Below are 46,899 nucleotides of genomic sequence, written 5' to 3'. Positions count from 1 at the left end.
CTACAATCTGGTTCGAATCCCCAAGCTCACGGCCGCCTGACCCGGCTCCCACGGATCGACAGATCACCTGACGCCGCCAGACTTTCCAGTGATCGGGCCCCGCCAAGGCCAAAAACTCCGCAGTGAGGAGTTCTTCAGCAGTCTGCTAGCGCGGCGCGCGCGCCGTTTCGGTCTGGCCCTGCGGCGCGAAAGCGGCGCCGATCAGCACCACCAGCCGTTCGACCCAAGCCCCGCAACGAACCGGTGACGCCCAGGGCTCCGCCGACTAGGCTTGCCCCATGCACCCCACCGTTCTCGACCGGCCGATCACCGGCTGCCAGGCCTGGACCCGCGCCGACGTCCGCGAGCACGACTACCGCGTGGTGCTGTCCGAGGCCGCACGCCGCGAGCTCATCGACGCCGCGGCGACCCTGCGCCGCCAGCCGGTGCCGCTGCTGGCCCTGCGGGCCGACAGCCTCGACCTGCCGGCCTGCCGCGCCGCCATGGCAGAGGTGCGGTCGATCCTGACCGACGGCCGGCGCTTTGCCCTGCTCGACCGGCTGCCGATCGAGCAGCTCACCCTCGACGAGGCCAAGGCGCTGTACTGGATCCTGTCGTCGATGCTGGCGCGGCCGGTGGCGCAGAAGCTCGACGGCACCATCGTCTACGACGTCCACGACACCGGCAGGCAGGCGCTGCCCGGCAGCGGCGTGCGGCCGGACAAGACCAACATCGACCTGCAGTTCCACAACGACAACTCCTACAACTTCATGATGCCGGAGTTCGTCGGCCTGTTGTGCGTGCGGCCGGCCAAGGACGGCGGCATGAGCCGGGTGATGAGCTTCGCCACCGTCCACAACGCCCTGCGCGAGCGCCATCGCGAGGTGCTGCCCAGGCTCTACGAGCCGTTCTGGTTCGACCGCCAGCGCGAGTACCATCCCGGCGAGCCCGAGACCTTCTCCGCGCCGCTGTTCATCCGCGACGGCGACCGCATGAAGGCGCGGATGTCGCTGCACCAGATCCGCGGCGGCTACGCGCTCAAGGGCGGCGGCATGGACAACGAGACCACCGCGGCCGTCGAGGCGATCAGGGAGGTGTTCGCCGACACGTCGTTGCAGTTCCAGTTCCGCCTGCAGGCCGGCGAGATCCAGTACGTCGTCAACCGCGAGATCGGCCACAGCCGCACCGAGTTCCACGACTTCGAGGAGGACGAGCGGCGCCGCCTGCTGATCCGCCTGTGGCTGCGCAACGAAGGGGCGCAGGGCTATATCGGTTGACCTAATCGTTCGCCGGGTCGGGCAGCATCCGCTCGATGCGCCGCTGCAGCTCGATGAACGAATAGGGCTTGGCGATGAAGGGGGGCGGGCCGGGCTGGTCGACGCCGGACGCGACCAGGACGCCGACCTCGGGATAGCGCTCGCCGATCCAGGCCGCGAGCCCGTTGCCGTCCATCGTGCCCGGCATCATGACGTCGGTGAACACGAGCTGGATCGCCCGGTTGGCGCTCACCAGCTCGACCGCCTCGTCGGCGCTCACCGCCTCGATCACGAGAAAACCGGCATCGCGCAGATGTGCGCTTACGGCCATTCGCAGGACGACCTCGTCCTCAACCACAAGCACGGCCCGGAATCCAGCTGCGCTTCTCGCCGGCATAGAGCGCGCCGGGATTGCCGCGCACCGTGGTGCGCCACATCATGCGCTGCTCCTTCTCGGCATCGTACCAGGTCGCGGCGTGCACCAGGCACCGATTGTCCCACACCAGCACGTCGCCCTGCGTCCACTCGTGGGCGTAGATGAACTCTGGCTTCGTGTAATGGGTCATCAGCGCGTCGAGCAGCTTCGCGCCCTCGCCGTACGGTCCGGGCTCCAGGCCGACAAACGGGCCGTCGAACCAGTCCATCTGGCCGGACTCGCAGAGATAGAGCGCCTTCCTGCCGGTCACCGGATGCGTGCGCGCCACCGGCTGCTTCTGCGAGCGCTGGTGCGGCAGTATCGGCGGCGGAGTCTTGCCGGCTTCGGCGTCGCCGCGGCTGCGGCCGCTGCCCGGCTGCGCATGCAGGCCCTCGAGCGTCTCGACCCTGGCCTTGAGATCGGCCGGCAGCGCGTCGTAGGCGAGATGGCCGGACGCGAAGATCGTCTGGCCGCTGCCCTTGGCGACCGGCGTGGCGGCATAGAACAGCGAGATGTCCGGCGGCGGCCGGCGATAGCTCTGGTCGGTGTGCCAGCCCGAGCGATGCGGGTACTGCACCGGCAGCTCGCCGTCGGCGGTCAGCGGCGGATTGGGCCGCCTGGGCGGCGGCCGCGCCCCCGGCACCATGTTGGTGACCATGAAGATCTCCGGCACCGTCTCGTGTGCCATGGTCACCCGCGTGAGCAAGGTGCGGTAATCCTCGACCTCCGGCCCGAACAGGTAGGAGAGCGTCACCAGCAGCTTGGGATCCTGCGAGATCTCGCCCAGGCCCGGGATCAGCAGCAGGCCGCCGGCATCGGCCAGCGCCTGCGGCAGGTCCTGCGGCATCTCCTGGTGCAACGGTTTGGCCAGCCGCACGGTCGCGCCGAAGGCGGCACCGGGCAACCCGGTCACATTGAATGATGCAGTCATCGCTTCCTCTCCCCGGCATGGTAATTCAAAATCGGTGCCGATTGCGACCCTGTGGAGTAAGCCCATGTTGCGTCTGGCGATCGCGTCCCTCCTGCTCCCGGCGCTCAGCCTCCCCGCTTCCGCCAACTGGACGCGGGCGCAGCGCGAGCAGTTCCTCGGCCAGTGCGTCGAAAGCTGCCAGTCCACGCTGAAGCTGCCCGATTCGAAGCGGCGCGTGTGTGACGCCACCTGCGGCTGCGTCGCCGACCAGGCCGAGACCCAGGTCACGCCGGCCGACATGTACGCCCTCGACGAGGCGGCCGCCGCCGGCCGCACCACCGAGACCATGCAGAAGATCCGCGGCTTCTTCCCGGCTTGTGCCAAGAGGGCAGCGAGGATGCCGTGAGCCGCCGGCTGGCCGCGACCGCGCTCCTGCTGGCGATCGCCTCGCCCGCGTCGGCCGAGTGGACCAAGGATCAGCGCAGCCGCTTCATCGCCTCCTGTGTCGAGGGTTGCCAGTCGACACCCGACCTGTCGGAGGCGGGGCGCGCTGCCTGCCCGGGGGCCTGCAGCTGCCTCGCCGACCAGGGCGAGAAGATGATGACGCCGGCCGACTACGACGAAGCCGACAGGGCTGCCGAGCAGGACAAGATGACCCCGAAGATGGAAGCGCTGGCCAAGCACTTCCCGGCCTGCGCGCGGCAGGCCTCCGGCCGCTAACTCATAAGGACCTCAGCGGCAGGTTTTGCAGGACAGGCGTGATGCCGTCCGGCGGCCGTCCTTGCGCGGGCGGCTCGTCGCATGGCCGCAGGCCTTGCAGCCGTCGATCTCGAAATCGATCCAGTGGGTGGGCTCGCCACAGCCTTCGCACGGCAGGCCGCGACGCGCGCCAATCGGGCCGAAGCCCGGCGCCTGGCACTTGGGGCAGAGCCGCTGCAAGCGCTTGGCGAGCTGGAAGCCCACCGCGCGCAGCACCATCATGCGCATCGGGTTCATGTGCGCGCGCATGTCGGAGTAGAGCACCGCCAGCCCGTCCTCCGAGCGCTCGGCCTCGCGGTCCATGGCGTCGATCACCGCGTCGACGGTGGCGAGGTTCTTGATCGGCTTGGTCATGTCGCTGCTGCAGACCACGAACACGCCGAACCGCGGGAAGCCCATGCCCTTCAGCGCCAGCAGCCGGTCGGGATCGCCTTTGGCGAAGCGCTGCAGCCGCCAGGTCGTGCGGTGCGTCGGCATGGTCTCGACGTGGCGAATGCCGCGCTTGCGATCGACGAAGGCCAGCAGCTCAACGCCGCTCGGCACCAAGGGCAGGCGCTCGATCGGGCCGTAGCTGCCTTCGCTCGCGACGGCGCAATCGACGTCGGGCATGGCCTCGAACACCATCTCGGCCTTGAGCAGCGCGGTCTCGACCAGCGCGTCGGGCCGTGGCACCTCGCCCGAGAAGGTGCCGAGCGTGTCGGTGTCGATCGGCGGGACCACGATCTCGGCCCCCAGCACGCGACGGAAGGCGGGCGCCAGCGCCCGCTCCTTCGCGTGCATGGTGGCGAGGCCGATCCTCTGGTTGGCGTAGGGATGCACGGCCGAAGACGGATGAGAAGTGTCGCCTACTCCGCCGCTTGCGGCATCGCGTGCCGCCCGAGCTGCTGCTCGACCAGGGTCGCCCAGTAGGAGGCGCCGATCGGCAGGATGTCGTCGTTGAAGTCGTAGCCCGGATTATGGACCATGCACGAGCCTTCGCTGTCGCCGTTGCCGATCCAGATGTAGCAGCCCGGCCGCTTGAGCAGCATCCAGGCGAAGTCCTCGCTGCCCATGGCCGGCGTCGGGTTGCGGTTGACGTTCTCCAGCCCGACCAGCGCGGAGGCGGCGTGGGCCGCGAACTCGGTCTCCTTGGGCGAGTTGACGGTCGCCGGATACCGCCGCTCGTAGCGCCACTTGGTGACCTCGGCGCCGAAGCCAGCGGCGACGTTGCGCGCGATCTTCTCGATCCTGGCCTCGATCATGTCCTGCACCGGCTTCTTGAAGGTGCGCACGGTGCCGCGCAGAACGCATTCCTGCGGGATCACGTTCCAGGTGTCGCCGGAGTGGATCTGGGTGGTCGAGACGACAGCGGTGTCCATCGGATCGATGTTGCGCGCCACGATCGACTGCAGCGCAGTGACGATGTGTGCGCCGACCACCACCGGGTCGATGCCGTGATGCGGCATCGCACCGTGCGCGCCGACGCCCTTCACCACCACCTCGAAGATGTCGTAGGCCGCCATCATCGGGCCGGGACGGACGGCGAAGCGGCCGACCGGGATGCCCGGGATGTTGTGCATGCCGTAGACGCCCTCGACCGGAAACTTGTCGAACAGCCCTTCCTCGACCATGACGCGGCCGCCGCCCTCGTTCTCCTCGGCCGGCTGGAAGATGAAGTAGACGGTGCCGTCGAAGTTCTTGGTCTCGGCGAGGTACTTGGCGGCGCCCAGCAGCATCACGGTATGGCCGTCATGACCGCAGGCATGCATCTTGCCGGGGATCGTTGACTTGTGCGCGAACTGGTTGGTCTCGTTCACGTCGAGCGCGTCCATGTCGGCGCGCAGGCCGATCGCCCGCTTGGAATTGCCCGAGCGCAGCACGCCGACCACGCCGGTCTTGGCCATGCCGCGATGCACCTCGAGGCCGAATGATTTCAGCTTGTCCGCAACAACGTCGGCCGTCCGCACTTCCTCGAAAGCCGTCTCCGGGTGGCTGTGGATGTCGTGGCGCCACGCGGTCATGTCCTTGTGGAACGAGGCAATGCGGTTGATCACCGGCATACGGACTCTCCAAATAAATGAATCGAAAAGGTAGCGGATCGTACGGGAGCAGCGCGACGGGTCAAGCAAAGACGGCGGCGTCATCATCGGACCGCGGACCTCCAGGTCCGCTCATGAGTCTTGAACGGACCTGGAGGCCCGCGGTCCTATGAGGCCTTCGTGTAGCTCCGCTCGTCGATCGGGATGCGGCCTTCCTCGATGCCGTGGCACGCGACCTCGCCGCCTTCGATCGGCAGCGATTTCGGCCGCTCGACCTTGCAGCGTTCGTCGGCGAACGGACAGCGCGGATGGAAGGTGCAGCCGGTCGGCGGATTGATCGGGCTCGGCACCTCGCCGCCGACCGGCGCGCGCTGGCGGCCGGTCATCTCGAGGTCGGGGATCGTGTCGAGCAGCATCCGCGTGTAGGGGTGCTTGGGCCGCTGGAACAGCGTCTCGGTCGGCGCGACCTCGACCAGCCGGCCGAGGTACATCACGCCGACGCGGGTCGAGATGTGATAGACGACCGCGAGGTTGTGGCTGATGAACAGGTAGGTGAGCTGCAACCGCTTCTGCAGGTCCATCATCAGGTTCAGGATCTGCGCCTGCACCGAGACGTCGAGCGCCGAGGTCGGCTCGTCGCACACCAGGAACTCCGGCCGGCTCGCGAGCGCGCGCGCGATCGAGATGCGCTGGCGCTGACCGCCCGAGAACTCGTGCGGGAACTTGGCGCCGTCGGCCGGGGTCAGCCGCACCTGGCGCAGCAGGTCCTCGACCTGCTGGCGCAGGTCGGCCTTGTCCTTGGCGAGGCCGAAGGCGCGGATCGGCTCGGCGATGATGTCGAACACCCGCCAGCGCGGATTGAGGCTGGCATAGGGGTCCTGGAAGATCATCTGCAGCCGCCGGCGCAGGGTCGAGGTCTCGGACCCGCTGCGGCGCTGCGACATGTCGTGGCCGTCGAACTCGATCTTGCCGGCAGTCGGCGGATAGAGGCCGACGACCAGGCGCGCGACGGTGGACTTGCCGCAGCCCGATTCGCCCACCAGCGAGAAGGTCTCGCCCTTGGCGATGGTGATGTCGATGCCGTCGACCGCCTGCACGATCTGGCGCGGCCGCTTCTCGATCTGGCGGACCAGCCAGGGCGCGGAGACGTCGAAGTAGCGCTTCAGCCCGTCGATCTGGACGAACTCAGACATTGGCCAGCTCCTTGGCCCCATCCTTCGACAGGGGCGCACCGACGCCCTTGGCATCGTGCAGCCAGCAGGCGGCGCGGCTCGCGCCGGCCGCCATCAGCTCGGGCCGCTCGACCAGGCAGCGCGCGCCGCGGAACTCGCAGCGCGGGTTGAAGGCGCAGCCCCTGGGGATCTCGGTCAGCCGCGGCATCGCGCCGTCGATCTGGGTCAGCCGCCCGCCGCGCTCGCCGAGATGCGGGATCGAGCCCATCAGGCCCTTGGTGTAGGGGTGCTGCGCGTGCTTGATGACGTCGCGCACCGGGCCGATCTCGGCGATGCGGCCGGCATACATGACGGCGACGCGATCGGCGGTCTCGGCGATCACGCCCATGTCGTGGGTGACCAGCATCACCGCGGTCCGGTGCTCGCGACAGAGGCGCTTCAAGAGCGCAATGATCTGCGCCTGGATCGAGACGTCGAGCGCGGTGGTCGGCTCGTCGGCCACGATCAGCCGCGGATCGGCGCAGAGCGCGAGTGCGATCACCACGCGCTGGCGCATGCCGCCGGAGAACTGGTGCGGGTAGTGGTCGATGCGGTGCTCGGCGCCGGGGATGCCGACCTCCTTCAAGAGCGCAAGAGCGCGGGCTTGGGCCTGTGCCGCCGACACTTGCTTGTGGGTCTGGATGGTCTCGATCAACTGGCGGCCGACCGAATAGAGCGGGTTCAGGCTGGTCAGCGGATCCTGGAAGATGGCGCCGATGCGGGCGCCGCGCACCTTGCGCATCTCCTCGTAGGGCAGGTTGTCGATGCGCCGGCCCTCGAGGCGGACCTCGCCGCCCGCGATACGGCCCGGCGGCTCGAGCAGGCCGATGATCGAGTTGCCGGTCAGCGACTTGCCGGCGCCCGATTCGCCGACCACGCCCAGGACCTCGCCGGGCGCGATCTCGAACGACACGTCGTCGACGGCAACCAGGGTGCCACGCCGCGTCGGGAACTCGACGCGGAGGTTCTTCACTTCCAGAAGCGGGGGGGCGTTGGTGGCCATCATCGCCCCGCTGTCATTTTGAGCGCAGCGAAGGATCTTGCGCTCGCCCCAGACTCGTTGATCGGTCCACTAGGTCCTTCGCTTCGCTCAGGACGACAGGGGTACTGAATACACATCAGCGCAGCTTCGGGTTCAGCGCGTCGCGCAGCCAGTCGCCCAGCAGGTTCACCGCCAGCACCAGGGCCGCGAGCGTCGCGGCCGGGAAGACGGTGATCCACCATTCGCCGGACTGCAGCAGCTCGTTGCCGAGGCGAATCAGGGTGCCGAGCGAGGGTTGGGTGGAAGGAAGGCCGACGCCGAGGAAAGACAGCGTCGCCTCGGTGATGATGGCGAGGCCGAGATTGATGGTGGCGATCACCAGCACCGGGCCGGTGACGTTGGGCAGCACGTGGCGGAACATGATCAGGATCGGCGACAGGCCGATCACCCGCGCCGCCTGGACGTATTCCTTGTTCTTCTCGACCAGCACCGAGCCGCGCACGGTACGGGCGTACTGGACCCAGAAAGAGAGGCCGATCGCGCCGACGATGACGAACACGGCGATCTCGTCATGGCGCTGGCCGGTCAGGATGCCGCGCGCGATGCCGTCGATCAGCAGCGCCACCAGGATCGCCGGGAAGGTGAGCTGCACGTCGGCGATGCGCATGATCACCGCATCGACCGCGCCGCCGAAATAGCCGCTGAACAGGCCGAGCGTGATGCCGATCACCATCGCCACCACGACCGCGGCGAAGCCGACCCCGAGCGACAGCCGCGTGCCGTACATGATCGAGCTGAGCACGTCCCTGCCCTGGTCGTCGGTGCCGAGCGGGAACGACCAATCGCCGTCGTCGCCGATGAACACCGGCGGCTTGAGGCCGTCGGTCAGGCTGAGCGTCGACGGGTCGAACGGGGTGTGCGGCGCCAGCACCGGCGAGAGGAAGGCGATGAAGATGATCAGGAGGGTGACGATCGCCGCAATGACCGTCGTTGCGGAAGACTTGAAGCTCCACCAGACATCGCTGTCGGCCGCGCGCGCAAGCCATTGGGCCATGGTCAGTGCCCTCCGGCGCGCGCGAGGCCGCCGCCGCGCAGGCGCGGATCGACGGCGAAGTACAGGAGATCGACGGCCAGGTTGATCAGCACGAACAACAGGCCGATCAGCATCAGGTAGGCCGCCATCACCGGGATATCGACGAACTGCACCGACTGGATGAAGAGCTGGCCGACGCCCGGCCAGGCGAACACCGTCTCGGTGACCACTGAGAAGGCGATCAGGCTCCCGAGCTGCAGGCCGGTGACGGTGATCACCGGCACTAATGTGTTCTTGAGCGCATGGCCAAAATTGACGGCGCGGTTGGTGAGGCCGCGGGCGCGCGCGAACTTGATGTAGTCGGTGCGCATCACCTCGAGCATCTCCGACCGCACCAGCCGCATGATCAGGGTGAGCTGGAACAGGCCGAGCGTGATCGACGGCATGATCAGCGCCTCGATGCCCTTCCAGCGCAGGAAGTTGGTGGTCCACCAGCCGAGGTCCACGGTCTCGCCGCGGCCGAACGACGGCAGCCAGTGCAGGATCACGGAAAATACCAGGATCAGCAGGATGCCGATCACGAAGGTCGGCAGCGACACGCCGATCAGCGAGATCGCCTGCAGCGCGCGACTGCTCCAGTGCCGTGGGTAGAGGCCGGTGTAGACGCCCATCGGCACGCCGACCAGCAGCGCGAACAGGGCGGCGCAGAAGCTGAGCTCGAGGGTCGCCGGCAGGCGCTCCAGGATCATGCGGTTGACCGGCTCGGAGGTGCGGTAGCTGAGCCCGAACCAGCCGCGCGCGGCGTTGCCGACGAAGTGCAGGAACTGGATCGGCGCGGGGTCGTTGAGGCCGAGCTTCTGCTTCAGCGCCTCGCGCTCCACGGCCGGGGTGTCCTGGCCGACCATGCCGTTGATGGGATCGCCGACGTACCGGAACAGGAAAAAGGCGACGAGCCCGACGACCAGCAGCACGGCGACCGACTGGACCAGGCGTCTCAGGATGAATGCGAGCATTTCTTGTCAGTTTTTGGTCTGCGGACCCCTAGCAGGATCGGAGCCAAAACGGAACCGGCCCCGGTCGCCAAAGGCGCCGGGGCCGGCCGCTTAAGTGCCGCAGGCTACTTGATGTTGACGAAGCGCAGCGGGAACGAGTTGTCGGCCGGCTGGACCAGGTCGACGTTCTTGCGCATCGCCCACACCAGCGCCTGCTGGTGCAGCGGGATGTAGGCGTAGTCCTCGGTGTAGAGCTTGGTCGCCTCGTGGATCATGGCGTCGCGCTTGGCCTTGTCCGTCTCGACCTCGATCCTGTCGGCCAGCTCGTCGACCTTCTTGTTCGAGTAGCCGCCGGCGTTATAGAGGCCCTTCTTGGTCTTGATGTCCGGCGTCTGGATGAGCTGCTCGAACACGTTGTGCACGTCGTAGGTCGTCGCCGGCGACCAGCCCAACATGTAGAAGCTGGTGTTCGACGGCTTGCCGTCCGCGGTGCTGCGCAGGATCTTGGCGAAGTACAGGCTGCGGGTCTGGGCGCGCAGGTTCACCTTGATGCCGATCTTGGCGAGCATCGACACGACGGCCTGGCAGATCTTCTCGTCGTTGACGTAGCGATCGTTCGGGCAGTCCATGCCGGTCTCGAAGCCGTTCGGGTAGCCGGCGTCGGCCAGCAGCTTCTTGGCCTCGTCCGGCTTCAGCAGCGCCGGGCGCTTGTCGAGGTCCTTGGTGTAGCCGTTGATGCCCGGCGCCACCATCAGCATGGTCGGGAACGACTGGCCGCGCATCACGGTGCGCTTGATCGCGTCGACGTCGATCGAGCGGAACATCGCCTCGCGGACGCGCTTGTCCTTGAACGGGTTCTTGCCCTTGACGTTGGACTCGACCAGCTCGTCGCGCTCGGTGTCGAAGCCGAGATAGACGACGCGGGTCTCGGGGCCTTCCAGCACCTTGATGTTGGCGTCCTTCTTGAGGTTCTCGGTGTCGGCCGGCGGGACCTCGTAGGTCATGTCGATGTCGCCCGACTTCAGCGCGGCGATGCGGGTCGCCGCGTTCGGCACCGGCGTGAAGATCACCTCGGTGAGGTTATGGACCGGCTTGTCCCACCAGGTCGGGTTCGGGACCAGGATGGTCTTCTCGCCCGCCTTGCGCTCCTTCAGCACGAAGGGGCCGGTGCCCATGGCGTTGCGGGTGGCGAAGTTCTCCTCGTTCTTGATCATGTCGGCGGCGTTGACGGCGTTGTTCTTCTCCGCCCACACCTTGGACATGATGCTGATCGACGCCCACTTGTCGGCGAGCAGAGGGTCAGGAACGCGGGTCGTCACCTCGACGCGGTAGTCGTTGACCTTCTTGATCGACTCCATCGACGAGAAGTTGCCGTTGACGTTGGAGCCCGGGCCGTTGGCGCGGTTGATCGAGAACACCACGTCGTCGGCGTTGAACGGCGTGCCGTCCTGGAACTTCACGCCCTGGCGCAGGTCGAAGTACCAGTGCGTCGGGTCGATCTGGCCCCATTTCACGGCGAGCGCCGGCTCGAGCTTGAGGTCCTTGTCGCGCCGCACCAGCGGCTCGTAGATGTTGGCGGTGAAGGTCAGCAGGAAGGTTTCCTGGCGGGCGTAGGGATCCATCGAGCTGACGTCGCCCGAGTTCGCCCACTTGAACGTCTTGGCCTCGGCCCCACCGGCCAGCAGAGCGGCGCAGGCAAGCGCGCTCATCGCCAAGGACTGACGGAAACTCAGCTTCATGCAATAACCCCCTTGCGGCGTCTCAAATATGCGCAGACGCATAACTGGGGGCGCAAATTGCACCTCCACTGACAGGCCGTCAAACACCAAAAATTCTCACAGACCAGCCCTACAGACATCCGTTGGACAGGCTCCGGGCGGGCTCCTATCGTGCGCCCCCTATGCGTTTCCTATAAGGGGTGCGGTCCATGAATGACGTGTCACGCAGCTTCCGCGGCAATTCCAACGCGGCGCGCGATATCGCGCACCACCTGCATCCTTACACCAACTTCAAGAAGCACGAGCAGACCGGTCCGCTGACCATCGTGCGCGGCCGCGGCATCTACGTCATGGATGACGACGGCAAAGAGTACATCGAGGGCATGGCCGGCCTGTGGTCGGCGGCGCTGGGCTTCAGCAACGAGCGGCTGGCGACCGTCGCCTACGAGCAGATGAAGCAGCTGCCTTTCTACCATGCCTTCAACCAGCGCAGCCACGAGCCGGCGATCAACCTCGCCGAGAAGCTGAAGGAGATGGCGCCGTTCGAGGCGTCGAAGGTGTTCTTCGCCAACTCCGGCTCCGAGGCCAACGACACCGTCGTCAAGATGGTGTGGTACATGAACAACGCGCTGGGCCGGCCGCAGAAGAAGAAGATCATCAGCCGCATCAAGGGCTATCACGGCATCACCGTCGCCTCGGGCAGCCTGACCGGCCTGCCGGTCAACCATCGCTCGTTCGACCTGCCGATCGCCAACATCATCCACACCAGCTGCCCGCACTTCTACCGCTTCGGCAAGGACGGCGAGACCGAGGAGCAGTTCGCGACCCGCTGCGCCGAGGAGCTCGAGCAGCTCATCGTCAAGGAAGGCGGCGCCGAGCAGTGCGCGGCCATGATCGCCGAGCCGGTGATGGGCGCGGGCGGCGTCATCGTGCCGCCCAAGGGCTACTACGAGAAGATCCAGGCGGTGCTCGCCAAGTACGACATGCTGTTCATCGCCGACGAGGTGATCTGCGGCTTCGGGCGCACCGGCAACGTCTGGGGCTGCCAGACGCTCAACATCAAGCCGGACATCCTGACCTGCGCCAAGGCGCTGTCGGCGTCGTTCCTGCCGATCTCGGCGGTGATGATCTCCGACAAGGTCTATCAGGCGCTGTCGATCGAGAGCGAGAAGATCGGCACCTGGGGCCATGGCTTCACCTACTCGGGCCATCCGGTCGCCGCCGCGGTCGCGCTCGAGGCGCAGAAGGTCTACGAGGAAATCGACCTGTTCGGCCACGCCAAGCGGCTGAGCCCGATCTTCCAGAAGCATATTAAGTCGTTCGCCGATCATCCGCTGGTCGGCGAGGCGATGGGCATCGGCATGTTCGGCGCGCTCGAGGTGGTGAAGGACAAGAAGACCAAGCAGGCCTTCGACCTCGTCGCCGACGGCGCCGGGCTCAAGGTCTACAACCAGGCGGTCGCGCGCGGCCTCTTCATCCGCAACATGGGCGACCGCATCGCCATCTGCCCGCCGCTGATCATCAACGAGCAGGAGCTCGACGACCTGTTCGGCCGGCTGCGCCAGGCGCTCGACGCGGCGATGGCGGAGCTCACGGCGGAAGGCAAGTTCAAGGGTTGACATGGCGGACGCCCCCTCACCGGCTCGAGGGGGTCGTCCCGGCTGGACTCCGCCGCTCGGCACCAATCAGCGGATCCGCAACCGGGCGATCTGGGCGGTCGCTTTCTTCATGTCGTCCGTCCTCCCGGCGTTCGTCGGCATGGGCATCCCGGACATCCAGGGCGAAGGCGTGACGGTCGCGATGCCGATCGCCTTCGCGCTGTGGTTCTTCGGCGCCCTGTTCGCGTTGGCCGCCGGTCTGACGACCCTGCGCTACTGGGAGGGCCTGCCGGCGCAAACCCGCCTGCTCGGTGCCCTGCCCCTGCTCACGGTCTCCCTCTTCCTCAGCGCGGCGCTGATCGGCGCCCTGGTCGTCTAGACTCGCGTTTCCCAGCGACTTCCCACCGATTTCCCACCATCGCGGGAAGTGTAAAACGGCGTCCTGCTTGCATTTCAGGCGATTCTTCCCACTTCCCGGCGCCCCCTGATATCAACGACATCAGTCACTGGGCCAATAGTTGCGAATGATTCGCAATCCCCAACATGGGATCGTGTCGTCAAGCCGCGACCAAAAAGGTCGAGAACTCCGCGGGCGGGCCGAGTATTTTCGGCGAGGAGAGACGGGTCAGGAATGGATTATCAGGCATTCTTCGCCGGCCATCTGCAGCGCCTGCACGATGAGGGCCGCTACCGCGTGTTCGCGGAGCTGGAGCGCATCGCCGGCGCGTTCCCGCGTGCGCGCTATCACAACCAGGGCACGGTGCGCGACGTCACCGTCTGGTGCAGCAACGACTACCTCGCCATGGGCCAGCATCCGGTGGTGCTCGAGGCCATGCAGGCCGCCGTCGGCGCCCAGGGCTGCGGCGCCGGCGGCACCCGCAACATCTCCGGTACCAACACCCTGCACGTTGCGCTCGAGCGCGAGCTCGCCTCGCTGCATGCCAAGGACGCCGCGCTAATCTTCACCTCGGGATACGTCGCCAACGAGACGACGCTGCAGACCCTGGGCGCCCTGCTGCCGGGCTGCGAGCTCTATTCCGACGCCTTCAATCACGCCTCGATGATCGCCGGCATCCGGCACTCGGGCGCCAAGCGGCACATCTTCCGCCACAACGACCTCGAGCATCTCGAGCATCTGCTCGCCGCTTCCGATCCGGCGACGCCCAAGATCGTGGCGTTCGAATCGGTCTACTCGATGGACGGCGACGTCTCGCCGATCGGCGCGCTGTGCGACTTGGCGCACCGCTACGGCGCCCTCACCTATCTCGACGAGGTCCATGCCGTCGGCATGTACGGCGCGGGCGGCGGCGGCGTGGCCGAGCGCGACGGCGTGCTCGACAGGGTCGACATCGTGCAGGGCACCCTGGCCAAGGCGTTCGGCGTGGTCGGCGGCTACATCGCCTCGACGGCCGCCACGGTGGACTTCGTGCGCTCCTGCGGCTCGGGCTTCATCTTCTCGACCTCGATGCCGCCCGCGATCGCGGCCGGCGCCCTGGCGAGCATCCGCCACGTTCGCAGCCATCCCGAGCTGCGCACCCGCCACCAGGAGCGCGCAGCGACGCTGAAGCGCCGGCTGGCGGCGGCCGGCCTGCCGGTGATGCCCTCGACCACGCACATCGTGCCGGTGTCGGTGGGCGACGCGGCGCTGTGCAAGCAGGCCAGCGACCTGCTGATGGAACGCCATTCGATCTACGTCCAGCCGATCAACTATCCGACCGTGCCGCGCGGCACCGAGCGACTGCGGCTGACCCCGACGCCGCTGCATTCGGACGACGACATGACCCGGCTGGTCGCGGCCCTGCAGGACGTCTGGCAGACGCTCGGCCTCGGCAGCCGCGCCGCCGCGGAATAAATCAGGCCGGTTTCTCGACCGTCCGCATCGTCCAGATGTCGGAGAAGGTCAGCACGAAGCCGATCAGCACCGCCATCGCCAACGCCGGGATCACCAGCGCGAGCTGCAATCCCAGGACGGATGCGAGCGTGCCGGCCAGCAGCGCGCCGATCGGGCCGCCGCCGCCCAGGCCAAGCTGGAACAGCGACATCACCCGGGCGCGATGGGTCGGCGGGGCCACGATCTGCAGGATCGTCCGGCCCTGCGTCATGGTGATGCCGGCGCCCAGCCCCCACACGAAGCAGAGCGCGTTCAGCACCCAGAACGGCGGCTGCAGCGCCATGCAGAACAGGATCGCCGAACCGACCGAGACTGCCGACACCACCAGCCGGCCGCGCTTGGTCAGGTGGCGCGCGAACCCCGCGAAGGCGAAGGCGGCGACGATCGTGCCGGCCCAGAAGGCGAGGTTCACGTAGGCGAGCTCCGCGGCCTTGCCGTGATAGACGTCGCGCACGATCAGCGGCAGCACGGCCATGAATGGGCCGACATAGAAGATGCCGATGCCGAAATTGATCAGCAGCACCGGCCACATCTGCTCCGAGCGCGCCGCCTCGGCGACACCGTCGGCGATGCTGCGCCAGAAGCCCGAGTGCCGGGCCGGCGCATGCACCGGCGGATCGGGCAACATCCAGACCGCGATCGCGCCCAGCGACACCAGCGCGGCGTGGGTGACGAGCAGCGGCGTCGCGCCCAGCCGATCGGCCTGCGAGGCGCAGGCGATGCCGACCAGCTGGCCCAGGAACTGCAGCGCGGTCGCCAGCGCCACCGCACGCGGCAGGTTGCCCTTGGCCACGAACGGCAGCAGCGCGTCGCGGGTCGGCACCGCGAAGGCGCCGATCGAGCCCGCCGCCAGGCCATAGGCGATCAGCAGCGGATAGCTGAGACCGCCCCTCATCAGCACGCCCGCCAGCACCAGCGGCGGCACGGCGTAGAGGAAGTGGTAGAGCAGCAGCAGCCGACGCGCGTTGCCGCGATCGGCGACCAGCCCGCCCAGCGGCAGGAACAGGATGCCCGGCGCCATCATCGCCACCTGGGCGATGCCGACGGCGAAGACATCCATGTGCAGCACGATCGCGGCCAGCCAGGAGAACAGCACCATCTGGATGCCGAGCGGCACGAACCAGCTGCCGAGGCCCGCGAGATAGATGGGGAAAGCCGAACGCATGGGGTTGCTCGCCTGTCGAAAACGCTATATCTTGTGGGAAGTTAAAGCCACTTCCTTATACGTTGGTTCATGTCGACCTTCGACCGCGCCGCCCTCGTCAAAGCCCTCGAAACCCTCGGTAGCGCCGAAGCCCACCAAGCTCTGGCGGCCGCCAAGCTCGCGACCAGCCTGCTGCGTGACGCCGGGCTCGGCTGGAACGACGTCCTGCAGGCCGAGATCCGGCCGCGCATCGCCGGTTCCGGGCCGTTCGGCTATCGCCGCGAGCAGCGCGAACTGTCGCCGCACGAGCAGTTCTTCATGGTGCTGCTCTCCCCGCGCACGCCGATCGAGGTCAAGCGCGCGCTGCGCGGCTGGGAAGCGCGCGTGCTCGACGGCGAGATCACGCCGCAGGAAAGCCAAGAGCTCGGCTCGCTCTATCGCAATTACGTCGCCTAGGCCGCGACCAGGACGTTCTGCTCGCGCTCCAGCACGCGCCGCACTGCCGGCCGCGCCAGCATGCGGTCCTTCCATGCGGTGTAGTGCTCGAGCTCCTCGACCGGCAGGCCGATGCGCTTGCCCCAGCCGTAGAACACCAGCGCATAGCCGTCGACCACGCTGAACTCGTCGCCGAGGATCCACGGCTTGTCGCCGATGATGCCGTCGATCTCCTTGAGCGCGGTGTGGAAGTTGTTGCGCCCGGTCGCCTTGAGATGGTCGAACACCGCTGAATCGGTGGCGAAGCGCTCGGGCCGGCTGATGTGGGTGAAGGACGGGTGCACGTTGTTGGAGAACCAGGCCATCAGCGAGATCGCCCGCGCCCGCTGCACCGGGTCTGACGGCATCAGGCGCGGCGCATACTTAGCTGCGACGAAGTCGAGGATCGCGGTGTTCTCGACGATCGTACCCTCGTCGATCACCAGCGCCGGCACGCGGCCGCGTGGGTTGATCTTGAGGTATTCCGGCGTCTTCTGCTCGTTCCTGGCGAAGGCCAGGGCCTGGCTTTCGTAGTCGGCGCCGCTTTCCTCGAGGCCGATATGCGACGCGGTCGAGCACGCGCCGGGCGCGTAGTAGAGCTTCAGCATGACGGTCTCCTCTTAGAGAGGCGCCGCGGCGCCGTTCGGACGGCTGCGGTGCAGGAACTCGCGGCCGACCTTGACTCGCTTCACGCCCTCGTATTCGACGATGTCGGCGGTGGCGTAGGTCTCGGTCCAGTTCGACGGCAGGAACGAGCCCGTACCGACGACGTCGATCGGTGCCTTGGCCTCGGCCATGACGCGGCACTTGGCCGGACCGAAGCCCGACGAGGCGACGATCTTGGTCTTGTCGAAGCCGGCGCGGTCGAGCTCATGGCGCAGATGGAAGATCGCCGCTGCCGACACGCCCGTGCCGACGAGATAGCGCAGCTCCTCCTCGCTGCGATAGCCGCGGATCGATTCGGGCGAATAGCGCTCCAGCACCGCATAGGACGTCGCGGGGTCGAGCCCCTCGACATAGCGGCCGCCCGTGGTGTCGAGGCGGAAGGACAGCATGCCCTTTGCCGCGAGATCGGGAAACCGCCGGCAGACCTCGAGCGAATCGGAAACTTCCTTGGCGAAGTAGTCGACCAGCACGGTCATCGGATCGCCGGGGAAGGTGTCGTAGAACATCTCGGCGGCGCGCACCGTCGAGCCGGCATAGCCGATCAGGGCGTGCGGCATCGTGCCGAGCCCCTGCTCGCGGCCGAAGAAGTGCGCCGTCGCGTGCGTGGCGTTGCCGATGAAGCCGACCGCGCCGACCTTGCGCTTGGCCCGCGCCGAGCCGACCGACGCGGCATAGGCCATCATCTCGGCCATCTCCTGGCCGGCGCAGTGGCGCGCGTCCATCGCCAGGAAGGCGGTCTTGGGCATGTCGGCGCACATCGTCCAGGCGTTGTAGGCGGCAACGCAGGCCGGCCCGAGCTTCTGCAGGAAGATCGTCTCGAGGTCGACGAGATGGAAGAAGGAGCCGGTGATGTACATCATCGGCTCGCCGGCGCCGACCCACTTGCCCTCGATGTAGCGCTGGTCGACCGCGACCTTGGTGTTGCGCTCGCGGCCGGTTTCCTCGAGCCATTCCAGGGCGAGCCGCGGCGCGAACACCACCGGCCGGCGCATGAAGATGGCGTAGGTCACCTGGCAGTCGCCGAACTTTCCGATCACCCGCTTGGTGCGATTGAAGTAGTGATCGGTGAAGCGTTCGATTTCACCGTTTTCTGGATGCGTCATGGGTTCCCCTGCCCTCGCGCGCGCCCTCTTCCTTGGCCGTTACGCGGCCGGGCGCGCCCGCTGGACCGACAGGCGCTCGGCCTTGAGCTGCTCGGCGAGCAGGAAGGCCAGCTCCAGCGCCTGGCTGGCGTTGAGACGTGGGTCGCACTGCGTCTCGTAGCGTTCGTTGAGCTTGTCGACGGTGATCTCGGTCGAGCCGCCGATGCACTCGGTGACTTCCTGGCCGGTCATCTCGAAATGGACGCCGCCGGGATGCGTGCCCTCGGCGCGGTGCACGGCGAAGAACGCCTTGACCTCGTTCAGGATGTTGTCGAAGTGGCGCGTCTTCCTGCCGTTCGACGCCGTTTCGGTGTTGCCGTGCATCGGATCGCACGACCATACCACCGACTTACCGGAGCGCTTCACCGCGCGGACCAGTGGCGGCAGCTTCTCGGCCACCTTGTCGGCGCCCATCCGCACGATCATGACGATGCGGCCGGGCTCGTTCGACGGGTTGAGCAGGTCGATCAGCTTCAGCGTGTCGTCGGTCGACAGCGACGGGCCGCACTTGAAGCCGAGCGGATTGCGCACGCCGCGCAGGAACTCGACATGCGCGCCGTCGGGCTGGCGGGTGCGGTCGCCGATCCACAGCATATGCGCCGAGCAGTCGTACCAGTCGCCCGAGGTCGAATCGACGCGGGTCAGCGCCTCCTCGTACTGCAGCAGCAGCGCCTCGTGGCTGGTGAAGAAGTCGGTCTCGGCGATCTGCGGCGTGGTCGCCGAGGTCAGCCCGCAGGCGGCCATGAAGTTCAGCGTCTCGTCGAGGCGCGCGGCGAGGTCCTCGTACTTGGCCGAGGCCGGCGAGGTGCGGACGAAATCGAGGTTCCAGCGGTTGACCTCGTGCAGGTCGGCATAGCCGCCCTGGGCGAAGGCGCGCAGCAGGTTGAGCGTCGCGGCCGACTGGTTGTAGGCCTGCACCATGCGCTCGGGATCGGGAATGCGCGCCTCGGGTGTGAACTCGAAGCCGTTGACGTTGTCGCCGCGATAGGACGGCAGCTCGACGCCGCCGACCTTCTCGACATTCGAGGAACGCGGCTTGGCGAACTGGCCGGCCATGCGGCCGACCTTCACCACCGGCACGCCGGCGCCGTAGGTCAGCACGACGGCCATCTGCAGCAGCACGCGGAAGGTGTCGCGGATGTTGTTGGCGGTGAAGTCCTGGAAGCTCTCGGCGCAGTCGCCGCCCTGCAGCAGGAAGGCCTCGCCGTTGGCGACCTTGGCCAGCGCCCCCTTGAGCTTGCGCGCCTCGCCTGCGAAGACCAGCGGCGGATAGCGGCGCAGCCGCGCCTCGGCGCCGGCAACGGCCTGGGCGTCGGGATAGACCGGCATCTGCTGCGCGGGTTTGCCGCGCCAGCTCGTCAGCGACCAGTCGGCCGCGCTCGCACTGCGCGATTGCGCCTTGTTGGCCGCGCGCGACGGGCCTTGGATTGCGGTCATCTCACTCCTCCTCCGGGGGCCGTGAACCTATACGCGCTGTGGATAAAAGGCCAGTTCACTGTCGTCCCGAGCGCAGCGAGGGATCTTTCCTGGCCCAGAAGGATCCCTCGCTGCGCTCGGGATGACAGCGGCCCGTCATTCCGCAGCCGCCTTCTTGGCCGTCGGCTCCGGCCGGGCGGTCCGCATGGTGACGAATTCCTCACCCGCCGTGGGGTGGATGCCCACGGTGGCGTCGAACTGGGCCTTGGTGGCGCCCGCCTTCACGGCGACCGCCAGGCCCTGGATCAACTCGGCCGCATCGTCGCCCACCATGTGGCAGCCGACCACGCGGTCGGTCGCGGCCTCGACGATCAGTTTCATGAAGGTGCGCTGCTTGCGGCTGGTGAGCGTGTACTTCATCGGCGTGAACGCCGAGCTGTAGACGCGCAGCTCGCCCAGCGTCATGCGCGCCTCCTCCTCGGTCAGGCCGACATTGGCCATCTCGGGCTGGCAGAACACCGCCGACGGCACGCTGCGATGGTCGGCCTTGCGCGGCTTGTTGCCGAACTCGGTGTCGGCGAAGCAGTGGCCCTCCATCAGCGCCACCGGCGTGAGCGCGATGCGGTCGGTGACGTCGCCGACCGCCCAGATGTTGTCGACGGTGGTCTTCGACCATTCGTCGACCGCGACGGCGCCCGCCTTGTCGAGCTGCACCCCGGCCTTTTCCAGGCCGATGCCGTGCGTGTTGGGCACGCGGCCGGTGGCATACATCACGAGATCGGTCTCGAACATGCCGCCGAGCGGCGTTTGGCACTCGAACGCTTTGCCGTCCTTGGTCCGGCAGATGCGCTGGATCTCGGTCTCGGTGCGTATCCGGATGCCGCTCGCCTTCAGCGACTCGTGCACGAAGGTACGGCACTCCTCATCGAAGCCGCGCAGCACGCGATCGCGGCGGATCACGAGCTCGGTTTCGCAGCCCAGCCCGTTGAAGATGCCGGCGAACTCGACCGCGATATAGCCGCCGCCGACGATGGTGATCCGCTTGGGCAGCGGATCGGGCAGATGGAACGCCTCGTTGGACGTGATGGCGAACTCATGGCCCGGGATCGGCGGCATTTCGGGCCGGCCGCCGGTGCAGATCAGGATCTTCTCCGCCATGACGGTCTCGCCGGCGACCTCGATGGTGTGGCGGTCCATCAATCGGCCGCGACCCATGTGGATCTTCACACCGCTGCCCTCGAGCAGGCGGATATAGACGCCGTTCAGCCGGTCGACCTCCTTGCCGACAGTGTCGCGCAGGGTGGCCCAGGAATGCGCGGGCTCTCCGACCGTCCAGCCATAGGCCGCGGAGTCCTCGAACTCGTGCGCGTACTTGGAGCCGTAGACCAGCAGCTTCTTCGGCACGCAGCCGCGGATCACGCAGGTGCCGCCGACCCGGTAGTCCTCGCAGATGCCGACCCGTGCGCCGTAGCCCGCGGCGACGCGCGAGGCGCGCACGCCGCCCGACCCGGCGCCGATCACGAACAAGTCGTAGTCATAGGACATGAGAACAAAACCTCAACACGGCCACAATTCCGGCCCGCCGACGACTATATCGGCGCTTAGACCGGCAGTTAAGGGAACCGGAGCGTGTTTTTCCTGGACCTGATACAACCTTAAGGTAAGCTACCAATGACGATCAAATACCTGCCGTTGATCCTGTTCATGCTCGCCGCCGGCCCGGCCTTCGCCGCGCCCGGTCCGGACACCGACACCCAGCGGCCCGCGCGCCCGTCGAACTCCGGCGTGATGCGCTACGATACCAACAAGGACGGCTTCGTCGACCGCGGCGAATGGGACGCCGGCCAGGAGGCCCGCTTCCGCCAGCTCGACACCAACAACGACGGCAAGCTCAGCAAGGAAGAGCTCACCGCCCACACCCGCAACGACCGCCAGGCCGAGCGCCAGGAAGCCTTCTTCCGCCGCCTCGACCGCGACCGCGATGGCTTCGTCAGCAAGGCCGAGTTCATGGCGCAGGCCGACCGCAACTTCATGCGCTGCGACGCCGACAAGGACGGCAAGATCAACGCCGCCGAATGCCGGCAGGCGCTGCGCCGCCAGCCGGTCGACCGGGCTCGCCAGGACCGCTGAACGAGAAAGGCCGCCTCGCGGCGGCCTTTCCCTCTTCTCTTCGCAAGCCGCTCAGCTGCTCTCGGCGTGCATGACATCGCCGAACAGCTCCCAGCTCTCGGCCTTGAAGCGGGCGAGCTGGACCGCCTGGATCGGATAGTAGTCGGTCGGGCTGGTATTGATGGTGATGCCGGGCAGCACCAGCGGCAGCTCGAGCTTCTTGAAGCCTGCGGCCTGCCTCATGACGTTCTCGCGGGTCAGCGTGTCGCCGCAGCGCTTCAGCGTCTCGAGCATCAGCGTCGAGACGCAGTAGGCGAACACGTAGTTCGCGTCCGCCTGGTTGGCGCCCGCCATGTTCTTGTCCATCCACGCCCGCCAGGTCTTCATGTCCGGCGATTCGTCCCACTGCTTGTCGGTGGGATCCTTGAGGTACGCCGCGGTCAGGATGCCCTGGCTTGCCTCGAAGCCCGCCGGCTTGATCACCGAGGCGACCGAGGCGGAGACGTTGTTGAGATACTGCGTCGGCTTCCAGCCGATGTCGGCGGCCTTGCGGATCGCCTGGGCGGCGAACTTCGGCGTCGACACGTTGAAGAAGACGTTGGCGCCGGAGTCCTTGAGCTGGATGACCTGGCTGTCGACCGTCGGGTCGGTGATCTCGTAGGTGACGTGCTTGACGATGCGGCTCCCCTCCTTGCCCATGCCCTCCTTGAAGCCCTCGACATAGTCCTTACCGTAGTCGTCGTTCTGCATCAGGATGCCGACCTTGGCATCCTTGTTGTTCGCCAGCAGGTGCTTGGCATAGATCGCGCCCTCGGTGTGGTAGTCGGGCTGGAAGCCCATGGTCCACGGGAAGTGCTTGGGATCGCCCCACTTCGACGCGCCGGTCGAGATGTAGAGATGCGGGACCTTCTTCTGGTTGACATACTTGTGGATCGCCGTGTTGGTCGGCGTGCCGAGCGTCTGGTAGAGCAGCAGCACCTTCTCCTGCTCGACCAGCTGGCGCACCACCTCGACCGTCTTGGGCGGCGAGTAGCCGTCGTCGAGCGTGATGAAGTTGACCTTGCGGCCGTTGATGCCGCCGGCGTCGTTGACCGCCTTCCAGAACGCCTGGTGCAGCTTGCCGATCACGCCGTAGGCCGAGGCCGGCCCGCTATAGGGGCAGCAATGGCCGATCCTGATCTCGGCATCGCTCGCGCCCTCGTCGTACTTCTTCTGCGCCACCGCGCCCGACGACGCCACCAGCGCCGCCGCCGATACACCACCCAAAAAACCACGCCTGTTCGTGTTCAACGCTTCCTCCGTTTTTGTCGTTTGGCGGAAGAAGCGTAGGCCAAACCTCGCATGCAGCAAGAGAAAAGGCCGCCGGTTGCCCGGCGGCCTTCTTTTTCTCCACGACTGCAACCGGAGATCAGGCGCTCTCGGCCGACATGATCTCGCCGAACAGCTCCCAGCTCTCGCCCTTGAAGCGCTCGAGCTGGACCGACTGGATCGGATAGAAGTCGGTGGCGCTGGTGCTGACGGTGATGCCCGGCAGCAGCAGCGGCACGCGCAGCTTGTTGAAGCTCGCGGCCTGCTTCATGACGTTGGCGTGGGTCAGCTCGCTGCCGCAGTTCTTCAGCGTCTGGTGCATCAGGAACGCCACCGAGTAGGCGTAGACGTAGTTGGCGTCGCCCTTGTTGGCGCCCGGCATCCACTTGTCCATCCAGGCGCGCCAGGTCTTCATCTCCTCGTCGTTGTCCCACTTCTTGTCGGTGGGATCCTTGAGGTACGCGGCGGTGATGATGCCCTGGGCGTTCTCGAAGCCGGCCGGCTTGAGCACGGCGGCGACCGAGGCCGAGACGTTGGTCATGTACTGCGCCGGCTTCCAGTCGATCTCGGCCGCCTTGCGGATCGCCTGGGCGGCGAACTTCGGCGTCGCGATGTTGAAGAAGACGTTGGCGCCGGAGTCCTTGAGCTGGATGATCTGGCTCTCGACCGTCGGGTCGGTGACCTCGTAGGTCGACAGCTTGACGATCAGCTTCTGGTTGTCCTTGCCGAGGCCTTCCTTGAAGCCCTCGAGGTAGTCCTTACCGAAGTCGTCGTTCTGCATCAGGATGCCGACCTTGGCCTCCTTGATGTTGGCCAGGATATGCTTGGCGTAGATCACGCCCTCGGTGTGGTAGTCGGGCTGGTAGCCCATCGTCCACGGGAACTCCTTGGGCTTGCCCCACTTCGACGCGCCGGTGGCGACGTAGAGCTGCGGCACCTTCTTGGTGTTCATGTACTTCTGGATCGCCGTGTTCGACGGCGTGCCAAGCGTGTTGAAGCAGCACAGCACCTTGTCCTGCTCGACCAGCTGGCGCACGACCTCGACGCACTTGGCGGGGTTGTAGCCATCGTCGTAGGTGATGAAGTTGACCTTGCGGCCGTTGATGCCGCCGGCGTCGTTGACGCTCTTCCAATAGGCCTCGATGCCCTTGCCGATCACGCCATAGGCCGAAGCGGGACCGCTATAGGGCCCGGCATGGCCGAGCTTGATCTCGGTGTCGCTGGCCCCGTTGTCGTACTTCTTTTGCGCATACGCGACCGAGCCCGACAACAACGCGGCGGCCGACACGCCGCCGATAAAACCACGCCTACTCGTTTGCACTGGTGTCACCTCCCATGAAATTGGCGTGAAGTTGTCTCCCGAAAACGCCGCCGTGGAAAGACACAAATGAGAAGGCCGCCGGAGATCCGGCGGCCCGCTCTGGTTGTATGGATTGCTCGTTTCGAGATGCGGCAGGCTAGCTGCTCTCGGCGTGCATGATCTCGCCGAACAGCTCCCAGGTCTCGCCCTTGAAACGCTGCAGCTGCACCGCCTGGATGGGATAGAAGTCGGTCGGGCTGGTATTGATCAGGATACCGGGCAGCAGCAACGGCACCCGGAACTTCTGGAAGCCCGCCGCCTGCTTCATCAGGTTGGCACGCGTGAGGTCGTCGCCGCAGCGCTTGAGCGTCTCGGTCATCAGGTAGCTGACCGCGTAGCCGTAGACGTGGTTGGCGTCGGCCTTGTTGGCGCCCGGCATATGCTTGTCGATCCAGGCCGACCAGGTCTTCATCTCCTCGTTGTCGGCCCACTGCTTGTCGGTGGCGTCCATCAGATACGACGCCGTGATGATGCCCTGGGCGTTGTCGAACCCCGCCGGCTTCATCACCGCGGCCACCGAGACCGAGACGTTGTTGAGGTAGTGCGCCGGCTTCCAGGCGAGATCGGCCGCCTTGCGGATGCCCTGCGCCGCCGCCTTCGGGCCGGAGAAGTTCATAAAGATGTTGGCGCCGGAATCCTTGAGCTGGATGATCTGGCTGTCGACCGTCGGATCGGTCGCCTCGAAGGTGACGATCCTGGCGATCTTGTCGACGTCCTTGCCCAGCCCCTTCTTCAGGCCGTCGAGGTAGTCGCGGCCGTAGTCGTCGTTCTGGTGGAGCACGCCGATCCTGGGATCCTTGACGTTGGCCAGGGCGTGCTTGGCGTAGATGATCGCTTCGGTGTGGTAATCGGGCTGGAAGCCCATGGTCCACGGGAAGTGCTGCGGGTCGCCCCACTTCGAGGCGCCGGTCGCGACGTAGAGCTGCGGCACCTTCTTGGTGTTCATGTACTTGTGGATCGCCGAGTTGCACGGCGTGCCGAGCGACTGGAACAGCGCGAAGATCTTGTCGTTCTCGACCATCTGGCGGACCAGCTCGACGGTCTTGGGCGGCACGTAGCCGTCGTCGAGCGAGATGAACCTGATCTTGCGGCCGTTGACGCCGCCCGCCTCGTTCACGCTCTTGAAGTAGGCGTCGATGGTCTTGCCGATCGCGGCATAGGCGGAGGCCGGGCCGCTGTACGGGTTGGTGTTGCCGATCTTGATCTCGGTGTCGGAGGCGCCGTCGTCGTACTTCTTCTGCGCGACCGCCGGGTTTGGGGCGACCGCCGGAGCGGCCAGGAGGGCGGCCGCGCCGCCCCCCACGAAAGTGCGTCTGGTGGTCTTCACGGTCAGGTGCTCTCCGCGTGCATAACGTCTCCGAACAGCTCCCAGGTCTCACCCTTGAAACGCGACAGCTGCACCGCCTGGACCGGGTAGTAGTCGGTCGGGCTGGTGTTGACCGTGATGCCCGGCAGCAGCAGCGGCACCTTGAGCTTCTGGTGGTTGGCCGCCTGCTTCATCAGGTTCTCGCGCGTGAGGTTGTCGCCGCACTTCTTCAGCGTCTCATGCATCAGGAACGAGACCGAGTAGGCGAAGACGTTCGACGCGTCGTCCAGGCTGGCGCCGGGGTTGGACTTCTTCATCCACTCCGTCCACATCTTCATGTCGGGATGATCCGCCCACTGCTTGTCGGTGGGGTCCATCAGGTACTGGGCGGTGATGACGCCCTGCACGTTGTCGAAGCCTGCCGGCTTCATCGTCGAGGCGACGCTCGACGACACGTTGTTGAGGTAGATGACCGGCTTCCAGCCGATGTCGCCCGCCTTGCGCATCGCCTGGGCGGCGAACTTGGGCGTGGCGATGTTGAAGAAGACGTTGGCGCCGGAATCCTTGAGCTGGATCACCTGGCTGTCGACCGTCGGGTCGGTCACCTCGTAGGAGACGTGCTTGACGACGCGGTTGCCTTCCTTGCCGAGGCCTTCCTTGAAGCCCTCCCAGTAGTCCTTGCCGTAGTCGTCGTTCTGCATCAGCACGGCGATCTTGGCGTCCTTGACGTTGGCCAGCAGGTGCTTGGCGTAGATCACCGCCTCGGTGTGGTAGTCGGGCTGGTAGCCCATCGTCCACGGGAACTCCTTGGGCTTGCCCCACTTGGACGCACCGGTGGCGACGAACAGCATCGGCACCTTCTTCTGGTTCATGTATTTGTGGATCGCTGTGTTGGTCGGCGTGCCGAGCGTGTTGAAGGTGCACAGCACCTTGTCCTGCTCGACCAGCTGGCGCACCAGCTCGACCGTCTTGGGCGGGCTGTAGCCGTCGTCGTAGGTGATGAAGTTGACCTTGCGGCCGTTGATGCCGCCAGCCTCGTTGACGCTCTTCCAATAGGCCTGGATGGTCTTGCCGATGACGCCGTAGGCGGAGGCCGGACCGCTGTAGGGGTTGGTGTGACCGATCTTGATCTCGGTGTCACTCGCCCCGTCGTCGTACTTCTTTTGCGCGAACGCTACGCTTCTACCCGTGAGCAACGCTGCAGCCGATACGCCGGCCACGAAGGTACGCCTGCTGGTCTTATTCATGTTCAGCCTCCCTGTACGAGGTCACACCATGGACTACCCTCACTCGAACGCGATCGAACGGACGAAACTCAGTGGCTCTCGCCGGCCTGGGCGGGCTTGCGGGTCGCGGCCGGCGCGCTGCGCTCGGGGCTGACCGGCGCGGCGCGGCGGAAGCTGCGGATCAGCGCGTAGACGCCACCGGCAATGCCCATCGGCATCAGGTACATCAGGACGATCAGCAGGATGCCGAACACCGTATAGGCCGACAAGTCAAACTGCAGGCCGAGGTCGTTCTTCACGAAGGTCGACAGCGCCTGGGCCGAGTTGTCGACCAGGACGTAGAAGACGCCGCCGATCAGCGAGCCGGCCAGCGAGCCGACGCCGCCCACCACCAGGCCGATCAGGAACTTGATCGACAGGAAGAAATTGAAGCTGTCGGGCGCCACGAAGGCGATCGCCGAGGCCGACAGGGCGCCGGCGATGCCGGTGTAGGCGGCGCTGATGCCGAAGGTCACCGTCTTGTAGAGCGCGGTGTCGATGCCCATCGTGTCGGCGGCGATATGGTAGTCGCGGATCGCCATCATCGCCCGGCCGCTGCGGCTCTTCAGGATGTTGCTGGCCGCCCAGTACAGGAACACCATGACGATGAAGCAGTAGTAGTAGAGCCACTGGTCTTCGCTGAGCGGCAGGCCGAACGGGACCTCGGGCTTGTTGAGCACGATGCCCTGCACGCCGCCGGTCAGGCCCTCGAGCCACTTGTATTTCAGGATCTGCGGCACCGCGAGCGCCAGCGCGAAGGTGGCGAGCGCGAGGTAATGGCCCTCGAGCTTCAGCGCCGGCAGGCCGAACAGGTAGCCGACGATGAAGCAGAGCACCGCCGCGAACGGCAGCGTCGCCCAGTATGGGAAGTTCGCCTGATCCATCAGGATCGCCGCGATGTAGGCGCCGACCGCGTAGAACGCGCCGTGGCCCAGCGAGATCTGGCCGTTGAAGCCGGTCAGGAGGTTGAGCCCGAGCACCGCGATCGCCGCGATCATCATCGTGCTGACCAGGAACAGCCGATAATCCGAGACCAGGTTGGGCAGCACCGGCTGCAGCAGCGGAACGACGACTCCCAGCACCAGCAGGACGATCAGCCACTTCTTGGGGAATGCCGGCATGTCACACCCTCTTCACGATGACGCGGCCGAACAGGCCGGCCGGCTTCACCGTCAGCACGAAGATGACGATGATCAGCGCGACGGTGAGCTTCTCGCCGTTGCCGATGATGTAGACGCCGGTCGCCTTCTCGATCTGGTTGCCGGCGTAGGCGACCATGTTCTCGAGCACGCCGACGATGAAGCCGCCGACCACCGCCCCGCCGGGGTTGCCGATGCCGCCGACCAGGGCGCTGGCGAAGGCGTAGAGCAGGATGCCGCCCATCATGTTGGGATCGAGGTAGACGATGTGCGCGACCATGATGCCCGCGACCGCGCCGACCGCGGCGGCCAGCCCCCAGCCCAGCGCCAGCATCCAGTCGACGCGGACGCCGACCAGCCGCGCCATCTGCGGGTTCTGCGCCGCCGCCCGCATGGCGAGGCCGAGCGGCGTGAAGCGGAAGAACGCGAACAGCAGGGTCAGCACGATCAGGGTGACCAGCACGACGCCGAGCTGATGCGGGCCGATGACGCCGGCGATGCCGAAGCTCGATTTCGGAAAGGGCGACGGATACTCCTTGATCAGGTAGCTCCAGATTGCGCCGGCGACGGAGTTGCAGATCGCCAGCAGGCCGATGAACACCACGACGACCGACAATACCGGCGCGTTGTGCAACGGTCGCAAGATGACCCTCTCGATCAGCACGCCCAGCACGAAGGAGAACGCCACCGCCAGGATGAAGGCGACCCAGAAGCTCAGGCCCCAGGTCATGAGCTGCCAGCTGATGTAGGTCGAGAACATCGCCATCTCGCCCTGGGCGAAGTTCAGATGATCGGTCGAGACGTAGATCATGACTAGCGCGAGGGCGACGCAGGCGTAGATCGCGCCGTTGGCGAGGCCGGATGCGAGCTGCTGGAGAAACTGTTCCATATCTGCCTCAGTAGCCCCGATCTCAATAGCCCAAGTACGACTTGCGCACGTTCTCGTCGTTCTTCACGACTGCCGACGGGCCCGACATCACGACCCGGCCGGTCTCCAGCACGTAGGCGTGGGTGGCGAGGTCGAGCGCCAGCGCGGCGTTCTGCTCGACCAGCAGGATGCTGACCTTCTCCTCCTCGTTGATGCGGCGCAGGATCTTGAAGATCTCGACCACGATCAGCGGGGCGAGGCCGAACGACGGCTCGTCGAGCAGCATCAGGCGCGGCTTCAGCATCAGCGCGCGGGCGATCGCCAGCATCTGCTGCTCGCCGCCCGACAGCGTGCCGGCCTGCTGCTGCACGCGCTCCTTGAGCCGCGGGAAGTAGCCGAATACGCGCTCGCGCTCGGCCGCGACGACGGTCTTGTCCCTGTTGGTGTAGGCGGCGATGCGCAGGTTCTCGTCGACGGTCAGCGTGGTGAAGGTGCCGCGGCCTTCGGGCACGTGGGCGATGCGCAAACGCACGATCTCCTCGGTCGCCATGCCCTTGAGGTCCTTGCCGCCGTAGCGGATCAGGCCGTCGGTGCGGACCATGTTGCAGATCGCGCGCAGCGTCGTCGTCTTGCCGGCGCCGTTGGCGCCCAGCAGCGTGGTGATGCCGCCATCGGCCAGGTCGAAACCGACGTCGTAGAGCGCCTGGGTCTGCCCGTAATAGGCCTTCAGTCCTTTCACTTCCAGAAGCGACGGCATCACGAGGTTCCCAGGTAGGCGCGGATCACCTCGGGATCGCGCTGGACTTGTGCCGGCGTGCCGTCGGCGATCTTCTTGCCGAAGTCGATCGCGACGACCTTGTCCGACACCGACATCACCAGGCTCATGTGATGCTCGACCAGCAGCACGGTCACGTGCTGGGTGTCGCGCACGCGGCGGATCTGGCCCTTCAGGGTCTCGATCTCTTCGTGGTTCAGGCCGGCCGCCGGCTCGTCGAGCAGCAGCAGCTTGGGGCTGGAGGCGAGCGCGCGGGCGAGCTCGACGCGCTTGCGGATCGGGAACGGCAGCGGACCGGCCAGCGCCGCGGTGAACGGCACCAGGTCCATGAAGGCGATCAGCTCCTCGGCGCGCTCGGCGATGCGGCGCTCCTCCTGCTCGACCTTGCGCAGGCGGATGGCATTGTCGAAGAAGCTGGTGCTGCTGCGGCTGTGGCAGCCGACCTTGACGTTGTCGAGAACCGACATCCTGTCGAACAGCGCCACGTTCTGGAACGTGCGGCCGATGCCGATGTGCGGGATGTCGTGACGCGGCCGGCCGAGGATCGACTGGCCCTCGAACAGCACGTCGCCGCTGTTGGGCGTGTAGAGGCGGCTCAGGCAGTTGAAGAGCGTCGTCTTACCGGCGCCGTTGGGGCCGATCAACCCGGCGATCTGGCCGGGGAAGACATCGAAGGTGACGCCGTCGAGCGCGACGATACCGCCGAAGCGCACCGAGACGTCTTGAACGCTTAGCAAGGGCGCAGCTGTGGATGGAGCAGGAGTTGCCATGTGATTTTCGGTTTCGCAGCCAGGCGCACACCAATACGCCGTCACCGCGAAATTACCCTTGCCTCCCAAGTACTTGCGACCCTTCTTCGGAGTCTGTGCGCGGGCACGATGGACGATTGCGCAGTTGCGCGCAACCCCACAGGTGGTCGCGCCACGGATTTGGCGCGATTGTGACGTACGATGACGTCGCAGGGCGGACGTTGACAACGCACCGCCTGCGCGACGATACGAAAGCCCCTCCAGCTTGCGGAACCTGCTGCCGATGCCTTGCCTGCTCAGACCCGTTCTCTTCATCGCCGCAGCCGCACTGACACTCCCCGCCGCCGCCCAGACCCCTCCGACCCAGGGATGGCCGGCCAACCGGCCGCCGGCGACGCCCCAGGGTCAGGCACCGACTGCGCCGCAGGCGCCGCCGCCGGCCATGCCTGCGCCGCAGGCGGGCACGGCCGCCCCTGCCCCGGCACCCCAAGCCAATGCACCGATCCCGCTGCCGAGCTGGTTCACGGAGATCGACACCGAGAAGAAGGGCGAGGTGAGCCGCGCCGACTTCCTCAAGTACCGCATGCGCACCTTCATGGAGCTCGACACCAACAAGGACGGCAAGCTCAGCCTCGACGAGTTCCTCAAGGTCGCCGAGCCGCCGTTCAGCCATGACGCGCCCAACCTGCCCAACCTCGAGGAGCGCAAGGCGCGCGCGCGCACGGAGTTCCAGAACCTCGACACCGATCGCAACGGCTTCGTCGAGCGCGCCGAGGCCGAGGCGCTGGTGCACGCCGAGTTCAACCAGTACGACATGGATCGCGACAACAAGATCACCGAGCCCGAGCTTCGGCTGGTGGTGCAGGGCACCATGCGCCGCGAGGAGCAGGCGCGGCGCGAAGCCGAGGCGCGGCGGCGCCAGGGCATGGTCGCGATCAACGACTTCATCGACATGCAGCTTCGGAGCGCCGACCAGCTCGACAAAAACAACGACGGCAAGGTGAGCCAGGCCGAGTACGCCATGCTGGCCGGTCCCGCCGACGGACCACAGGCCCAGGGCCTGCCGCCGTTCGAGCTGCGCAAGAAGATCGCCATGATCAAGTTCGGCGAGATCGACACCAACAAGGACGGCATGCTCGATCGCGTCGAGCTCACCGCCTACGCGGTCAGCCAGTTCATCAAGATGGACCTCAACAAGGACCACTTCCTGAACGAGGAAGAGTTCAAGAAGGCGGCCGAGGCCGAGCAGCACAAGATCCGCGCCATCGTCCAGACGATGATGCCGGCCCAGCAGGCGCAGCCGCGGCCCGCCCCGGCCCCTGCCCCGCAGCGCCCGGCTCAGGCCGCTCCGCCGGCGGCGCCGCAGGGCCTGGCGCCGGGCCTGCCCCAGGGCACGCGGTGAGGCGCCCGCGCGGCGCGGCGCTGAAGGCCCGTCGTCTTCCGCTTCTTCTCGCCGTCGCCGCCGCGACGGCGTTCGGCGGTCCCGCCGCCGCCCAGACTTTGCCGGTGCCTCCGCCCCAGGCCAACGCACCGGTGCCGCTGCCGACCTGGTTCCACGAGATCGACACGGCCAAGAAGGGTGAGGTGAGCCGTGCGGACTTCGTGAAGTTCCGCATGCGCACCTTCGACGACCTCGACGCCAACAAGGACGGCAAGCTCACGCTCGAGGAATACCTCAAGATCGCCGAGCCGCCGTTCAGCAGCGACGGGCCGGGCAAGCCCGGGCTCGAGGAGCGGCGCACGCGCGCTCGCGCCGAGTTCAAGACGCTCGACACCAACGGCAACGGCGCCATCGAGCGCGTCGAGGCCGAGATGCCGTTCCATGCCGAGTTCAACCAGTACGACACGGACCGCGACAACAAGATCAGCGAGCCCGAGCTGCGGCTGATCGTGCTGAACTCGCTGCGCCGCGAGGAGCAGGCGCGGCGCGAGGCCGAAGCGCGCAACCGCGCCGGCAAGATGTCGATCAACGAGTACATCGACATCCAGCTGCGCGAGGCCGACCGGCTCGACAAGAACAACGACGGCCGTATCGCGGCGTCGGAGTACCAGAGCCTCGCCGGCGCGGCCGACGGCCCGCAGTCGCAGAACCCGCTGCCGTTCGAGGTCCGCCGCAAGCTCGTGATGATGAAGTTCACCGAGATCGACACCAACAAGGACGGCGTCCTCGACCGCGTCGAGCTCACCGCCTATGCGGTCGGCCAGTTTCTCAAGATGGACCTCAACAACGACCGCTTCCTGACCGAGGACGAGTTCCGGAAAGCCCAGGAAGCCGAGATCGAGAAGATGCGGAACATCCTGCCGACGCTGATGCCGGCACCGCAGAAGGGCGGCTCCGCGCAGCCGCCCAAGCCCGCGCCCGTTCAGCCGCAGGGGCCCAAGCCCGGCCTGCCGCAAGGCACGCCGCGCTAAGGCGCCCTACTCGACCGTCACGCTCTTGGCGAGATTGCGCGGCTGGTCGACGTCGGTGCCCTTGGCCACCGCCGTGTAATAGGCGAGGAGCTGCACCGGCACGGTGTAGAGGATCGGCGCCACCACCGGATCGACCGGCGGCAGCGTGATCGAGGCCGCGGCCTGCGCGCCGAGCCGTGCCACGCCCGCGGCGTCGCTCATCAGCACCAGCTTGCCGCCGCGCGCCTTGACCTGCTCGAAGTTGGACGCGGTCTTGTCGAAGATGCTATCGGACGGCGCGACTACTACTACCGGCACCAGCTCGTCGATCAGCGCGATCGGCCCGTGCTTCATCTCGCCGGCGGCATAGCCCTCGGCGTGGATATAGGAGATCTCCTTGAGCTTCAGCGCGCCTTCCAGCGCGATCGGGAACGAGGTGCCGCGGCCGAGATAGAGCACGTCGCGCGCCTCGGCGAGGATGTCCTCGGAGATGCGGCGGTACTCGTCCTCCTTGTTGAGCGTCTCGTTGACCAGCGCCGGCAGCTCGATCAGGGCATGAGCGATCTTGGCCTCGTCGGCTTCGCTCAGCGTGCCGCGGGCGCGGCCGGCGGCCATCGCGGTCGCCAGCAGCACCGTGAGCTGGGTGGTGAAGGCCTTGGTCGAGGCGACGCCGATCTCGGGGCCGGCCAGCGTCGGCAGCACGGCGTGCGATTCTCGGGCGATCGCGCTCTCCGGCACGTTGACCACCGACAGCAGCGTCTGGCCGTTGGCCTTGGCGTAGCGGATCGCCGCCAGCGTATCGACCGTCTCGCCCGACTGGGAGACGGCGATGCAGACGCCGTCCTTCGGCATCGGCGGCTCGCGGTAGCGCAGCTCCGAGGCGACCTCGGCTTCCACCGGAAGGCGGGCGAGCTGCTCGAACCAGTACTTCGCCACCAGGCAGGCATAGTAGGCCGTGCCGCACGCCGTCATGGTGAGGCGGCTGACCTTGCTCCAGTCGACCGGCATCTGGGGCAGCGTGACCTTGCGCGTCGAGGGATCGAGGTAGCTGTGCAGGGTGTCGCCGATCACCGCCGGCTGCTCGTGGATCTCCTTGAGCATGAAATGGCGGTGGTTGCCCTTGCCGATCATGGCGCCCGAGATGCCGCTCTGGCGGATCTCGCGCGTCACTTCCCGGGCGCCCTGGTAGACCGTGCAGCCGTCGGCGTTGAGCACGACCCAGTCGTCGTCCTCGAGGTAGCTCACCCGCTTGGTGAACGGCGCCAGGGCGAGCGCATCGGTGCCGACATACATCTCGCCGTCGCCGTAGCCGACGGCGAGCGAGCTGCCGCGGCGGGCGCCGAGCAGGATGTCGTGGCGGCCACTGAACAGCGCGACCAGCGCGAAGGCGCCGCGCAGGCGGTCCATCGCCTGGCCCATCGCCTGCTCGGGCGACATCTGCTTGTCGAGCAGCGAGGTCAGGAGCTGCGCCACCACCTCGGTGTCGGTGTCGCTGTCGAAGCGGCGGCCTTCGGCGACCAGCTCGGCCTTGAGCTCCTGGAAATTCTCGATGATGCCGTTGTGCACGATCGCCACGCGGTCGGTGGCGATCGGATGGGCGTTGCGCTCCGACGGCTTGCCGTGGGTCGCCCAGCGGGTGTGGCCGATGCCGATGATGCCGGGCAGCGGCTCCTGGCCGAGCCGCTCCTCGAGCCGGACCAGCTTGCCCTCGGCGCGGCGGCGCTCGATATGGCCGTTCACCAGGGTGGCGACGCCGGCCGAATCGTAACCGCGATATTCAAGACGTTTCAGCGCATCGACCAGCAAGGGCGTGACCGGCGCCTTGCCGATGATCCCGATGATCCCGCACATCCCCCGACCCCGACTGCTATTTCCCCTTCCGCGCCTTGGCGGCGGCGGCCCTGGCCTGAAGTTTCGCACGAAGCGGGCCGGCGCGCCCCTTCTTTGTCTCCTGGCGGGCGCGGCCAAATGCCAGCGCGCCGGGCGGCACGTCGTCGGTGATCACGCTGCCGGCGGTGACGTTGGCGCCCTTGCCGACCTTGACCGGGGCGACCAGCGCGCTGTTGGAGCCGACGAAGACGTCGTCGCCGATCACCGTGCGGTGCTTCCCGTAGCCGTCGTAGTTCACGAAGATCGTGCCGGCGCCGATGTTGCTCGCCGCGCCGATGTCGGAATCGCCCAGATAGGCGAGATGGTTGGCCTTGGCGCCGCGCCGCATGCGGGTCGCCTTGAGCTCGACGAAGTTGCCGATATGGACGTCCTCGGCGACGTCGGAGCCCGGCCTCAGGCGCGCGAACGGGCCGATGATCGCGCCGCTTGCGATGCGCGCGCCTTCGATGTCGCAGAAGGCGTTGATGCACACATTCGACGCTACCGTGACGCCGGGACCGAAGCGCACGTTGGGGCCGATCGTGACGTCGCTGCCGAGCCTGGTGTCGGCCGACAACCATACCGTGTCGGGATCGAGCATGGTGACGCCCGCCGCCATGGCTTCGCTGCGCAGGCGCTGCTGCATCGCGCGCTCGGCCATCGCGAGCTCGGCGCGCGAGTTGACGCCCATGAATTCCGCTTCCTCGCCGGCGACAGCTATCGCGTGATGGCCGGCGGCGCGGGCGATGCCGACCACGTCGGTGAGATAGAACTCGCTCTTGACGTTGTCATTGCGCAACGCGCCCAGGAACGCCGCGATCTCGGTGCCGGCGATGCACGTGACGCCCGAGTTGCTGAAGGCGATCGCCTTCTCCTCGGCGTTGGCGTCCTTGCTCTCGACGATCCTCTCCAGTGTGCCGTCCTTGACGACCAGCCGGCCGTAGGGCGACGGATCGCGCGCAGTAAAGCCCAGCACCCCGACCGAAGCCTTGCCCTTGCGGCAGGCCTCGACCAGGCGCTGCAGGCTCGCCGCGGTGATCAGCGGCGAATCGCCGTAGACCACCAGCACCGGCCCGGAATGCCCGCGAAGCTCGGGAAGGACTGCCTTCACGGCGTCGCCGGTGCCTTGCGCCTTCTTCTGCACCGCCGTCGGATGGGGCGCGAAGGCCTTGGCCACTGCCTCGGCTCCGGGCGAGATCACGCCGACGATCTTCGCAGGTTTCAGCCTGGCAACGGCCGCCAGCACATGCGCCAGCATCGGCCGGCCCGCGACCGAATGCAGCACCTTCGGGAGCGCCGACTTCATGCGGGTGCCGGCCCCCGCCGCCAGCACCACCACCGCTATGGGGGATTTCATGGCAGCCGGATGCCATGCGGCCGGGCGTCCCGCAAGATGTGTTAAGGAAGGTTCATGCATCCGAACGCCGACAACCCTCTCGCCAGCCGCTTCGATACGGTGATCTACGACCTCGACGGCACCCTGATCGACAGCGCCAAGGACATGCAGGTGGCGGTGAGCCGCGTCCTGGCCGACCACGGCCTGCCCGAAGTCACGCTCGACGACGTGCGGATCTTCATGGGCCAGGGCAGCAAGGTCACCATGAACAAGGCGTTCGCCAAGTACGGCGAGAAGCTCGACGACGGGCAGCTCAGCGCCGTCACGGCCGAGTTCGTGCGCTATTACGAGGCCGATCCGGTCAGCAACACCACCGCCTTCGCCGGCGTCTCCGACGTCGTCGCCCGCTTCGACAGGCTCGGCCTGAAGCAGGGCGTCTGCACCAACAAGTTCGAGCGGCCGTCGCGGATGATCCTCGAGCATCTGAAGCTGATGCCGCCGATCGCCGACCTGGCCGGCGCCGACACCTTCCCGGTCCGCAAGCCCGACCCGCGCCACATCCTGATGCTGGTCGAGCGCATGGGCCGCTCGCCCGACCGCGCCGTGATGGTGGGCGATTCGATCCACGACGTGCATGCCGCCCATGCCGCCGGCCTGCCGGCGGTGCTGGTGAGCTGGGGCTACACGACCACCCCCGCCAGCGAGCTCGGCGCCGAGGCGGTGATCGAGCGGTTCGACGCCCTGCCGCAGGCCCTGGAGCAGCTCGCCGCCCGTTGACGCCCGCCACCGGAGGCCCTATACGCGCGCCTTCCGGGCGCGTAGCTCAGCGGGAGAGCACACCCTTCACACGGGTGGGGTCGTAGGTTCAATCCCTACCGCGCCCACCATCGCCCCAGTCCGATTCCATTGGATCTTTGCGTGCGCAAGATTGGGACGGTGGTCCGCCAGGCCGCGATCATCCTGGCCATTTACCTGGCGATCGATTTCGGGCTGGCGCAACTTCTGCCGGCCGAGTGGCTCGATCCCGGCAAGCGCGCCAACCGCATCGACGAGGCGGTGCACGACCTCGACATTGCCTACGATCATGCGTTCAAGCCCGACGTCACGGTCGACCGGCAGTTCGGCCCGATCCTCTATCGCTTCCAGTCGGACCGCTTCGGTTTTCGCACTGGCTCGTGCGCGGGCACCGACGCCGACCTCGCCGCCGGCAAGCCCGTGGTCCTGCTCGTCGGCGACTCCTTCACCGAGGGGATGGGGCTGCCGTTCGAGCAGACCTTCGCCGGCCTGCTGGCCTGCGACTGGCGCCAGCAGGGCGCCGCCGTGTGGAACCTCGGCGTGCAGTCCTACAGCCCGCTGATCTACGGCTATCGGGTGCGCGATGCGGTCGACAAGCTCAAGGTCAAACCGCGCGACGTCTTGGTCTTTCTCGACGTCTCCGACATCGTCGACGAGGCGCTGTCCTATGCCGAGAAGGACGGCCGCGTCTTCAGGGCCGAAACACAGCCCGGCGCGGAGGCCGCGGCGGCGACCTTCCGCAGCGAGCTCGGCACGTACCTGCAGAGCAACTCGGTGACCGGCGCGCTGGCGATGATGCTGCGCACAGCCTGGCAGCAGAAGCGCGGCCAGGCCCTCACCAACCATTCGCGCGGCGACTGGCCCGACGATCCGGAGCAGATGAAGGCGTTCGGCGAGCGCGGCCTCGCCCTCGCCGCCGAGCGCATGGACCGCCTGGTCGGCTACTGCAAGGACTGGAACTGCCGGCTGACGCTGATCGTCTATCCGTGGCCCAATCAGATCGCCCACGACGATCGCGACAGCATCCAGCTCCGCTACTGGCACGATTGGGCGCAGCGCAGCGGCGTGCGGTTCATCGACGGCTTCGCGCCCTTCTTCGCGCCGCCCAAGGCGGCCGCGCTGCACGATCTCTACCTCACCGGCGACGTGCATTTCAGCGCCGCCGGACACCGCCTGATGGCCAGGACCGTGGCCGACGCGGTGAAGGCCGCGGGTGGCCTCTAGCCGGCATATGCTGCTAAGTATCGGCCGACAATGACCAGCGCGCCCACCTTCAGACCCGGCGATCGCGTTCCCGACTTCATCCTGGCGGGCCTCGACGGCAAGCTCCGGAAATTCATCTGGTCGTTCACCGGCAAGCCGGTAGCCCTCCTCGTTGTCGACGAGCTCAAGACGATCGATCCCGAGCCTTTTGGAAACTTCGCGAAGTCCTGCCTGGATGCGGGCGTCGGCGTCGTGGTCGCGGCGGCGACGCCGGCGGCGGCTGCGGTCCCGCTGTGGGCCAAGCTCGGCGGCGATGCCGACGGCCGGCTGCTGCTGCTCGACGGCGAGCGCAAGGTCGTGCCGATGCTGCTGGCCCAGGGCGGCGGCGTGTCGTTCGGCCAGTCGGGCCTGGGCCTGCGTCAGCGGGTCATCGTGCTCGACGCCAACCAGCGTGTCGCCGGCACGTTCGACAGCCGGCCGCTGGTCGCGGCGGCGGAGGCCGTCGGAAACCTCGCGAGCTCGGTGCGCAGCGACGGCGGCGCCGACCAGGTGATCCGCACCCCGGCGGCGCCCGTGCTGGTGCTGCCGCGCGTGTTCGAGCGCGAGTTCTGCACCCAGGTAATCCGCCTGTGGGAGAAGGGCGACCACAAGGACTCCGGCGTCTCGAGCCGCTACGGCAATGTCGGCATGCTCGAGCTGAAGCGCACCGAGGACTACCAGATCAACGAGCCGATGATGCAGAAGGCGATTTCCGACCGCCTCGCCTGGCGCATCGGGCCGGAGCTGGTGAAGGTGTTCGCCTACGACCGCGAGTTCACCTTCGACGCCCATGTCGTGCTGTCCTACAGCGATACCGGCCAGCACTTCTTCGGCGCCCATCGCGACAACGGCGCGCCGACCACGGCCGACCGGAGCTTCGCCGTCTCGCTCAACCTCAACGACGACTTCGAAGGCGGCGAGCTGGTCTTCCCCGAATATTCCGGCGTCAAGGTCAGCCCGCCGGCCGGCGGCGCGGCGGTATTCTCGTGCTCGGTGCTGCACGAGGCGCTGCCGGTGACGCGCGGCCGCCGCTTCGTGCTGACGACGTTCTTCCGGACCAGGAAGTGAGGCGTCTCCTGCTCGCGGCCCTGGCGATGGCGGCGACGACGGGGATGGGAGCCGTGCGGGCGCAGGAAGAGGTGCGCGCCCATATGGAAGGCTGCCTGCTGTGGAGCGCGCCCGGCGCCATCGCGGTCCGCAACGACTGCAGCCGGCCGATCACCCTGATGCTGATGACCTTCGCCGACCGACAGACCGTCACCACCGAGCTGCCGCCGGGCGGCCGCTACACCTCGCCGTTCGAATGGACCGGCGCCGGCTTCATGTTCACCGCCTGCCCGGTCGGCTTCCAGCCTAGCCTGCGGTTCGCGGTCGAGAACAAGGAGGCGATCGGCGTCAGCCTCTACAACTGCGTCAGGGGCCGCCCGACCTCTTAGCTTAGCCGCGCCGTGCCGCTTCGATCGCGGCGACGTCGATCTTCTTCATGGGCATCATCGCCTCGAAGACGCGCTTGGCCTCGGCGCCGCCGGCCGCCATCGCCTCCATCAGCACGCGGGGCGTGATCTGCCAGGAGACGCCCCACTTGTCCTTGCACCAGCCGCACGCGCTTTCCTCGCCGCCATTGTCGACGATGGCGTTCCAGTACCGATCGGTCTCCTGCTGATCGTCGGTGAGGATCTGGAAGGAGAAGGCTTCGCTGTGCTTGAACTGAGGCCCGCCGTTGAGGCCGATGCAGGGGACTCCGGCCACTGTGAATTCAACGATCAGGACGTCGCCCGCCTTGCCGGACGGATAGTCGCCGGGCGCGCGGTGGATGGCACCCAACGCGCTGTCGGGAAAGGTCTCGGCGTAGAAGCGGGCCGCCGCCTCGGCATCCTTGTCATACCAGACGCAAATCGTGTTCTTCGCCATGGCCTGTCCTTTCACTCTTAAGCTGAATTCACGTCGCCCTAGGCGAGCAGCGCGTAGAGCTCGGCGTCCTCGGTCGCGCCGTAGACTTCCCAGTTGATGCCGGCGGCGGTGAGCTTCTCGGCCTGCAGCCAGTGGAACAGCGTCTCCCAGGCACGCGGCAGGTTCTCGAAGCCGCCCTTCATCGACAGGTGCACGGCGCGGCCGGCCGGCAGCTCCGACGGCACGATACAGCCCGCCGCCGCAAAGCTTGTCCGCACGATGACGCCGATCTCCATCGGCAGCACGCTGCCGGTGGGCCGCGTCCAGCGCGTGCAGGCGGCGCCGACCGGGCCGGCATCGAGCGACGGCAGCGCCGCAGCGAGCGTCGCGCGCGCCGTCCGCTGGGTCTCGGGCAGCTTGTCGAACGGCGACGCCGCCTTGATGACGGCAGTGAGCTGGCGCTCGACGGTGACGATGCTGCAGGTCATGGCGGCCTCTTTACTTAACCTTATGGTTAAGTTTTTAGCCGCGAGCATCTAGCCTGTCAACGACCAGCGGGCGATGTGGCGATGAGTGGTACGGCCAAGCAGGCTGTGCACCAGCACCACCTCTCGCACCGTCCACTCGATCGGCTCGATGCGCTGCTCCGGTACGCGGTAGCTGTCGCGCAGCATGGTGACGTGCGGCGTGAACGGACGCGCCCGGCCGGGCTGGCCGTCGAGAGCATCGCTCAGACGTTGCTGCAGGATCTCGAGGCCGATCGTGCCATCGTCGCCGCGCAGCACGAGCGCCCCGTTCCGGAAGCTCCCGGCGCGATCGAACGAGACGCGGAACGACGGCATGGTGACCCCAGCGGCACGCTTCTTGACCTGATCGACGACATCGCGCGGCAAGCCGATGCCGTCGCCGACATGGCACAGCGTGACGTGAAGGTGCTCCGACCGGACGCCCTTGCCGGTCAGGCCGTGGCTGAGGCGCAGGTGGCGTGCCTTCTCGGCGATGCGCGCCGCGGTCGCTTCATCCGGCAAGACAGCGAAGAACAGCCGGTCGGTCGACGGCCCCATCAGGGCTTCGCGATGGCGCCGCAGCCGGCGCAGCATCAGCGCGGGCGGCTTGGGTTGTCCTGCGAACGACGGCGCGAACAGCTGCTGCATGGTCCTCTCCCGAGTCCATGTTCACTATATGTTCTATTGTGGAAAAGCGCAAGAGCGGATTGCTGGCGCCTGAAAAATCGCCCCACCTCGCCTTTCCCACCCGCATGCTGGGCACATTGCAAGCCCGCGCCCTGGAGGCCGGCGACATCACCGGCCTGGTGGTGAGCCGGAACCCTACCTGATCGTGACGTCCGTCCCGCCGAGGCCTTCGAACTCCGTGCGCGCCACACCCGTGCCCGGCAGGAACGCCGGCGGATGCACCGAGCCCGTCAGCACGTAGTCGCCCGCCTTCAGCATCTTGCCGTGCGTGTTGAGCGTGTTGGCGAGCCAGGCGAGCGAGATCAGCGCGCTGCCCATCACCGCGCTGCCGGGGCCGTTCGCGAGCTCCTTGCCGTCGAGCAGCGAGCGGCCCTTGAGGTTGGGGAAGTCGAGCGCCTGCCAGTCCTTGACCTCGGGGCCGACCACGCAAGCGGCCTGCAGCACGTTGTCGGCGATGCGGCCCGGCCCGGTCATCTTGCCCGCGTCGACGTAGCGGTTGTCGACCAGCTCCATACCGCAATGGAGATGGCCGACATGGCCGCGGATGCTGTCGGCAGTGTACGGCGCGCCGCCCGCCGGCGCGTCCTTCATGATGCGCGCCACCAGCTCGGGCTCGATGCCGGGCTTCAGCGGATAGCCCTTGTCGTAGGCCACGCCGCTCTGCTTGACGCCGCTTCCGTAGATGCAGGCGAACACCGGCCCGGAGAGCTTCAGCGGCTCGTACTGGTGCGGCAGCGTCAGCGCCACCTTCCAGCCCGCCACCTTGTCGACGCCGCCGGCGCAGATCTTGTCATGGACGGCGAACTGCACCTTGTAGGCGTCGGCCTCGGCGAGGTCGCCGATCGCGCCGGCAACGTCCATCGGCTTCCTCGAGCGCCGCGCGTCGGCGATGGTCTGGGCAAGGGCGTCGATCTGCTTGGCGTCCACGGGCATTCCTCCTGGCTCGCTCAAGTGCGAGCGAACGTTATCAGCCGGTGCCCTGCGAAATTGAACAGCGGCACCACGATCAACACCGTAAGGCTGATCAGCAGATAATGCACCCCTGCCCGCTCGAGCAGCCAGGCGATCAGCATGTTGAGGCCGAGCCCGACCGTGTTGACGGCGAAGAACATCGTCGCCTTCGCCGGCGTGAGCCGCGATCCGAAGCTCCACAGCGCGTTGCCGACGAACGACACCAAGGTCGCCAGCACGAAGGCGAGGAATGCGCCCAGGAGCACACGGCCGCCGAAGCCGTCGACCACGATCGCCATCACCGCGACATAGGCGATCGCGGCGATGCCGCCGACCATGAAGAAGCGGATGAGCTGGCGCGCCAGGCCGTCAGAGACGCCGAACCATCCGAGGATGCGGACACCCAGCCCCTCCAGCCAGTCCCAGACGGCGACTAGCATGCTCCTGTCGTCTCGACCGGAGCGCCGCGCAGCGGAGCGGAGTGGAGAGACCTTCTCTCCACCGTCCGCGGCTGTTCGTCATGACAAGGCCCCTCGGCTACGCTCGGGGCGACGGCAAGCACCTAGGCCGCCTTGGCGGTGCGCTTGCCGTAGAAGCTTTCGCCCTTGGCGGCCATGTCGCGCAGCAGCTTCGGCACCTCGAACTGCTTGCCGTACTTGCGCGCAAGCTCGTCGCATTCGGAGACGAACTCCCGCACGCCGACCTGGTCGATCAGGCTGATCGCCCCCCCGGTCTGCGGCGCGAAGCCCAGGCCCATGATCGAGCCGACATCGCCGTCCTGCGGATCGGTCAGCACGTTGCCTTCCAGGCAGCGCGCGGTGTCGACCGCCTGCACGTAGAGCAGGCGCTTCCTGATCTCGTCCTCCTTGGCGCGCTTCTCGTCGCCCTCGCCGTAGAGCCAGCGCGGGTCGGCCGGGAAATGCTTGCCGAGGTCCGGCCACAGCCGCTTCTTGCCGTCGGCCGGATAGTCGTAGAAGCCCTTGCCGTTCTTGCGGCCGAAGCGCTCGAGCTTCTTGACCATCAGCTCGAGCACGTCGTCGGCGCCCGAACCCTCGTACTTCTGGCCCGCCGCCTCGGCGTCGCGCTTGGTCTGGTCCATGATCTTCCACGACAGGTCGATCGCGACCTCGTCGTTGAGCGACAGCGGTCCGACCGGCATGCCGGCGAACCTGGCGCAGTTCTCGATCATCGGCGCCGGCACGCCTTCCTTCAGCAGGCGATGGCCCTCGGTGATGAAGGCACCGCAGACGCGGCTGGTGAAGAAGCCGCGGCTGTCATTCACCACGATCGGCGTCTTGCGGATCTTCTGCACGAAGTCCATCGAGCGCGCGAGCGTCTCGGGCGAGGTCTTCTTGCCGACGATGATCTCGACCAGCGGCATCTTCTCGACCGGCGAGAAGAAGTGCAGGCCGATGAAGTGATCCGGCCGCGACGACGCCTCGGCCAGGCCGGTGATCGGCAAGGTCGAGGTGTTGGAGGCGAACACCGCCTTGGGATCGAGCGCGGCTTCGGCCTTCTTCGTGGCCTCGGCCTTGACGTCGCGATTCTCGAACACCGCCTCGATCACGAGATCGCAGCCCTTGAGCGCGCCGAAGTCCGGCGTTGCCGTGACCTTGCCCAGCATCGCCTCGACCTTGTCAGGCGTCAGCCGGCCGCGCTTGGCGAGCTTGCCGAGCTCGTCGGCGATGTGCGCCTTGCCCTTGTCGGCGGCGGCCTGGTCGCGATCGACCAGCACGATGTCGAGGCCGGCCTGCACCGAGACGGTGGCGATGCCGGCACCCATCAGGCCGGCGCCGAGCACGCCGATCTTCTTGTACTCCTGCTTCGCCACGCCCTTCGGACGGCGCGCGAGCTTGTTGGCTTCCTGCAGGCCGAAGAACAGCGTGCGGATCATGCTGCGGGCGACCGGCCCGCGCAGCAGCGATACGAAATAGCGCGTCTCGACCTTGAGCGCCGTGTCGAACGGCAGCTGCAGGCCTTCGTAGACGCAGGACATGATCGCCCGGGGCGCCGGATACACGCCGTTGGTCTTGCCGGCGATCATCGCGTTGCCGCCGATGAAGGTCTGCACGCCCGGCGGGCTCCACACCTGGCCTCCGGGGAAACCGGGAGTCTTGAACCCCGGCTTGTCCCACGGCTGCACCGCGCGGCTGTCGATCGGCTTTCCGGACTTTCCGGCATAGGCCGGCACGACGGTCTCCTTGTTCTCCGCCATCAGCCACGCCTTGGCACGCGGCAACAGCTCGCCCGCCGGCACGACCTCGTGGATCAGGCCGAGGCCCTTGGCCTGATCGACCGTCTGGTCCTTGCCCTCGAGCAGGATCGGCGCGGCGTTCATCACGCCGATCAGGCGCGGGATGCGCTGCGTGCCGCCGGCGCCCGGCAGCAGGCCGAGCTTCACCTCCGGCTGGCCGACCCGGGTCTTCGGATTGGCCGCCGCGATGCGATAGTGGCTGGCGAGGCAGATCTCGAAGCCGCCGCCCAGCGCGGTGCCGTTGATCGCCGCGACGATCGGCTTGCCGCCGGTCTCCTGGCTGCGGAACAGCTTCTGCAGCTGGCTGAACTGGTCGGTCAGCTTGACCGCGTCCGAGGTGTCGGCATTGAGCAGCATGTCGAGGTCGGCGCCGGCGATGAAGCTGTCCTTGCCGGAGGTGAGGATGACGCCCTTCACCTTGTCGTCCTTGAGCGCCTTCTGCAGGGCCTCGGCATAAGCCTGTATCGAGCCCTCGTTGAGCACGTTCATCGTGCGGTTCGGCATGTCCCAAGTGATGGTGGCGATGCCGTCGGTGTCGACGTTGTAGTTGATCATGGTGGCCGACACTCCTTAGACGCGCTCGATGATGGTGGCGGTGCCCATGCCGGCGCCGACGCACAGCGTGGCGAGGCCGGTGTTGAGGTCGCGCCGCTCCATCTCGTCGAGCAGCGTGCCCAGGATCATCGCCCCGGTGGCGCCCAGCGGATGGCCCATGGCGATCGCGCCGCCGTTCACGTTGATCTTGTCGTACGGCATCTTCAGCACCTGCATGTAGCGCAGCACGACGGCAGCGAACGCCTCGTTCAGCTCCCACAGGTCGATGTCCTTCACGTCCATGCCGGCGCGCTTCAGCGCCTTCTCCGACGCCGGCGCCGGGCCGGTCAGCATGATCGCCGGCTCCGAGCCGATCGAGGCGAAGGAGCGGATGCGGGCGCGCGCCTTCAGCCCGGCCTTCTCGCCGAACTCCCTGGTGCCGATCAGGATCGCAGCAGCGCCGTCGACGATGCCCGACGAGTTGCCGGCATGGTGCACATGGTTGACCCGCTCGAGCTCGGGATAGCGCTGCAGGCCGATCGCGTCGAAGCCCGGCATCATCTCGCCCTGCATCTTGAAGCTGGGCTCCAGACGGCCCAGCGTCTGCATGGTCGTCTCCGGCCGCATCAGCTCGTCGTGGCCCAGCAGCTCGACGCCGTTCTGGTCGGTTACCGGGACGATCGACTTCTTGAAGTACTTGGCGTCCCACGCGGCCTTGGCGCGCTTCTGGCTCTCGACGGCGTAGGCATCGACGTCGTCGCGGCTCATGCCGTACTTGGTGGCGATGATGTCGGCCGAGATGCCCTGCGGCACGAAGTACATCGGGATCGCCACGGCAGGATCGACCGGCCAGGCGCCGCCGTCGCTGCCCATCGGCACGCGGCTCATGCTCTCGACACCGCCGCCGATCGTGGCCTGGCTCTGGCCCGACATGACCTGCGCCGCGGCCATATTGGTAGCCTCCAAGCCCGAGGCGCAGAAGCGGTTGATCTGCACGCCGGCGACGGTCTCGGCGAGGCCGGCCATCACCGCCGCGGTGCGGGCGATGTTGGCGCCCTGCTCGCCGATCGGCATGACGCAGCCCAGCACCACGTCGTCGACCAGCTTGCTGTCGAGCTTGTTGCGCTGCTGCAGCGCCTGCAGCGCGGTGACGGCGAGGCGCACCGGGGTGACCTCGTGCAGCGCGCCATCCTTGCGGCCCTTGCCGCGCGGGGTGCGGACGGCGTCGTAGATGTAGGCGTCGGTCATGGTCTGTCTCCTTCGATTCCTATTCCTCCCCATTCATATGGGGAGGTGCCCCGGAGGGGCGGAGGGGTCATGCGCCGCATCACCTGCGTGGCTTATGACCCCTCCGCCCCCGTAAGACGGGGGCACCTCCCCATTTGAATGGGGAGGAATAATTAAAGCGTCCGTCCGATCACTTCCTTCATGATCTCGTTGGTGCCGCCGTAGATCTTCTGCACCCGGCTGTCGGCGTAGAGCCGGGCGATCGGGTATTCCCACATGTAGCCGTAGCCGCCGAAGAACTGCAGGCACTCGTCGATCAGGGCGCACTGCAGGTCGGTGGTGTGATACTTGGCCATCGCCGCGGTCGGCACGTCGAGCTTGCCCTCGAGATGCCTGGCGACGCAATCGTCGACGAAGGTGCGCGCGACCAGCGCCTTGGTCTTGAGCTCCGCGAGCTTGAAGCGGGTGTTCTGGAAATCGATGATCGCCTTGCCGAACGCCTTGCGCTCCTTGACGTAGGCGACGGTGTGCTCGAGCGCCGCCTCGATCGCGGCGATCGCCTGGATGGCGATGACCAGCCGCTCCTGCGGCAGCTGCTGCATGAGCTGCACGAAGCCCATGCCGGTGCCGGGCCCGAGCAGGTTATCGGACGGCACGCGGACATTGTCGAAGAACAGCTCCGAGGTGTCCTGCGCCTTCATGCCGATCTTCTCGAGATTGCGGCCGCGCTTGAA

The 46,899-nt window shown here is 67.0% G+C and carries 47 protein-coding genes and 1 tRNA gene (1 of these 48 cut by a window edge); 16 read left to right on the top strand and 32 right to left on the bottom strand.

The window, feature by feature from the left end:
* Positions 1–278: 278 nt before the first annotated feature.
* Entirely contained in the window at positions 279–1,256 is a 978-nt protein-coding gene (locus J0J01_RS12425) for a TauD/TfdA family dioxygenase (protein WP_296380973.1), read from the top strand.
* Position 1,257: 1 nt separating this feature from the next.
* On the opposite strand, the gene J0J01_RS12420 is transcribed toward J0J01_RS12425, so the two are convergent.
* Entirely contained in the window at positions 1,258–1,566 is a 309-nt protein-coding gene (locus tag J0J01_RS12420) for a response regulator (protein ID WP_296380970.1), read from the bottom strand.
* A 19-nt stretch (positions 1,567–1,585) separates the two neighbouring features.
* The gene (locus J0J01_RS12415; RefSeq protein WP_296380968.1) at positions 1,586–2,581 is read right to left on the bottom strand and encodes a TauD/TfdA family dioxygenase; all 996 of its coding nucleotides are present in this window, start codon (positions 2,579–2,581) and stop codon (positions 1,586–1,588) included.
* 64 nt (positions 2,582–2,645) lie between these two features.
* Here J0J01_RS12415 and J0J01_RS12410 point away from each other — a divergent pair, with 64 nt between their 5' ends.
* Together J0J01_RS12410 and J0J01_RS12405 are read left to right on the top strand one after the other, a co-directional pair.
* A complete protein-coding gene (locus J0J01_RS12410) occupies positions 2,646–2,966 on the top strand; it encodes a hypothetical protein (RefSeq protein WP_296380966.1) in 321 nt (106 codons plus the stop codon).
* Positions 2,963–3,280, top strand: coding sequence for a hypothetical protein (locus J0J01_RS12405; RefSeq protein WP_296380964.1), 318 nt, complete (start codon positions 2,963–2,965; stop codon positions 3,278–3,280). Before J0J01_RS12410 ends, J0J01_RS12405 begins: the two co-directional genes overlap by 4 nt.
* A gap of 12 nt (positions 3,281–3,292) precedes the next feature.
* Here the strand turns inward: J0J01_RS12405 and J0J01_RS12400 are convergent, their stop codons facing one another.
* The 7 genes from J0J01_RS12400 to J0J01_RS12370 all read right to left on the bottom strand — a co-directional run bounded on the left by J0J01_RS12400 (position 3,293) and on the right by J0J01_RS12370 (position 11,294).
* Complete coding sequence (locus J0J01_RS12400; protein WP_296380962.1) at positions 3,293–4,138, bottom strand: DUF6671 family protein; 846 nt, start codon at positions 4,136–4,138, stop codon at positions 3,293–3,295.
* A 26-nt stretch (positions 4,139–4,164) separates the two neighbouring features.
* A complete protein-coding gene (locus J0J01_RS12395; RefSeq protein ID WP_296380959.1) occupies positions 4,165–5,358 on the bottom strand; it encodes a M20 aminoacylase family protein in 1,194 nt (397 codons plus the stop codon).
* A gap of 146 nt (positions 5,359–5,504) precedes the next feature.
* Positions 5,505–6,530 (bottom strand): oligopeptide/dipeptide ABC transporter ATP-binding protein, encoded by a 1,026-nt coding sequence (locus tag J0J01_RS12390; RefSeq protein ID WP_296380958.1) that lies wholly within the window; start codon positions 6,528–6,530, stop codon positions 5,505–5,507.
* Entirely contained in the window at positions 6,523–7,551 is a 1,029-nt protein-coding gene (locus J0J01_RS12385) for an ABC transporter ATP-binding protein (RefSeq protein WP_296380977.1), read from the bottom strand. The genes J0J01_RS12390 and J0J01_RS12385 overlap by 8 nt, the downstream gene beginning before the upstream one ends.
* Before the next feature lie 115 nt (positions 7,552–7,666).
* Complete coding sequence (locus J0J01_RS12380) at positions 7,667–8,584, bottom strand: ABC transporter permease (protein WP_296380956.1); 918 nt, start codon at positions 8,582–8,584, stop codon at positions 7,667–7,669.
* A 2-nt stretch (positions 8,585–8,586) separates the two neighbouring features.
* The gene (locus tag J0J01_RS12375) at positions 8,587–9,576 is read right to left on the bottom strand and encodes an ABC transporter permease (RefSeq protein ID WP_296380954.1); all 990 of its coding nucleotides are present in this window, start codon (positions 9,574–9,576) and stop codon (positions 8,587–8,589) included.
* A 104-nt stretch (positions 9,577–9,680) separates the two neighbouring features.
* Positions 9,681–11,294, bottom strand: a complete 1,614-nt coding sequence (locus tag J0J01_RS12370; protein WP_296380952.1) for an ABC transporter substrate-binding protein — start codon at positions 11,292–11,294, stop codon at positions 9,681–9,683.
* Positions 11,295–11,482: 188 nt separating this feature from the next.
* Here J0J01_RS12370 and J0J01_RS12365 point away from each other — a divergent pair, with 188 nt between their 5' ends.
* From J0J01_RS12365 to hemA, 3 genes are all read left to right on the top strand, one after another.
* Positions 11,483–12,892, top strand: a complete 1,410-nt coding sequence (locus tag J0J01_RS12365; RefSeq protein WP_296380950.1) for an aspartate aminotransferase family protein — start codon at positions 11,483–11,485, stop codon at positions 12,890–12,892.
* A 109-nt stretch (positions 12,893–13,001) separates the two neighbouring features.
* A complete protein-coding gene (locus J0J01_RS12360) occupies positions 13,002–13,250 on the top strand; it encodes a hypothetical protein (RefSeq protein ID WP_296380947.1) in 249 nt (82 codons plus the stop codon).
* A 252-nt stretch (positions 13,251–13,502) separates the two neighbouring features.
* Positions 13,503–14,723, top strand: a complete 1,221-nt coding sequence (hemA, locus tag J0J01_RS12355; protein WP_296380944.1) for a 5-aminolevulinate synthase — start codon at positions 13,503–13,505, stop codon at positions 14,721–14,723.
* 1 nt (position 14,724) lies between these two features.
* Here the strand turns inward: hemA and J0J01_RS12350 are convergent, their stop codons facing one another.
* Positions 14,725–15,927, bottom strand: a complete 1,203-nt coding sequence (locus J0J01_RS12350) for an MFS transporter (RefSeq protein ID WP_296380943.1) — start codon at positions 15,925–15,927, stop codon at positions 14,725–14,727.
* A 69-nt stretch (positions 15,928–15,996) separates the two neighbouring features.
* Between J0J01_RS12350 and J0J01_RS12345 the strand changes: the two genes are divergently transcribed.
* A complete protein-coding gene (locus J0J01_RS12345) occupies positions 15,997–16,362 on the top strand; it encodes a hypothetical protein (RefSeq protein ID WP_296380941.1) in 366 nt (121 codons plus the stop codon).
* Here the strand turns inward: J0J01_RS12345 and J0J01_RS12340 are convergent.
* The 4 genes from J0J01_RS12340 to gor all read right to left on the bottom strand — a co-directional run bounded on the left by J0J01_RS12340 (position 16,359) and on the right by gor (position 21,149).
* The gene (locus J0J01_RS12340; protein ID WP_296380939.1) at positions 16,359–16,988 is read right to left on the bottom strand and encodes a glutathione S-transferase N-terminal domain-containing protein; all 630 of its coding nucleotides are present in this window, start codon (positions 16,986–16,988) and stop codon (positions 16,359–16,361) included. The genes J0J01_RS12345 and J0J01_RS12340 overlap by 4 nt on opposite strands.
* Positions 16,989–17,000: 12 nt before the next feature.
* Positions 17,001–18,149: a hypothetical protein gene (locus J0J01_RS12335; protein ID WP_296380937.1), complete on the bottom strand. Its 1,149-nt coding sequence runs from the start codon at positions 18,147–18,149 to the stop codon at positions 17,001–17,003.
* 39 nt (positions 18,150–18,188) lie between these two features.
* Positions 18,189–19,625, bottom strand: coding sequence for a class II 3-deoxy-7-phosphoheptulonate synthase (locus J0J01_RS12330; protein ID WP_296380934.1), 1,437 nt, complete (start codon positions 19,623–19,625; stop codon positions 18,189–18,191).
* Between the two features lie 135 nt (positions 19,626–19,760).
* Positions 19,761–21,149 carry a glutathione-disulfide reductase gene (gene gor, locus J0J01_RS12325; RefSeq protein ID WP_296380932.1) on the bottom strand — a complete coding sequence of 463 codons (1,389 nt, stop codon included), beginning with the start codon at positions 21,147–21,149 and terminating at the stop codon, positions 19,761–19,763.
* Positions 21,150–21,275: 126 nt separating this feature from the next.
* Between gor and J0J01_RS12320 the strand changes: the two genes are divergently transcribed.
* Positions 21,276–21,734: an EF-hand domain-containing protein gene (locus tag J0J01_RS12320; protein WP_296380930.1), complete on the top strand. Its 459-nt coding sequence runs from the start codon at positions 21,276–21,278 to the stop codon at positions 21,732–21,734.
* 51 nt (positions 21,735–21,785) lie between these two features.
* Here J0J01_RS12320 and J0J01_RS12315 read toward each other — a convergent pair whose 3' ends face one another.
* From J0J01_RS12315 to J0J01_RS12280, 8 genes are all read right to left on the bottom strand, one after another.
* Positions 21,786–23,003, bottom strand: a complete 1,218-nt coding sequence (locus tag J0J01_RS12315) for an ABC transporter substrate-binding protein (RefSeq protein ID WP_296380929.1) — start codon at positions 23,001–23,003, stop codon at positions 21,786–21,788.
* 118 nt (positions 23,004–23,121) lie between these two features.
* Positions 23,122–24,342 carry an ABC transporter substrate-binding protein gene (locus J0J01_RS12310; protein WP_296380927.1) on the bottom strand — a complete coding sequence of 407 codons (1,221 nt, stop codon included), beginning with the start codon at positions 24,340–24,342 and terminating at the stop codon, positions 23,122–23,124.
* A 136-nt stretch (positions 24,343–24,478) separates the two neighbouring features.
* A complete protein-coding gene (locus tag J0J01_RS12305) occupies positions 24,479–25,708 on the bottom strand; it encodes an ABC transporter substrate-binding protein (RefSeq protein ID WP_296380925.1) in 1,230 nt (409 codons plus the stop codon).
* Between the two features lie 2 nt (positions 25,709–25,710).
* Positions 25,711–26,934 (bottom strand): ABC transporter substrate-binding protein, encoded by a 1,224-nt coding sequence (locus tag J0J01_RS12300; RefSeq protein ID WP_296380924.1) that lies wholly within the window; start codon positions 26,932–26,934, stop codon positions 25,711–25,713.
* A 68-nt stretch (positions 26,935–27,002) separates the two neighbouring features.
* Complete coding sequence (locus tag J0J01_RS12295; protein WP_296380921.1) at positions 27,003–28,073, bottom strand: branched-chain amino acid ABC transporter permease; 1,071 nt, start codon at positions 28,071–28,073, stop codon at positions 27,003–27,005.
* A 1-nt stretch (position 28,074) separates the two neighbouring features.
* On the bottom strand, positions 28,075–28,980 hold the full coding sequence (locus tag J0J01_RS12290; protein ID WP_296380919.1) for a branched-chain amino acid ABC transporter permease: 906 nt from the start codon (positions 28,978–28,980) through the stop codon (positions 28,075–28,077).
* A gap of 22 nt (positions 28,981–29,002) precedes the next feature.
* Positions 29,003–29,716 (bottom strand): ABC transporter ATP-binding protein, encoded by a 714-nt coding sequence (locus J0J01_RS12285; protein ID WP_296380917.1) that lies wholly within the window; start codon positions 29,714–29,716, stop codon positions 29,003–29,005.
* The gene (locus J0J01_RS12280) at positions 29,716–30,504 is read right to left on the bottom strand and encodes an ABC transporter ATP-binding protein (protein ID WP_296380916.1); all 789 of its coding nucleotides are present in this window, start codon (positions 30,502–30,504) and stop codon (positions 29,716–29,718) included. The genes J0J01_RS12285 and J0J01_RS12280 overlap by 1 nt, the downstream gene beginning before the upstream one ends.
* A 421-nt stretch (positions 30,505–30,925) precedes the next feature.
* On the opposite strand from J0J01_RS12280, the gene J0J01_RS12275 reads away from it, so the two are divergent.
* Both J0J01_RS12275 and J0J01_RS12270 read left to right on the top strand, forming a co-directional pair.
* Positions 30,926–31,885, top strand: coding sequence for an EF-hand domain-containing protein (locus J0J01_RS12275; RefSeq protein WP_296380914.1), 960 nt, complete (start codon positions 30,926–30,928; stop codon positions 31,883–31,885).
* Positions 31,882–32,895: a hypothetical protein gene (locus J0J01_RS12270; protein ID WP_296380912.1), complete on the top strand. Its 1,014-nt coding sequence runs from the start codon at positions 31,882–31,884 to the stop codon at positions 32,893–32,895. Before J0J01_RS12275 ends, J0J01_RS12270 begins: the two co-directional genes overlap by 4 nt.
* 6 nt (positions 32,896–32,901) lie before the next feature.
* On the opposite strand, the gene glmS is transcribed toward J0J01_RS12270, so the two are convergent.
* The gene (gene glmS / locus J0J01_RS12265) at positions 32,902–34,725 is read right to left on the bottom strand and encodes a glutamine--fructose-6-phosphate transaminase (isomerizing) (protein ID WP_296380910.1); all 1,824 of its coding nucleotides are present in this window, start codon (positions 34,723–34,725) and stop codon (positions 32,902–32,904) included.
* 16 nt (positions 34,726–34,741) lie between these two features.
* On the bottom strand, positions 34,742–36,100 hold the full coding sequence (glmU, locus tag J0J01_RS12260) for a bifunctional UDP-N-acetylglucosamine diphosphorylase/glucosamine-1-phosphate N-acetyltransferase GlmU (protein WP_296380908.1): 1,359 nt from the start codon (positions 36,098–36,100) through the stop codon (positions 34,742–34,744).
* A 54-nt stretch (positions 36,101–36,154) separates the two neighbouring features.
* On the opposite strand from glmU, the gene J0J01_RS12255 reads away from it, so the two are divergent.
* The 5 genes from J0J01_RS12255 (at position 36,155) to J0J01_RS12235 (ending at position 39,552) form a co-directional block, all read left to right on the top strand.
* Entirely contained in the window at positions 36,155–36,856 is a 702-nt protein-coding gene (locus J0J01_RS12255) for an HAD-IA family hydrolase (protein ID WP_296380906.1), read from the top strand.
* Between the two features lie 35 nt (positions 36,857–36,891).
* A tRNA-Val gene (locus J0J01_RS12250) sits at positions 36,892–36,966 on the top strand.
* A 31-nt stretch (positions 36,967–36,997) separates the two neighbouring features.
* A complete protein-coding gene (locus J0J01_RS12245; protein WP_296380904.1) occupies positions 36,998–38,098 on the top strand; it encodes an SGNH/GDSL hydrolase family protein in 1,101 nt (366 codons plus the stop codon).
* A 30-nt stretch (positions 38,099–38,128) separates the two neighbouring features.
* Positions 38,129–39,184: a 2OG-Fe(II) oxygenase gene (locus tag J0J01_RS12240; RefSeq protein WP_296380902.1), complete on the top strand. Its 1,056-nt coding sequence runs from the start codon at positions 38,129–38,131 to the stop codon at positions 39,182–39,184.
* Positions 39,181–39,552, top strand: a complete 372-nt coding sequence (locus J0J01_RS12235) for a hypothetical protein (protein ID WP_296380900.1) — start codon at positions 39,181–39,183, stop codon at positions 39,550–39,552. Before J0J01_RS12240 ends, J0J01_RS12235 begins: the two co-directional genes overlap by 4 nt.
* 1 nt (position 39,553) lies before the next feature.
* On the opposite strand, the gene J0J01_RS12230 is transcribed toward J0J01_RS12235, so the two are convergent.
* From J0J01_RS12230 to thpR, 3 genes are read right to left on the bottom strand one after another with little or no spacing between them, the layout of a single operon-like run.
* Positions 39,554–40,027: a VOC family protein gene (locus J0J01_RS12230; RefSeq protein WP_296380898.1), complete on the bottom strand. Its 474-nt coding sequence runs from the start codon at positions 40,025–40,027 to the stop codon at positions 39,554–39,556.
* Positions 40,028–40,065: 38 nt separating this feature from the next.
* Positions 40,066–40,494: a GyrI-like domain-containing protein gene (locus J0J01_RS12225; protein WP_296380896.1), complete on the bottom strand. Its 429-nt coding sequence runs from the start codon at positions 40,492–40,494 to the stop codon at positions 40,066–40,068.
* A gap of 48 nt (positions 40,495–40,542) precedes the next feature.
* Positions 40,543–41,160 carry an RNA 2',3'-cyclic phosphodiesterase gene (gene thpR, locus J0J01_RS12220; protein WP_296380895.1) on the bottom strand — a complete coding sequence of 206 codons (618 nt, stop codon included), beginning with the start codon at positions 41,158–41,160 and terminating at the stop codon, positions 40,543–40,545.
* A 38-nt stretch (positions 41,161–41,198) separates the two neighbouring features.
* Between thpR and J0J01_RS12215 the strand changes: the two genes are divergently transcribed.
* Complete coding sequence (locus J0J01_RS12215; protein ID WP_296380894.1) at positions 41,199–41,342, top strand: hypothetical protein; 144 nt, start codon at positions 41,199–41,201, stop codon at positions 41,340–41,342.
* Here the strand turns inward: J0J01_RS12215 and J0J01_RS12210 are convergent.
* The 5 genes from J0J01_RS12210 to J0J01_RS12190 all read right to left on the bottom strand — a co-directional run.
* Positions 41,335–42,126 carry a fumarylacetoacetate hydrolase family protein gene (locus J0J01_RS12210; protein ID WP_296380892.1) on the bottom strand — a complete coding sequence of 264 codons (792 nt, stop codon included), beginning with the start codon at positions 42,124–42,126 and terminating at the stop codon, positions 41,335–41,337. The two genes, J0J01_RS12215 and J0J01_RS12210, sit on opposite strands and share 8 nt — an antisense overlap.
* A 20-nt stretch (positions 42,127–42,146) precedes the next feature.
* Positions 42,147–42,590 carry a GtrA family protein gene (locus tag J0J01_RS12205; RefSeq protein ID WP_296380891.1) on the bottom strand — a complete coding sequence of 148 codons (444 nt, stop codon included), beginning with the start codon at positions 42,588–42,590 and terminating at the stop codon, positions 42,147–42,149.
* Positions 42,591–42,712: 122 nt separating this feature from the next.
* Positions 42,713–44,959: a 3-hydroxyacyl-CoA dehydrogenase NAD-binding domain-containing protein gene (locus J0J01_RS12200; RefSeq protein ID WP_296380890.1), complete on the bottom strand. Its 2,247-nt coding sequence runs from the start codon at positions 44,957–44,959 to the stop codon at positions 42,713–42,715.
* 15 nt (positions 44,960–44,974) lie between these two features.
* The gene (locus J0J01_RS12195) at positions 44,975–46,186 is read right to left on the bottom strand and encodes an acetyl-CoA C-acetyltransferase (protein ID WP_296380888.1); all 1,212 of its coding nucleotides are present in this window, start codon (positions 46,184–46,186) and stop codon (positions 44,975–44,977) included.
* A gap of 152 nt (positions 46,187–46,338) precedes the next feature.
* A protein-coding gene (locus tag J0J01_RS12190) for an acyl-CoA dehydrogenase family protein (RefSeq protein ID WP_296380885.1) crosses the window boundary here: on the bottom strand, positions 46,339–46,899 show its 3' end. It continues 582 nt past the right edge of the window; 561 of the gene's 1,143 nt are visible here — the last part of the coding sequence; its start codon lies beyond the right edge, outside the window — the gene reads right to left on this strand; it ends in the stop codon at positions 46,339–46,341.

Origin of the sequence: Reyranella sp. (genome assembly GCF_017305915.1) — a bacterium.
Lineage (GTDB): Bacteria > Pseudomonadota > Alphaproteobacteria > Reyranellales > Reyranellaceae > Reyranella.
Note: the sequence above shows the minus strand (reverse complement) of the source record. Positions and strands in the feature narration are given on the sequence as shown.

Bases quoted from the DNA above. Each gene is read 5' to 3' on its own strand.
- J0J01_RS12225 (WP_296380896.1), bottom strand. From the start codon at position 40,494: ATGACCTGCAGCATCGTCACCGTCGAGCGCCAGCTCACTGCCGTCATC.
- thpR (WP_296380895.1), bottom strand. From the start codon at position 41,160: ATGCAGCAGCTGTTCGCGCCGTCGTTCGCAGGACAACCCAAGCCGCCC.
- J0J01_RS12285 (WP_296380917.1), bottom strand. From the start codon at position 29,716: ATGCCGTCGCTTCTGGAAGTGAAAGGACTGAAGGCCTATTACGGGCAG.
- J0J01_RS12395 (WP_296380959.1), bottom strand. From the start codon at position 5,358: ATGCCGGTGATCAACCGCATTGCCTCGTTCCACAAGGACATGACCGCG.
- J0J01_RS12365 (WP_296380950.1), top strand. From the start codon at position 11,483: ATGAATGACGTGTCACGCAGCTTCCGCGGCAATTCCAACGCGGCGCGC.
- J0J01_RS12380 (WP_296380956.1), bottom strand. From the start codon at position 8,584: ATGGCCCAATGGCTTGCGCGCGCGGCCGACAGCGATGTCTGGTGGAGC.
- J0J01_RS12300 (WP_296380924.1), bottom strand. From the start codon at position 26,934: ATGAATAAGACCAGCAGGCGTACCTTCGTGGCCGGCGTATCGGCTGCA.
- J0J01_RS12345 (WP_296380941.1), top strand. From the start codon at position 15,997: ATGTCGACCTTCGACCGCGCCGCCCTCGTCAAAGCCCTCGAAACCCTC.
- hemA (WP_296380944.1), top strand. From the start codon at position 13,503: ATGGATTATCAGGCATTCTTCGCCGGCCATCTGCAGCGCCTGCACGAT.
- gor (WP_296380932.1), bottom strand. From the start codon at position 21,149: ATGTCCTATGACTACGACTTGTTCGTGATCGGCGCCGGGTCGGGCGGC.
- J0J01_RS12415 (WP_296380968.1), bottom strand. From the start codon at position 2,581: ATGACTGCATCATTCAATGTGACCGGGTTGCCCGGTGCCGCCTTCGGC.
- J0J01_RS12390 (WP_296380958.1), bottom strand. From the start codon at position 6,530: ATGTCTGAGTTCGTCCAGATCGACGGGCTGAAGCGCTACTTCGACGTC.
- J0J01_RS12275 (WP_296380914.1), top strand. From the start codon at position 30,926: ATGCCTGCGCCGCAGGCGGGCACGGCCGCCCCTGCCCCGGCACCCCAA.
- J0J01_RS12350 (WP_296380943.1), bottom strand. From the start codon at position 15,927: ATGCGTTCGGCTTTCCCCATCTATCTCGCGGGCCTCGGCAGCTGGTTC.
- J0J01_RS12370 (WP_296380952.1), bottom strand. From the start codon at position 11,294: ATGAAGCTGAGTTTCCGTCAGTCCTTGGCGATGAGCGCGCTTGCCTGC.
- J0J01_RS12290 (WP_296380919.1), bottom strand. From the start codon at position 28,980: ATGGAACAGTTTCTCCAGCAGCTCGCATCCGGCCTCGCCAACGGCGCG.
- J0J01_RS12410 (WP_296380966.1), top strand. From the start codon at position 2,646: ATGTTGCGTCTGGCGATCGCGTCCCTCCTGCTCCCGGCGCTCAGCCTC.
- J0J01_RS12195 (WP_296380888.1), bottom strand. From the start codon at position 46,186: ATGACCGACGCCTACATCTACGACGCCGTCCGCACCCCGCGCGGCAAG.
- J0J01_RS12385 (WP_296380977.1), bottom strand. From the start codon at position 7,551: ATGGCCACCAACGCCCCCCCGCTTCTGGAAGTGAAGAACCTCCGCGTC.
- glmU (WP_296380908.1), bottom strand. From the start codon at position 36,100: ATGAAATCCCCCATAGCGGTGGTGGTGCTGGCGGCGGGGGCCGGCACC.
- J0J01_RS12205 (WP_296380891.1), bottom strand. From the start codon at position 42,590: ATGCTAGTCGCCGTCTGGGACTGGCTGGAGGGGCTGGGTGTCCGCATC.
- J0J01_RS12295 (WP_296380921.1), bottom strand. From the start codon at position 28,073: ATGCCGGCATTCCCCAAGAAGTGGCTGATCGTCCTGCTGGTGCTGGGA.
- J0J01_RS12420 (WP_296380970.1), bottom strand. From the start codon at position 1,566: ATGGCCGTAAGCGCACATCTGCGCGATGCCGGTTTTCTCGTGATCGAG.
- J0J01_RS12280 (WP_296380916.1), bottom strand. From the start codon at position 30,504: ATGGCAACTCCTGCTCCATCCACAGCTGCGCCCTTGCTAAGCGTTCAA.
- J0J01_RS12375 (WP_296380954.1), bottom strand. From the start codon at position 9,576: ATGCTCGCATTCATCCTGAGACGCCTGGTCCAGTCGGTCGCCGTGCTG.
- J0J01_RS12335 (WP_296380937.1), bottom strand. From the start codon at position 18,149: ATGACGCATCCAGAAAACGGTGAAATCGAACGCTTCACCGATCACTAC.
- J0J01_RS12340 (WP_296380939.1), bottom strand. From the start codon at position 16,988: ATGCTGAAGCTCTACTACGCGCCCGGCGCGTGCTCGACCGCGTCGCAT.
- J0J01_RS12330 (WP_296380934.1), bottom strand. From the start codon at position 19,625: ATGACCGCAATCCAAGGCCCGTCGCGCGCGGCCAACAAGGCGCAATCG.
- J0J01_RS12425 (WP_296380973.1), top strand. From the start codon at position 279: ATGCACCCCACCGTTCTCGACCGGCCGATCACCGGCTGCCAGGCCTGG.
- J0J01_RS12255 (WP_296380906.1), top strand. From the start codon at position 36,155: ATGCATCCGAACGCCGACAACCCTCTCGCCAGCCGCTTCGATACGGTG.
- J0J01_RS12320 (WP_296380930.1), top strand. From the start codon at position 21,276: ATGACGATCAAATACCTGCCGTTGATCCTGTTCATGCTCGCCGCCGGC.
- J0J01_RS12360 (WP_296380947.1), top strand. From the start codon at position 13,002: ATGTCGTCCGTCCTCCCGGCGTTCGTCGGCATGGGCATCCCGGACATC.
- J0J01_RS12200 (WP_296380890.1), bottom strand. From the start codon at position 44,959: ATGATCAACTACAACGTCGACACCGACGGCATCGCCACCATCACTTGG.
- J0J01_RS12240 (WP_296380902.1), top strand. From the start codon at position 38,129: ATGACCAGCGCGCCCACCTTCAGACCCGGCGATCGCGTTCCCGACTTC.
- glmS (WP_296380910.1), bottom strand. From the start codon at position 34,725: ATGTGCGGGATCATCGGGATCATCGGCAAGGCGCCGGTCACGCCCTTG.
- J0J01_RS12230 (WP_296380898.1), bottom strand. From the start codon at position 40,027: ATGGCGAAGAACACGATTTGCGTCTGGTATGACAAGGATGCCGAGGCG.